General features: G+C 62.5%; 42 protein-coding genes and 2 pseudogenes (1 of these 44 cut by a window edge). 27 read left to right on the plus strand and 17 right to left on the minus strand.

The features are described 5' to 3' along the window. Positions 1–108, minus strand: the start of a protein-coding gene (locus NCT05_RS22490; RefSeq protein WP_250503193.1) for a glycine C-acetyltransferase. The gene continues 1,095 nt to the left of window position 1, outside the view; only the first 108 of its 1,203 coding nucleotides appear in the window; it begins with the start codon at positions 106–108; its stop codon lies off the left edge, out of view. 155 nt (positions 109–263) lie between these two features. Between NCT05_RS22490 and NCT05_RS22495 the strand changes: the two genes are divergently transcribed. Next, positions 264–866 (plus strand): helix-turn-helix domain-containing protein, encoded by a 603-nt coding sequence (locus NCT05_RS22495; RefSeq protein ID WP_250503194.1) that lies wholly within the window; start codon positions 264–266, stop codon positions 864–866. A 129-nt stretch (positions 867–995) separates the two neighbouring features. Here the strand turns inward: NCT05_RS22495 and NCT05_RS22500 are convergent, their stop codons facing one another. Next, positions 996–1,184, minus strand: coding sequence for a CsbD family protein (locus tag NCT05_RS22500; protein WP_250503195.1), 189 nt, complete (start codon positions 1,182–1,184; stop codon positions 996–998). Positions 1,185–1,448: 264 nt separating this feature from the next. Between NCT05_RS22500 and NCT05_RS22505 the strand changes: the two genes are divergently transcribed. Continuing rightward, positions 1,449–1,805, plus strand: coding sequence for a DUF2471 family protein (locus NCT05_RS22505; protein WP_250503196.1), 357 nt, complete (start codon positions 1,449–1,451; stop codon positions 1,803–1,805). 65 nt (positions 1,806–1,870) lie between these two features. Here the strand turns inward: NCT05_RS22505 and NCT05_RS22510 are convergent, their stop codons facing one another. Further along, the gene (locus NCT05_RS22510) at positions 1,871–3,295 is read right to left on the minus strand and encodes a DUF2252 domain-containing protein (RefSeq protein ID WP_250503197.1); all 1,425 of its coding nucleotides are present in this window, start codon (positions 3,293–3,295) and stop codon (positions 1,871–1,873) included. Positions 3,296–3,481: 186 nt separating this feature from the next. Here NCT05_RS22510 and NCT05_RS22515 point away from each other — a divergent pair, with 186 nt between their 5' ends. After that, positions 3,482–4,510 carry a tyrosine-type recombinase/integrase gene (locus NCT05_RS22515; protein ID WP_250503198.1) on the plus strand — a complete coding sequence of 343 codons (1,029 nt, stop codon included), beginning with the start codon at positions 3,482–3,484 and terminating at the stop codon, positions 4,508–4,510. A gap of 24 nt (positions 4,511–4,534) precedes the next feature. On the opposite strand, the gene NCT05_RS22520 is transcribed toward NCT05_RS22515, so the two are convergent. After that, positions 4,535–5,734, minus strand: a complete 1,200-nt coding sequence (locus NCT05_RS22520) for a DNA-binding protein (protein WP_250503199.1) — start codon at positions 5,732–5,734, stop codon at positions 4,535–4,537. A 1,740-nt stretch (positions 5,735–7,474) separates the two neighbouring features. Between NCT05_RS22520 and NCT05_RS22525 the strand changes: the two genes are divergently transcribed. Next, entirely contained in the window at positions 7,475–8,821 is a 1,347-nt protein-coding gene (locus NCT05_RS22525; RefSeq protein ID WP_008354205.1) for a replication initiation protein, read from the plus strand. Between the two features lie 77 nt (positions 8,822–8,898). Here NCT05_RS22525 and NCT05_RS22530 read toward each other — a convergent pair. The 3 genes and pseudogenes from NCT05_RS22530 to parA all read right to left on the minus strand — a co-directional run. Then, a pseudogene (locus NCT05_RS22530) lies at positions 8,899–9,780 on the minus strand (ParB/RepB/Spo0J family partition protein); the annotation flags it as partial. Positions 9,781–9,857: 77 nt separating this feature from the next. Beyond that, positions 9,858–9,963: pseudogene (locus NCT05_RS37255) on the minus strand (ParB/RepB/Spo0J family partition protein); the annotation flags it as partial. Between the two features lie 24 nt (positions 9,964–9,987). Beyond that, positions 9,988–10,650, minus strand: coding sequence for a ParA family partition ATPase (gene parA / locus NCT05_RS22535; RefSeq protein WP_250503200.1), 663 nt, complete (start codon positions 10,648–10,650; stop codon positions 9,988–9,990). A gap of 334 nt (positions 10,651–10,984) precedes the next feature. On the opposite strand from parA, the gene NCT05_RS22540 reads away from it, so the two are divergent. Beyond that, a complete protein-coding gene (locus tag NCT05_RS22540) occupies positions 10,985–13,384 on the plus strand; it encodes a GNAT family N-acetyltransferase (RefSeq protein WP_250503201.1) in 2,400 nt (799 codons plus the stop codon). On the opposite strand, the gene NCT05_RS22545 is transcribed toward NCT05_RS22540, so the two are convergent. After that, positions 13,381–13,926, minus strand: a complete 546-nt coding sequence (locus NCT05_RS22545; protein WP_008354201.1) for a hypothetical protein — start codon at positions 13,924–13,926, stop codon at positions 13,381–13,383. The genes NCT05_RS22540 and NCT05_RS22545 overlap by 4 nt on opposite strands. Before the next feature lie 93 nt (positions 13,927–14,019). After that, positions 14,020–14,817, minus strand: coding sequence for an IclR family transcriptional regulator (locus NCT05_RS22550; RefSeq protein WP_372492614.1), 798 nt, complete (start codon positions 14,815–14,817; stop codon positions 14,020–14,022). 211 nt (positions 14,818–15,028) lie between these two features. Here NCT05_RS22550 and NCT05_RS22555 point away from each other — a divergent pair, with 211 nt between their 5' ends. From NCT05_RS22555 to NCT05_RS22580, 6 genes are read left to right on the plus strand one after another with little or no spacing between them, the layout of a single operon-like run. Further along, positions 15,029–15,346, plus strand: a complete 318-nt coding sequence (locus NCT05_RS22555; RefSeq protein WP_250436304.1) for a UxaA family hydrolase — start codon at positions 15,029–15,031, stop codon at positions 15,344–15,346. Between the two features lie 8 nt (positions 15,347–15,354). Then, positions 15,355–16,623 carry a UxaA family hydrolase gene (locus NCT05_RS22560; protein ID WP_250503202.1) on the plus strand — a complete coding sequence of 423 codons (1,269 nt, stop codon included), beginning with the start codon at positions 15,355–15,357 and terminating at the stop codon, positions 16,621–16,623. A 34-nt stretch (positions 16,624–16,657) separates the two neighbouring features. Continuing rightward, positions 16,658–17,707: an aldo/keto reductase gene (locus tag NCT05_RS22565; protein WP_250503203.1), complete on the plus strand. Its 1,050-nt coding sequence runs from the start codon at positions 16,658–16,660 to the stop codon at positions 17,705–17,707. An 8-nt stretch (positions 17,708–17,715) separates the two neighbouring features. Beyond that, positions 17,716–18,561, plus strand: coding sequence for an amidohydrolase family protein (locus tag NCT05_RS22570; RefSeq protein ID WP_175982390.1), 846 nt, complete (start codon positions 17,716–17,718; stop codon positions 18,559–18,561). A 43-nt stretch (positions 18,562–18,604) separates the two neighbouring features. Then, complete coding sequence (locus NCT05_RS22575) at positions 18,605–19,348, plus strand: SDR family oxidoreductase (protein ID WP_008354193.1); 744 nt, start codon at positions 18,605–18,607, stop codon at positions 19,346–19,348. A gap of 41 nt (positions 19,349–19,389) precedes the next feature. Next, positions 19,390–20,238 carry an ureidoglycolate lyase gene (locus NCT05_RS22580; protein ID WP_175982371.1) on the plus strand — a complete coding sequence of 283 codons (849 nt, stop codon included), beginning with the start codon at positions 19,390–19,392 and terminating at the stop codon, positions 20,236–20,238. A gap of 72 nt (positions 20,239–20,310) precedes the next feature. On the opposite strand, the gene NCT05_RS22585 is transcribed toward NCT05_RS22580, so the two are convergent. Next, entirely contained in the window at positions 20,311–20,751 is a 441-nt protein-coding gene (locus tag NCT05_RS22585; protein WP_008354191.1) for a PaaI family thioesterase, read from the minus strand. 271 nt (positions 20,752–21,022) lie between these two features. Here NCT05_RS22585 and NCT05_RS22590 point away from each other — a divergent pair, with 271 nt between their 5' ends. After that, positions 21,023–22,564: a methyl-accepting chemotaxis protein gene (locus NCT05_RS22590; RefSeq protein ID WP_008354190.1), complete on the plus strand. Its 1,542-nt coding sequence runs from the start codon at positions 21,023–21,025 to the stop codon at positions 22,562–22,564. Positions 22,565–22,570: 6 nt separating this feature from the next. Here NCT05_RS22590 and NCT05_RS22595 read toward each other — a convergent pair whose 3' ends face one another. Further along, a complete protein-coding gene (locus NCT05_RS22595) occupies positions 22,571–23,683 on the minus strand; it encodes an AGE family epimerase/isomerase (protein WP_250503204.1) in 1,113 nt (370 codons plus the stop codon). Positions 23,684–23,807: 124 nt separating this feature from the next. Between NCT05_RS22595 and NCT05_RS22600 the strand changes: the two genes are divergently transcribed. From NCT05_RS22600 to NCT05_RS22630, 7 genes are all read left to right on the plus strand, one after another. After that, entirely contained in the window at positions 23,808–24,491 is a 684-nt protein-coding gene (locus NCT05_RS22600) for an MgtC/SapB family protein (RefSeq protein WP_008354188.1), read from the plus strand. 190 nt (positions 24,492–24,681) lie between these two features. Further along, positions 24,682–25,659, plus strand: a complete 978-nt coding sequence (locus tag NCT05_RS22605) for a hypothetical protein (RefSeq protein ID WP_250503205.1) — start codon at positions 24,682–24,684, stop codon at positions 25,657–25,659. A 252-nt stretch (positions 25,660–25,911) separates the two neighbouring features. Continuing rightward, complete coding sequence (locus tag NCT05_RS22610) at positions 25,912–26,064, plus strand: hypothetical protein (RefSeq protein WP_008354186.1); 153 nt, start codon at positions 25,912–25,914, stop codon at positions 26,062–26,064. Positions 26,065–26,519: 455 nt separating this feature from the next. Continuing rightward, the gene (locus NCT05_RS22615; protein WP_008354185.1) at positions 26,520–27,698 is read left to right on the plus strand and encodes a quaternary amine ABC transporter ATP-binding protein; all 1,179 of its coding nucleotides are present in this window, start codon (positions 26,520–26,522) and stop codon (positions 27,696–27,698) included. Further along, positions 27,691–28,593: a choline ABC transporter permease subunit gene (gene choW, locus NCT05_RS22620; RefSeq protein ID WP_008354184.1), complete on the plus strand. Its 903-nt coding sequence runs from the start codon at positions 27,691–27,693 to the stop codon at positions 28,591–28,593. The genes NCT05_RS22615 and choW overlap by 8 nt, the downstream gene beginning before the upstream one ends. Before the next feature lie 15 nt (positions 28,594–28,608). Next, the gene (locus NCT05_RS22625; protein ID WP_008354182.1) at positions 28,609–29,601 is read left to right on the plus strand and encodes a GlxA family transcriptional regulator; all 993 of its coding nucleotides are present in this window, start codon (positions 28,609–28,611) and stop codon (positions 29,599–29,601) included. A 94-nt stretch (positions 29,602–29,695) separates the two neighbouring features. Beyond that, the gene (locus tag NCT05_RS22630; protein ID WP_250503206.1) at positions 29,696–30,631 is read left to right on the plus strand and encodes a choline ABC transporter substrate-binding protein; all 936 of its coding nucleotides are present in this window, start codon (positions 29,696–29,698) and stop codon (positions 30,629–30,631) included. 30 nt (positions 30,632–30,661) lie between these two features. Here the strand turns inward: NCT05_RS22630 and NCT05_RS22635 are convergent, their stop codons facing one another. The 3 genes from NCT05_RS22635 to NCT05_RS22645 form a co-directional block, all read right to left on the minus strand. Next, a complete protein-coding gene (locus NCT05_RS22635) occupies positions 30,662–31,426 on the minus strand; it encodes a class II aldolase/adducin family protein (protein WP_008354180.1) in 765 nt (254 codons plus the stop codon). A gap of 49 nt (positions 31,427–31,475) precedes the next feature. Further along, the gene (locus NCT05_RS22640; RefSeq protein ID WP_175982375.1) at positions 31,476–32,564 is read right to left on the minus strand and encodes a GlxA family transcriptional regulator; all 1,089 of its coding nucleotides are present in this window, start codon (positions 32,562–32,564) and stop codon (positions 31,476–31,478) included. Between the two features lie 137 nt (positions 32,565–32,701). Continuing rightward, a complete protein-coding gene (locus NCT05_RS22645; protein ID WP_033535841.1) occupies positions 32,702–33,016 on the minus strand; it encodes a hypothetical protein in 315 nt (104 codons plus the stop codon). A gap of 368 nt (positions 33,017–33,384) precedes the next feature. Between NCT05_RS22645 and NCT05_RS22650 the strand changes: the two genes are divergently transcribed. Genes NCT05_RS22650 through NCT05_RS22680 form a run of 7 tightly spaced genes read left to right on the plus strand, consistent with a single transcriptional unit; the run spans position 33,385 to position 40,720 of the window. Beyond that, a complete protein-coding gene (locus NCT05_RS22650; RefSeq protein WP_250440851.1) occupies positions 33,385–34,779 on the plus strand; it encodes an L-serine ammonia-lyase in 1,395 nt (464 codons plus the stop codon). A gap of 31 nt (positions 34,780–34,810) precedes the next feature. Then, positions 34,811–36,055: a sarcosine oxidase subunit beta family protein gene (locus tag NCT05_RS22655; protein WP_008354176.1), complete on the plus strand. Its 1,245-nt coding sequence runs from the start codon at positions 34,811–34,813 to the stop codon at positions 36,053–36,055. A gap of 20 nt (positions 36,056–36,075) precedes the next feature. Then, on the plus strand, positions 36,076–36,375 hold the full coding sequence (locus NCT05_RS22660; protein WP_175982376.1) for a sarcosine oxidase subunit delta: 300 nt from the start codon (positions 36,076–36,078) through the stop codon (positions 36,373–36,375). Further along, entirely contained in the window at positions 36,372–39,374 is a 3,003-nt protein-coding gene (locus tag NCT05_RS22665) for a sarcosine oxidase subunit alpha family protein (protein WP_250503207.1), read from the plus strand. The genes NCT05_RS22660 and NCT05_RS22665 overlap by 4 nt, the downstream gene beginning before the upstream one ends. Beyond that, positions 39,364–40,017, plus strand: coding sequence for a sarcosine oxidase subunit gamma (locus NCT05_RS22670; protein ID WP_008354173.1), 654 nt, complete (start codon positions 39,364–39,366; stop codon positions 40,015–40,017). Before NCT05_RS22665 ends, NCT05_RS22670 begins: the two co-directional genes overlap by 11 nt. Continuing rightward, positions 40,014–40,457: a dihydroneopterin aldolase gene (locus NCT05_RS22675; RefSeq protein ID WP_250436316.1), complete on the plus strand. Its 444-nt coding sequence runs from the start codon at positions 40,014–40,016 to the stop codon at positions 40,455–40,457. The genes NCT05_RS22670 and NCT05_RS22675 overlap by 4 nt, the downstream gene beginning before the upstream one ends. Continuing rightward, positions 40,454–40,720: a hypothetical protein gene (locus tag NCT05_RS22680; protein ID WP_008354170.1), complete on the plus strand. Its 267-nt coding sequence runs from the start codon at positions 40,454–40,456 to the stop codon at positions 40,718–40,720. Before NCT05_RS22675 ends, NCT05_RS22680 begins: the two co-directional genes overlap by 4 nt. Positions 40,721–40,897: 177 nt before the next feature. Here the strand turns inward: NCT05_RS22680 and betA are convergent, their stop codons facing one another. The 3 genes from betA to betI are packed head-to-tail and all read right to left on the minus strand — an operon-like array spanning position 40,898 to position 44,697. Further along, the gene (betA, locus tag NCT05_RS22685) at positions 40,898–42,598 is read right to left on the minus strand and encodes a choline dehydrogenase (protein WP_250440855.1); all 1,701 of its coding nucleotides are present in this window, start codon (positions 42,596–42,598) and stop codon (positions 40,898–40,900) included. A 12-nt stretch (positions 42,599–42,610) separates the two neighbouring features. Then, positions 42,611–44,080 carry a betaine-aldehyde dehydrogenase gene (betB, locus tag NCT05_RS22690; RefSeq protein ID WP_175982380.1) on the minus strand — a complete coding sequence of 490 codons (1,470 nt, stop codon included), beginning with the start codon at positions 44,078–44,080 and terminating at the stop codon, positions 42,611–42,613. Positions 44,081–44,109: 29 nt separating this feature from the next. After that, complete coding sequence (gene betI / locus NCT05_RS22695) at positions 44,110–44,697, minus strand: transcriptional regulator BetI (protein ID WP_008354158.1); 588 nt, start codon at positions 44,695–44,697, stop codon at positions 44,110–44,112. Positions 44,698–44,924: 227 nt separating this feature from the next. On the opposite strand from betI, the gene fdhA reads away from it, so the two are divergent. Further along, on the plus strand, positions 44,925–46,121 hold the full coding sequence (gene fdhA, locus NCT05_RS22700; protein WP_008354157.1) for a formaldehyde dehydrogenase, glutathione-independent: 1,197 nt from the start codon (positions 44,925–44,927) through the stop codon (positions 46,119–46,121). The last annotated feature ends 656 nt before the right edge of the window (positions 46,122–46,777 follow it).

Below are 46,777 nucleotides of genomic sequence, written 5' to 3' on the forward strand. Positions count from 1 at the left end.
AATGTCCGACGACTGCGGACTCGCGATGACGCGCTCCGTCTTGTAGAACCCCGCAGCGCGAATTTCGTCGAGCGTCGAACGCAAATGGGAGAGATATCGGTCTTTCATCGCAATCCTTGTTCTGGGCCTGCCAATGCAATCCGCGCCTCGTGACTCGCGCGCGCCGTCCTTAGCCCTGTTATAGTGCATCCATCGCATCGGACATGTTCGATATTTCGAACGCATTTCCGATATGCCGAACACTTTACGGGATTGGTCGATTCATGGCAAGCACGGGTTCAGAGGGAAAAGCAGCCGATCTCGCGGGCGCAGGCGCAACACCGCCGCGCGTCGGAGAGATCATTCAACGCTTGCGCAGCGAACGGAAGCTGACCCTCGACGATCTGTCGCGCGCGGCCGGCGTGTCGAAGTCGATGCTGTCGGAGATCGAGCGCGACAAGGCAAATCCGACGATCGCCGTCGCGTGGCGACTGACCAATGCGCTCGGCATCAGCCTCGACCAATTGTTCGCGCAGCAAAGGCCCGCCGAAGCGATCCGCGTTTCGGGGCTGCATGAAATACCGACCCTGAGTGGGGACAACGGCGGCTATCAGTTGCGCGTGTGGGGACCGATTGAACTCGCCGGCAAGTTCGAGTGGTACGAACTTACGCTGCAATCGGGCGCCGCGCTCACGTCGAACGCGCACGAACCGTTAACGCGCGAGCATCTCACGGTGCTGAACGGTTCCATTGAGGTCGATGCGTCGGGTGCGACGCGTCGTCTGAAGGTGGGGGAAACCGCGCGGTATGCCGCGGACGAGGCGCACGCGATCCGGAATGTCGGGCGCGCGGAGGCCAAGGCGTTGCTCGTCGTCATCCACGGCTGATGCGCTGAGCGTCCGGAACTTTTTGCGCATAAAGTCGGCGCGCCGCCGTGCGCCGCCAATAAAAACGGGACGCGCATCGAGCACGTCCCGCTCAAAGCGGCGCCGGAGTCGCGGCGCCGGTTGCCCGTCTTACGGGTTCTTTTTCACGCTGTCCTTCAGATCCTCGCGTGCATCGCCCACGCCTTTCTGGACCTTGCCGGCTGCTTGCTGCATGTCGCCCTTGGCTTCCTGCGCCTTGTCCCCAGTCATTTTGCCGACGCCCTCGTTGATCTTTCCCTTGACCTGCTTGCCAACGCCTTCGGCTTGATCCTTGTTCATGTCAGTTCTCCCGTGGTTTGCAGCGCTGTTGGCCGCGCGGTGCCGTCGAACGAACGCAGAAACTGCCTGCGCGTTCCGCTCAGGAGTTTCCCAAGCACGGTTGAACGATGCGCTTTGTCGGCAGGCGCGCATAGCCGCGCATGTCTGAAACGCACGTAGGCGGAATCGCACATACACCCGGTTCGACTAGCGCGACGCTATTTTCATTGCAACAAGTACTGTATATTTGTACAGTACAATAAGACCGGCCGGAAGGGGTGGATCATGGAGTCGAATGGTGAAAACCTGAGCAGAAGGCAGTTCGCCCGCGCGGTGCATGACCTCGAGCGCATCACGCGTCAGATCGCGGGGCGTTACATCGATAAAGGAGTGCCGCTGACCTGGCGGCTGTTGCATGCCATCGAGGCGGAGGCCGTCGCGGACCTCGGATTCGCGGGACGACACGAAGCCGCCTTGCGCGAGCTGTTCGCGCGTCCCGATGACTTTCATTTCCCCGAAACCGATGACGTCGTCGACGTTGCATCCTCGGATGCCTTGCCCGCCGTTTTCGCCTTCGCCGTAGACGCCTACGAGCGCGCATCGCGACAGGATCGGCAACGAGCAGTCAGCGCTGCGCATTGACGCATCCCCGCGGCACGCGACTGAACCCGCGTGCCCCGGTTCATGTCATCGCGCAGCGGATCGTTTCACGGCGCGAACTCCGCCGCGATGTCCGCATCCGAACGCGATTCGAGCTTGCCGTCCCGGCACGCAACGCGAAACACCTCGTAGTCCTTTTCCACCTGATCCGCGTAGGCGCGACCGTAGCGCACTAGAACGTCGGCCATTCGATTGCTGTTGCCCAGGTAGCCCGAGATTTCCGGCGCGCATCCGCCGGACTTCGCGTGCGCGCGGGCAAGCGCCCAGCCGCAAAGCACGGCGTACTCGCGAAAGACGTCGTCGCTGAAAGTATCGAGTTCTGCGGAAATTTTCATGTCGCGTAACTGGCGGATGTAGAGCGTGCGCCCGAGCGGTCCGGTCGCCCAGCCGAGAAACGGGTCCGTGGCGGCCTGCATCAGACGTTGTCCGTGAACGACGCGGTGCCCGTCGTGTTTGATATCGTCGGCGTGCTTCGCATGTTTCGTGAATCTCGCGACGACCGACGTCGATGCCTCCTTCATCTGCAGGAAAAGCGGCTTGTCGTGATGATCCGTGAGCAGCAAAACGAGGCAGCGCGTGCCGACGCTGCCCACGCCGACCACCTTGAACGCGACATCCTGCAGGCTGAATTGCGACAGCAATCTCGCGCGCTCCGGCGTAAGCGTCGCGACATAACCGCGCACGAGCGTCGCGAGCGCATCTTCACGACTGTCTTTGAGCGTCATCCAGCCGTCGTTCTTATCGATCAGCGTGCTCTTGCCGTGGATGTGAAACACGGCAGGCGGCGCATCGCGAATGCGCCACGTGTCGCCGGTTCGGTCGGCGAGTTTCGGCAGCATCGTTTCGTGCGTGCGGCGCGAAGCCCGTTCGATGCCGCGCTTGATGCGCCGCCGCGCGTCTTCGCTCTGCACGGCCTGGTACATGCGATCGAAGGTGATGCGCTCGTACCAGAGATCGAGCACGCTCATTTCAGCGTACTCGCGCAGATGCGTCTGATAACTGCGCGCGGCGACAAACGCGAACTCGTCCGCAGCCAGATCGCCGTGGCCGAGATGCCGGCCGGCGATCGTGAAGCTCGCGACCAACCGTTTCAAATCCCATTCCCACGGACCGGGCGCGGTTTCGTCGAAGTCGTTGAGATCGAAAATGAGCGCGCGCTCCGGCGTTGCGAAGCCGCCAAAGTTGGAAAGATGACAGTCGCCGCAGATCTGAATGGCGATGCCGCTGTCCGGTGTGCCGGCCAGGTCGTGCGCCTGAAGGATGGCGCTGCCGCGATAAAACGTGAACGGCGAAACGAGCATGCGGCCGTAACGCAAGGGAATCAGCGCATCGACGCGGCCTTTGCTGCTTGTCCGCAAAAGCTCGATGGGATCGCGATCGATATCGCCGATCGCCTCTTGCGCGGCCCGCGGTGTGCGTTCGCGCCTGGCGCGTCCATTCGCGCGACGTTCCTGCCAGGATTGCTGGGGCATCGCTCGCTCCTTTTTGCTCTTGTGTTCGTGGATGGAAGGAAGCCGTATAGACGACAGTAGTCGACGAAACGCACGCCCGCCAAGACAGTTATCGACACTTTGGCGGACACACGCGCTTGACGTCGCGCGCCCGAAGCCCGACCCTGTGCGCAGTGCAATACAGCGCGCAACGCGCCTTCGAACAATATGCCGAACACTTCCGATCTCTTCGACCAACAGCGCGCCGACTGGCAGGCGGACCCGCACGCCGCGTTCGATGCATGGCTCGCCCAGCAATCGTTCAGGGCGTCATCGGCCGATGTGTATCGCGCGCAATGGGGAAATTTTCTCGAGTGGCTGGCCACCAAACGCGCGACGCTGCATACGGTGCAACGTCCGGTCATCGAACAGTTCGTCGCGCAACTGGACATCCGACGCCCGCAGCGCATGCGGTATCTGCGGCTGATCGAGCGCGTGCTGGATCACGTTCGGGAAGTGGAATCGGCGGCGACGAATCCGGCGCGCTTCATCGCTCAGGACGGCGACGCGGCATGGCGCAAGGCACGCGACAACGAGCCGACGGGCTTTCTCACCCACGATGAGCGCGCGCTGCTCGTCGCGCATCTGTTTTCTCCGATCGGCGCCTTGCCGGCCGGGCAGCGCTGGCGCGAGCGGCGCGACCGGGCGTTGGTCGCCGTCTTTCTCGGCGCAGGCGTGAAAACGGGCGAAGCGGCGCAATTGACCGTCGATTGCTACGCGGCCGGCGCGCCTTACGTGACCGTCGACGCGTCGAATCCGCTGCTGATCCGGCAGGCGCGGCTCGCTCCGTTCGCGGTCGAACTGCTCGACAACTGGATCAGCGAGCGCAAGACGGCTGGCCTTGCAGGCGAATTGCTATTCCCGGCAGCACCGACGGGACGCTCCATGCATAAGGCGACGATGCTGCGCGCGATCGACGCCGTCGTGGCCGCGTCCGGGATAGCGGCATCGCGCGTCGCGCGCGCAAGTCCGCAGACCTTGCGCAACACGTACGCGGCGGAGTTGTTCGAGGATGGCACGGACCCCGATCGCGTCGGCCAGTGGCTCGGATTCCAGCAGACGATCTCGGTTCACCGGCTGCATCGTGCCTGGCAAGAATGGATGGGTGAGCAAATACGGGAGCGTGACATTGCTCACGCGCGCGCCGACGGGAAACGGCACATGTCCGTCGACGATCCCGAAAACCCTCACCTTTGACGCCGGCGCTCACTCGACGCGCGATTACGAGGTGCTGACACGCGCCGACCGGATAAATTCGTCGACGGCCGCAAGCTTCGATGCCGTGGCCCCGGAGGTGCGCTCGCAGTTCGGGCAGGAAAGCTCGTATTCGTCTTCGTGGCGCTGCAGTTCCGGTTCGCCAGCCTCGCACGCCGGACAGGAAGTTGGCGCGGCGACGTGCGCGTCAATCTGCGTGCCGAGGCGGGCGATCTCGGCGGAAGTGAGGCGCCCCTGCGCCGCCAGCGACGCGATCAACGCGCCGACTTCCGCGCTCGCACCGGATTGAACCCGCCGTGCATCGCGCTCGAGAACTAGCGCATCGATTTCGTCGGACTGCGCCCGCACTTGCGACTCGAGCCGGTCGGCGCGGCTCCGGGCTGCGCTAAGCTGTTGAATGAAATCGAATTCTTTCTGACTCGCTTCGCGTGCGCTGGTCTGATAGGTGGCGGCCATGCCGCGCAGGGAGTCGAGTTCGACGAGCATCGGATGCACGCGCCGTTCGGCCTCCTTGACCGCGTCCTTGATCTGCTGAGCGTAGTGCTCGGTGCTGTGGCGCAGCTCGTTTTGAAGCTCGTCGATGCGGTCGCGCAGCCGCGCCGCAGCGTCCTGCTCCTGCTGCAGACGCGCCGAGAGCGTCTCGTTCTCCTTCTCCCATCGGGCGATGACTTCGCGCAAGCCCGCCTGAGCGTCTGTGCCTTGACTGCGCAGCGTCTTCAATTCGGCTTCCAGCGCCGCGATCTGAGCAGCGCCTGCTTCGGCGCGCGCCTCGGCACGCTGCTGAGCCCGCTCGATCGCCTCGCGACGAATATCGGCATCGCGAGCCTGGGCTTGCGCGGCCTGGATGGCCATGTCCAGACGGGCCTTTTCCTCGTTAAGGGCGGCACGCGCGACCGTTTGAGCCTCGTCATATAAAGCCGCCAGCAGTTCGCCGGCACGTTCCTGCAATGATTCCGGCATCGCCCCAGCGTCGATGCGAACGCGCAACGTCGAACGCAGACCGGCCCAGAACGCCTCGATGTCCTTGGGGATGTCGCTTGCGCTGCCGGTTTGAGTCAGTTCGCGGACAGTCGTAACCGAGGGCCGAACGCCCAGGTCGAAGAAGAGTCGCTTGCAGGCGTGTTGAGAGAGGTCTTGCCGCCGTGCGCCGGTGGCGCGCATCGCTTCGATTTCTTGGCGCAGCGTGTCGCGAGTAGATTGATCCATGGCGAAAATCTAGCAGTTCAACATGATGATCATAACGTTTTACGTGTTGATCGTTATGTTTTTCGTTCGATCATTGACACCAACGTCGATAACAGAGCATTTAGGCCGTTTTCGACAACTTGGCATGGTACACATGTCCCCCGTCGTGAAACATCCTGAAGATACCCCTGCAAGTCGATGATTTGTCGCGGATTTTAGTCCCATACGCGCCATGGGTGTCTGTTTCACGCAGCTTTTCGTTTTTCTAATTACTGCGTGCAAAACACTGCACCGCTAGAGAGTATTAGAAGTTAACACCTTTGAACCTTGTTAACATCGTTAACGCCAGCCAGAACCCTTATCGGATAAGGCTTTGCCGGACGTCAGGTGAGATTGTACGGGAACTATGGTGAAACTCTGCGGGAGCGAACGGTGACGGGCTTCGGGATGATCGGTGAGGGCTCTCGGGAAGAATCGTGAGCGGGTTCGGGGAGGCTCCAAAATGATGGGTGAGTTTATTCGGGGGCACGCGCACGCTAACGCGTTGATTTCCGAGGGCGCCCCCCTGGTCTGTCGGCTTCGTTTGGTGAGAATTTTCGGGAGCATGCGAATCGCACTATTTTGGAGTCGATTCGGGTAAAGCTTACCGATCGGTGAGGGTTTTCAGGGTAATTCCCGAGAGAAAGGTGAGCGTTTTCGGGGGCGAAGGCTACTTTTCGCTGAAATTTTCATCTGCCGACGCCTGAGGTGAGCTTTTCCGGGAGCGAAATGGAAGATGCACGTCTCGGTGCAGCCGTAGTCTCTTCTTGGATGGGCTCGCAGGGCCGGTGAGAGCGTCTAAGGTGAGCCTTTCCAGGAGTGTCTGCGCCTGCTTTTTTCAGTCCATCTTCCCTGTCATGCGCCTCGCATGGTGAGGAAATCCGGGATCACGCGCGCTGTACGAGAACTGTCGCTGCACTAGATGAGAAACCGCGCGCATGAAAAAACATATTAGAAACAAGTGGATAGACCAGGATGGTCTGTCGTTGCGTTTAGCGGAAACACGGTATGGTGAGGGAATGCGGGAGCTACGAACGTCGGTGCGGGACAGTGCCAAGAAACCGTCGGTGAGGATTTACGGGAGCCACCTTCTTCACGTTTTGTGACGAAAGCGAGATAAGTGCCTGGGAGAGCACCATTTTTGAGCGACGACGGAAAAAAGGTGAGGCTTTGCAGGACGCAGCAGGGTGAGCATTTGCGGGACAGGCGATATGAGGTGCAGCAGGTCAAAAGTGATAGTTTTCGGGGGCCATAGGCGGCGCGAAGCCCGTAGAACGGGCCTGGACGGGGGCGATCGGGTTGAAGAAAACTCGATGAGGTGAGACTTTTCGGGACCTGTCGATGCCGATCTTTTGAAGTGAGTGCGCGCCGTTATAACTTTGCACCGCACCGATGCGCGGCCGAAGCGGAGAAGGACGGACTTTCGGCTGTCTCTGCCGCGCCACACGTCGTTCAACGAGCCGAAAAATTTTTAAGGTGAGCCTATTCGGGAGACTGCTTGAGCTCCCGGAAGGCGCCGAAAAACCGTCGCAATCCGTTTACCCGCGTGGACACTACAGCTAAAAGATACCCTCGATCGGTGAGCGGTGAGTGTTTTCGGGAGCGCACCGCAGTGAGCCGTGCTGTCTGTCTGGCAATCACCCCTGTGTGGTGAGGGTGTCCCTATAGACGGGCTTCACCCCAATCGGTATCCTTGCTCGCAATATCGATCTTGACCATTTCATGGCCACCAAGCGCGCAAAGAAAACCGATGTCGTCAGCCCCAGTTCGGCGGAACTGCGCAAGGCAGTCGAGGCCATTGCGATTCAGCCGAAAAGCGGCAAGATCACGCTGCTCACCAGAAAGTTGTTCAATGTGCTGCTAGCCGTTGCTCAACAAGCCGACGACTCCGGTGACACGTATCGCGCGCTGCTGTCGGATATCGTCGCAAATTCTGCGTTCGACTCGAACGACACTGCGCTCGTGAAGGAGCATTTGCGTCGCATGGTGTCGGTGCAGGTCGAATGGAGCACCGGCACATCGAGTCAGAAGCCGGGTCGCAAGTGGGGCATCTCGACGCTGATCGCCGATGCCGAAATCCTCGAAGATCCGACGACGCGCCGCGTCTGGGTCGAATTTTCATTCGCGCCGAAAATCAAAAAGAAGCTGCTGGATCCTGTGCAGTATGCGCGCCTGAGCCTGCAATTCCAGAGTCAGTTGCGCAGCAGCGCCGGCCTCGCACTCTATGAAATTTGCGTTCGCTATCTCACGAATCCCAGCCATCTGACGATGCGCGAGACGTGGGAATGGTGGCGGCCTATTCTTTCAGGAACGCCCGATACCGAAGCCGGCGACGAAGCCAAGCGCGAATACAAATACTTCAAACGCGATTATCTGCGGCCCGCGATCGCCGAGGTGAATGCGGTGACCAATATCTTCGTCGAACTGGTGGAACACCGCGAAGGGCGCCGCGTGGCTGAGATTCAGTTCCGCGTGACCGAACAAAAGCAGCCGATGCTCGCGCTGGACGAACATCCGAACGTCTTCGACAGCACGTTGGTGGATCGGATGGTGAAGATTGGCATTCCGCTCAAGGACGCGCAGACGCTGTATGCCGACAGCGAGGAAAACCGCATCCGCGCGGCGTTGCAGATGACCGAACAGCGCATGCGCAGCACGACTTTGCCGCCGGTTCGCAGCGGCGCGGCGCTTTTCAAGGACGCGCTCAAAAAGGGCTACGCGCCACCGGTAGAAGCGCTGCCTCCGGCAACGAGCGGTACGGCCTCCCGCACGCCGGCTGCCGCCGACGATCTCAAAGCCCGCTTGTTGAGCGAATTCTCGGCGTACCGCCGCAAGGAAGCGCGCGTGCTGTACGACGAGCAAGGTGAGGAAGAACGGGAGGTCGCGCGTCAATCCTTCGAGGAAGACGTTTTGCCGGGGCTCGGTGCCCACATGCGCGACGACTGGCGCAAGCGCGGACTGGATTCGAAGCTGGCGGAAACATCCTTCTTCGACTGGCTGGCGCGAAAGACGTGGGGCGAGCCGACCGATGGCGACTTGCTGGCATTTACGCTCAGTCAATCGCGCTAAAGTCTCCGCGGGCAACCGAAAACGTCCCAATTCGAAAATGGCCGCCGGTCCATGATCTCGGCGGCCATCGTGTGCATTTACTTCTTGGTCTCGACAGGCTGAAGCATCAGTTCGATCTGATGCAGCAGCTCATCGCGCTTCTCGCGCGACAAGCCGCGCAAACGCAACTCGAGACGATCTTCGCCGTATGACTTCAGATCGCCGACTGCGACGCCGTCCAGCTTGATTTCGAGGCGCTGCGCATAGCGTTGCCGGCCAGGCGTCTTCGGCGCTTCCTGAGCGTTCGCGCGGCCCTTGACGATATCGGCGACCTGCCGCGTGCTCAGGTCATCCGACGTGATCTTGTTGATCAGCCGCAGCGTGGCGTCGGTGCCGCGCGCGGCGTGATAGCGCACGATCTGATAGGCCATGTTCGAGCCGAATCGGTCCGGCCGCGCAACCATCTCGTGCATGACGTTCTCAGGAAGCTTCGCGATCGACAAAGCGACGGCGATCGTCGATTCGTCCAGCCCGAGGTGATCCGCCAGTTCGCGCTGGCTCTGGAAATGCTGTTCGTCGAGAAAGCGTCGCCAGACCACGGCGTTGTCGAAAACAGTCTGCGAGTCGCGCTGAACGTTCAGGTCATAACCGAGCTTGTAGCTCTGAATGCCGATCGGCAGATCGACGACCACCGCCTTCACGGTTTCCTTGTTTGCCTCTTTCAGTGCTCGCACGCGCCGGCCGCCATCGCTGACGAAGAATGTTCCCGGATGCTCGTAATCGGGAATGACGTGAATCGCCTGTTGCTGGCCCTGCTTCGCCAGATTGACGGCCAATTCCGCGATTGACGTCTTCAGATAGAAATGGCGCGGGTTGAACGGGCTGGGCTTGATCGACTTGAGCGGCAACTCGATTATCTGTCCGGCCGTGTAGCGGTTTGCACGGCGCCACGCACGATATTCATCGGACTCAGGTCCGGCGTTGATGTCGCCCGGCTCGTCGGCCACGAAGGCGCTCGATCGGCCGTTCGCGGCGGCCTGCCCCACATGTTGAATGTCGACGATGCCATCGATCGCATTCAGACGATCCAGCGCAGTGCGCTTCTCGCTGCTCGTCGTGTCGGGCCGAGCCTTGAAGCCCTTGGCAAATTGGGACGGTTTCATTCAGGGTCCTTTATGCGCATAAAGTCAGGAGAGCATGTCGAGGATCTCGTCCGCGACCGAGCGGATTTCCGCCGCTGCGAGGCGCGAGCCGCGATCGCTCATTTGAAGCACGGTCTGTCCAAGCGCCATCGCCTGCTTGTAACACTCGCGCGTTGGGATCTGCGTTTTCAATAAGGGAAAGCCGAGCTCTTCGAGCGCAACCTTGAGTTCGCGCGTGAGCATGCGCTTTTCTTCGGTCTTGTTGAGCAGAAAGACGGCGCGCAGATCTTCGTTCATCACCTGCGCTTGCTGAACGAGCTTGACAAGGCCGACGCTCGACCAATAGTCCGCCGGCGATGACGAAGTCGGAATCACCGCGACGCTCGCCGCCAGCAACACGACGCCAGATACCTTCTCGGTGATCGACGGCGGGCAATCCACGACGATGATGTCGTAGTCGCTGACGAACTTTTTGATTTCCCGATGAATCTGCCCGCCGGCCTCGGAGAGATTGACGACTGGAAACGGGATGCCGCTTGCGTCATCCGATGCGGCGCTTGACCAATGGATCAGCGTGTTCTGACCATCGGCGTCGACTACGAGCACACGCTTCTTCTTTTCGTGAAAGGCCGCACCGAGATGCATCGCAATCGTGCTTTTGCCGACGCCGCCCTTTTGTTGCGTGATCGCTATGATTTCCGCCGCCACGTTCCACTCCGTATATTGAAGTCCGTTGAATTCTACATTGTCGTTGTTGTTTTTCCAGTGATATTCCGCAACAACTGACTCGCGTTAGCCGTTCGGCCGAGGTTTATGCGCATAAGGTCCCTTGTCCGGCCGGCGGCGCCGGCGTCGGAAGTGCCCGACTTTATGCGCATAAAGCCGCCGCCATCCTAGGCGAGGCGGGTCTTACAAGCACCGCCGCCTCGCCTTTATGCGCATAAAGTCGCACTCCCTCGGTCGCCTGTACGCCAGTCCTCACCTGCAAAACGAAATCGCCTATCCTAGGCGCTGACACAACTGCGCCTACGCCGGAGCCTCCATGACTGTTCGTAACCTGGACACCCTGTTCGCGCCGAAGTCGATCGCTGTCGTGGGCGCTTCCTCGCGTGCGGGCAGCATCGGCGAGATGGTCTGGGCGCGTGTGCAATGCGCTGGCTTCACAGGCTCTCTTTGGCCAGTCAATCCAAAATACGACTCGCTGACCGGCGAAACCGTGTACCGCGACGTCGACGCGTTACCGGAAGCGCCGAACGTTGCCGTGATTTGCACGCGACCGCACACTTGGCCGGACCTCATCGAGCGCCTCGGCCGACGCGGAACGAAAGCCGTCGTGATCGTCGGCGAAGCGAAGCAACGCGGAGAGTCTTCCGCAGCGGACGCCGACGAATGGACCGTTCGTACGCTCGCCGCCGCCCGGCCTTTTCTTGTGCGCGTGATCGGACCTGCCAGTCTCGGCGTCGTCACGCCGGCAATCGGCGCATGTCTCGGCGCGCCCGCATGCAGTGTCAAATCGGGCGGCGTCGCGTGGGTGTCGGGATCGAACGCGCTGACGAACGGCGTACTGGGATGGGCGCGTGCTCGCGGACTCGGCTTCTCGCGAATCGTCGCGCTCGGGGATGAAGCCGACGTCGATTCCGGCGACATCCTCGATTTCCTTGCAAGCGATGCATCGACGCGTGCGATTCTGCTCGCCATCGAAACGGTTCGGTCGGCGCGCAAATTCATGTCCGCCGCGCGCGCCGCCGCGCGAAACAAACCGGTGCTCGTGCTGCGCACGGGTCGCGACGACCCTTTCGACCGCCTCTACGGCGCGGCCTTCCGCCGTGCCGGACTCGTCCGCGTCGATTCGCTCGATGATCTGCTCGATGAGATCGAGACCTTGGGCATCGGCCGCGTCGCGACAAGCGATGTCGCAACTGTCATCACAAGCGACCGCGGCGTCGCAGCACTTGCCCAGGACGCCTTTGGCGCAGCCGGCGACGACCTCGCGCAATGGCCGATCGCCGCGCGCGACGCCGTCGCCGCCGCGCTGCCTCGCGCTCGCGCGGGCAATCCTCTTCTTCTCGGCGACGACGCCACGCCCGCGGATTTCGGCGCGGCGCTCGAAGCGCTCGCATCGCATCGCGAGACCGGCACAGTGTTCGTCGTGCATGCGCCGACGCATAGCGCGCCTGTCGCCGAAGTCGCCCGCACGTTGATTGCCGAGCGACGTCACGCATATCGCGGATTGCTCGCGTGCTTTTTCGGCTGTGTCGATGCCGCCACGCGCGACGAGTTGCACGCGAACGGCATTCCCGTGCACACGACGCCGCATCGGCTGGCGCGCGGTTTTGCCCGGCTCGTCGATTTCCGGCAGGGCCGCGAACTCTTGATGCAAACGCCCGACGGCCTCCCCGCGAATATTCCCGAAGACATCGACGCCGCGCACAACGAGATTCGCACGGCGCTCGCAAACGGCATCGCCGAATTGAATGGCGAACGTGCGGCGCGCGTATTCGCTCGTTTCGGCATCTCGGTGAAACCGGGGCCGCCCGACTCGCTTACGAGCGATGCCGTCGAAATTCAGACGCGCCTGCTCAACCATCGCGTGTTCGGTCCGGTATTCGAATTCAAGGCCGAAGGCGCGCTCGGCCTTGCCGATGCACTTCACGAGTTTGCGTTGCCGCCGCTCAATCCCGTACTTTCGCGCGATCTCGTCATGCGCTCGCCGCGTTCGCGCGAACTGCCCGCCGAGTCGCTGCTCAATGCGCTGACGGCGTTATCGCAACTCGTTTGCTATATCGAAGAAATCGTTGCGCTGCGTCTCACGTTGCGCGTGACGCGCGATTCAGTCGCCGTTCACGAACCGCAACTCACGCTCGGCGCGCATCGCAAGCCGCTGGCGATCGTGCCGTATCCACGCTGCCTCGAAGAGACGCTCGACTGGCGCGGCATGCGCGTCACCGTGAGGCCGATTCGTCCCGAAGACGAAGAAGCGCACGCGGCGTTCGTCGCGGCCAATACCGCCGAGGATTTGCGCCTGCGCTTCTTTGGCGCTGTCCGTAACTTCGATCATTCGCAACTCGCGCGCATGACGCAGATCGACTACGACCGCGAAATGGCGCTGATCGTCACGCGAGCGAACGGTGACGGCACGGGCGAGACGCTCGGTGTCGCGCGCGCGATCGCCGATCCTGACAACGAGACCGCGGAATTCGCCGTCGCCGCGCGCTCGGATATGAAGGGCAGGGGATTGGGCTCGCTGCTGCTGTCGCGCATCATCGACTACGCGAGACAGCGCGGCACCCGCTGGATGGTCGGCGAGGCGTTGCGCGAGAACGCCGGCATGATCGCGCTCGCACGCAACACCGGCTTCGAAGTGACGAAGACCGACGACCCGGGCGTCGTCGGTTTCAGGATGCGGGTGTGCGATGCGCCGTCACAGCCGCGCGGCGATTAAGCCGCGAATTTGGCGAGCGCGTCGTCGATCTGGGCGCGCGACAGCGAAAGCTCGTCGAGCAATGCTTCGGCGTACAAACTGCCCGTTTCCTTTTCGAGGCGCGCGATTGTCAACGCGCATCGCGACGTGTCCTTCAACGTCGCGATGAACGGCTTCACCGATTGCCCCGACGTGAACGCATCGAAGAGCGGCACGCGAATGTCGTCGGGCAGCGCGCGCGACGTCCACTGATACGGCTTGCCGTTGTACGTCAGTTGCGGCGGCAGCGTGCGCTCCTTCTTCGCGGCGGGAATCAGGCCGAATGTACGTGCCGCATCGCCGATCTGCTCGGCCGAAAAAAGCTCGTCGGGCGTGATGTCGAACTGCGCGATATACGTTTCGATCGCCTGCATCGCGGCCGCGCGATCGTCGCGTTTCTTTTGCGCGCGGGCGACAATCTCGCGCAGTTCGTCGGCTTCTTCGGATGTGATCGTGAAGTTCGCCTGTTTTTGCTGCAGTTCGGTGAAGCGGAGGAATTCAGAGTCGGAAAGGAGTTTCGCCATCGGGAATGCGTCGGATTGGATACGGCGGCACGCCATCGCGGCGCGCCGTCTTTTTGAGGGGGCCGCCATTCTAACGCGCGAAGCGTGCGCCATTCAGTCGTGCGTCATCGAAAGCGACGCGGCTGCATTTTTCAGCAAGGACGTGACGTCTTCGATCGACGGCGCCACGTAATCGTCGATGCGCCGCAGGTACGGGCAGGTGAGGGCGGCGATCGCCTGGCCGGACGGCCCGAGCAGCGGATACGTCACGTCCGTCACGCCGAAAGTCTGCTGGCTATCCTTTTGCGAATAGCCCAGTTCGCGAACTTGCCGGTAATCGGCGTCGAGCACGGCGCGATCGACCGCGAGTTCGCCTTTGACCTTCGTATGCTCGGCGAGCATGTGTTCGCGCTGTTCGTCGGTCTGAAACGCGAGCATGACGCGGCCGGAGCCCGTGTCGATCAACCCGACGCGCGAGCCGAGCCGCACTGAAATGCCCCACGTGCCGGGACCGTCCACTTGCGCGATGACGAGCAAATTTCCGCGATCGTAGACGACGAGATGCACGGATTGCTCGGCTGCATCTGCGAATCGCTGCATCGCCGGAAGCGCCTCGGCGATGAGCCGATTCATCGGCGGATGCCGATGCGCGAGCGCATAGAGCTTCAGGCTCAACGAATAACGATCGCCTTCGGGCGAGCGCACGACATACTGCCGCGCGACCAGCCGCTCCAGCATCCGATACATCTCACTCGCGTTGCGCCCGAGCATCTTCGTGATTTCCGCGCGCGTGAGGCCCGACTTCTGTTCCGAAAGCAATTCGAGAATATCGAGCCCTTTATCGAGCGCGGGCGCGCGATAACGATCGGCGTCGTTGTCTTCCACGTCCATGTGCTGTCTGAGTTGGTTCATGACTTCGCGCGAGTTTAAGCCTTCCGTCAGGGAGCGCGATCCCATTCGCATGCGCCGGCTAGGGAAATCACTGATCGATCCGGGTTGCGTCATTGTTGACTTCGACTGGTGCGTCTATGAATATTACGTTCACTGATGAATCGTTGCATCCACGTTTTCCCGCGGCGACTTGCTTTGGACGGTCGGCGCAATCCTCCTTCTGAGATCGACGATGCAAGAAACCACCGACCCGCGCCTGATTCTTCTCAGTCCGGAAGACAACTGCCTGATCGCCGCCGCGCGCCTGCCCGCTGGCGAGACGCTGATGATCGAAGGCGAGTCTGTCACGCTCGCGACGACCATCGAGCTTGCGCACAAGATCGCGCGGCGCGCGTTGTCGAAGGACGAAAAGGTACTGCGTTATGGCGCGATCATCGGCCACGTAAGCGTCGATGTCGCGCGCGGCGAGCATCTGCATACGCACAACCTGGAAAGCGACTACCTACCCACTTACACGCACGACGCCGCACACGCCTACGTGCAGCACTGAACACTTCCATGGACACTTCCGCACTGCAGGGCTATCTCCGGGCGGATGGCCGCAAAGGCATCCGCAATGTCGTCGCGGTGGCGTATCTCGTCGAATGCGCGCATCACGTTGCGCGCGAGATCGTCGCGCACTTCCGTCCATCGTTCGATGATTTCGATTCCTTCGATCCGCAAGTCGAACCGCCCGTGCATCTGATCGGCTTTCCGGGCTGCTATCCCAATAGCTACGCCGAAAAGATGCTGGAGCGCATCTGCACGCATCCGAACGTCGGTGCGGTGCTGTTCGTGTCGCTCGGCTGCGAGAGCATGAACAAGCACTATCTCGCCGATGTCGTGCGCGCGAGCGGCCGTCCCGCCGCCGTGCTCACGATTCAGGAAAAAGGCGGCACGCGCAGCACGATCCAGAACGGTCTCGACTGGGTGCGGGAGGCGCGCGCGACGCTCGCGGCTCAACAGAAAGTGCCGATGGCGCTCGACGAACTGATCGTCGGGACGATCTGCGGCGGCTCGGACGGCACCAGCGGCATCACGGCGAATCCGGCCGTGGGGCGCGCGTTCGATGCTTTCATCGATCAAGGCGCGTCGTGCATCTTCGAGGAAACGGGCGAGTTGGTCGGCTGCGAATTCCACATGAAACGGCGCGCGGCGCGGGCCGAACTGGGCGATGCCATCGTCGAATGCGTGCAAAAGGCCGCGCGCTATTACACGACGATGGGCCACGGCTCGTTCTCGGTCGGCAACGCGGACGGCGGGCTGACGACGCAGGAAGAGAAATCGCTCGGCGCATATTCGAAGAGCGGGGCGTCGCCGATCGTCGGCATCATCAAGCCGGGCGATATTCCGCCGACCGGCGGTCTCTATCTGCTCGATGTCGTGCCCGATGGCGAGCCGCGCTTCGGCTTTCCGAATATCAGCGACAACGCGGAGATCGGCGAGCTGATTGCGTGCGGCTGTCACGTCATTCTCTTCACGACGGGGCGCGGCTCGGTCGTCGGCTCGGCGATATCGCCCGTCATCAAGGTCTGCGCGAATCCGTCGACGTATCGCAATCTGTCCGGCGACATGGACGTCGACGCGGGCCGCATCCTCGAGGGCCGCGCGACGCTCGACGAGGTGTGCCGCGAGATCGTCGGCGTGACCGTTGCGGTGGCGGCGGGCGCGGCGTCGAAGTCGGAGGCGCTCGGGCATCAGGAGTTCATCCTGACTTACAAAACCTTCGAGCCGGTCGGCCCCGCGTGTTTGCCGAGCGCCGCGCGACGCGTTACTGTGGCGGCTTGAGTTTCGCCATCTCTAAATCATTCGGGGTTTGCAGATGACTGCAGAAGCGCAAGAGGCAGTTTCACGTCGACGCAGGATTGGCCGCACGTCGCTGGAAGTCACCGCGTTGTCGCTCGGCACCGCGCCGCTCGGCGGTCTGTATCACGAGCTGACGGAAGACGAGGCGCGCGCGACCGTCGATGCCGCGTGGCAGACGGGCATCCGCTTCTTCGACACGGCGCCGCACTACGGCCACACGAAAGCGGAGCATCGGCTCGGCGATGCATTGCGGCGTTATCCGCGCGGCGATTTCGTGCTGTCGACGAAAGTCGGCCGCCGCTTCGTGCCGCGCACGACGCCCGACGACGGCAGGGAAGGCTGGGCCGCGCCGCTGCCGTTTCAGGCGATTTACGACTACACCTACGACGGCATCCTTCGTTCATTCGAAGACAGTCAGATGCGGCTCGGCATGACCGATATCGATATCGTGCTGATCCACGATATCGGCCGCGTGACGCACGGCGACAAGAACGCGCACTACTGGAAGCAACTGACCGATGCAGGCGGCTTCCGCGCGCTCGAAGAATTGAAGCAATCGCGCGGCGTGAAAGCGGTCGGCCTCGGCGTGAACGAAGGCGCGGCAGTGATGGAAGCGATGGCCGAATTCGACATCGACTGTGCGCTGCTCGCCGGCCGCTACACACTGCTCGAGCAAAACACGCTCGATGATTTATTGCCCGAATGCGAGAAGCGCGGCGTGAGTATTTTGCTGGGTGGCGCGTTCAACTCGGGCATTCTCGCACGTGGTCTCGATGCCAACGCGCATGGCGATCTCAAGTTCAATTACGGCGATGCGCCGAAGGACGTCGTCGAGCGCGTCGGCAAGCTGGAACGCGTATGTCGCGCGCATGGCGTTGCGCTGTCGACGGCGGCCATCCAGTTTCCTTATGCGCATAAAGTTGTGGCCACGGTTCTGATGGGCGCGCGCACGCCGGACGAAGTGCGCGAGAATGCTGCATCGTTCGCGACGCCGGTTCCGTCCGCGCTGTGGGACGCGTTGCGCGCGGAAGGTCTGCTTCATGCGAATGCACCGGTGCCGCGATGACATCGAATGTGAACATCGACGCGCATCAACACTATTGGGATCCCGCGCGCGGCGACTATGGCTGGCTCACGCCCGACATGAAGCCGCTGTATCGCGTGTTCGGTCCCGACGATCTCGCGCCGCTGCGCAAGGCGGCCGGCGTTCAGAAAACGGTTGTCGTGCAGGCCGCGCCGACGGTCGACGAAACGCGCTATCTGCTCGATCTCGCGCGCAGCGACGATTCGATCGCGGGCGTCGTCGGCTGGGTGCCGCTCGATTCGGCCGATGCCGCGGCGATCATCGACGAACTCGCGCGCGAGCCGAAGTTCAAGGCCGTGCGCCCGATGCTTCAGGACTTGCCCGACGATACGTGGATCGAGCACGCGCCGCGCAAGGACGCGATCGAGCGTCTGATCGATCTCGATCTCGCCTTCGACGCGCTGATCTTCGCGCGGCATGTGCCGTCGCTCGTGAAGTTCGTCGAGCGATATCCAGAACTAAGAATCGTCGTCGATCATGGCGCGAAGCCGCCGATCCGCGACGGCATCGACGTGGGCTGGCAACCGTGGGCCGATGGCATCGCGCAACTCGCGAAACTGCCGCAAAAGCTGCATTGCAAATTGTCCGGACTCGCGACCGAAGCGAACCCGAACTGGACCGACGAAACGCTGAAACCCTACGTCGCGCATCTGCTCGAACATTTCGGATATGCACGGCTGATGTGGGGTAGCGACTGGCCCGTGCTCGACATGAATGGCAGCTACGCGGCGTGGCACGACACGGCGCGCAATCTCACGTCACATCTCGAAAAGGCGCAGCAGGACGCGATTTTCGGCGCGAACGCCCGCGCCTTCTATCGCCTAAGAAACGGCTGATATACCCGGCATGTCTCAAAAACACTTCCGACTGGAGCAGTAGATGGTACAAAGACTGGCAGGCAAGACCGCGCTGATCACGGCGGCGGGGCAAGGCATCGGGCTCGCGACCGCCGAACTGTTCGCGGCACAGGGCGCGCGCGTGATCGCCACCGACATCCGCACGGAATCGCTCGAAGGCAAGCCCTTCGAAGCGCGCAAGCTCGATGTGCGCGACCCGCAGGCGATCAACGCGCTGGCCGGCGAGATCGGCGCGATCGACGTGCTCTTCAACTGCGCGGGCTATGTGCACGCCGGCTCGATTCTGGAGGCGAGCGAGGAAGACTGGGACTTCGCCTTCGATCTGAACGCGAAGGCGATGTATCGGACGATTCGCGCGTTCCTGCCGAAGATGCTGGAAAAAGGCGGCGGCTCGATCATCAACATGTCGTCGGCGGCGTCGAGCGTGAAGGGCGTGCCGAACCGCTTCGTGTACGGCGCGTCGAAGGCGGCGGTGATCGGCCTCACGAAATCCGTCGCCGCCGATTTCGTCACGCGCGGCATTCGCTGCAACGCGATCTGTCCGGGCACGGTGGAATCGCCGTCGCTCAAGGACCGCATCGCGGAGCAGGCGAAGGCGCAGGGCGCGAGCGTCGATCAGGTGCAGGCCGCGTTCGTCGCGCGCCAGCCGATGGGACGCGTCGGCCGCGCCGAAGAAATCGCGGCGCTCGCGCTTTATCTCGGCTCGGACGAATCGTCGTTCACGACGGGACAGATTCACATCATCGACGGCGGCTGGTCGAACTGACCGACCGCTCACGTTATTTGGAACCAGGAGGATCACATCAGATGAAGCTGCTTCGTTACGGCCCCAAGGGTCAGGAAAAACCGGGTCTCTTGGACGCCGAAGGCCAGATTCGCGACTTGTCGAAGGTCGTCGATGACATCGCCGGCGCGACGCTGACCGAAGCGGGCCTGGCCAAATTGCGCGCGACCGATCCGGCGACGCTGCCGGTCGTCGACGGCAATCCGCGCATCGGACCGTGCGTGGGGCGCGTCGGCAAGTTCGTGTGCATCGGCCTGAACTACGCGGATCACGCCGCCGAATCGAATCTGCCGGTGCCGACCGAGCCGGTCATCTTCAACAAATGGACGAGCGCGATCTGCGGCCCGAACGACGACGTCGAAATCCCGCGCAACTCGGTGAAGACCGATTGGGAAGTCGAGCTCGGCGTGGTCATCGGCAAGGAAGCGAAGTATGTCGATGAAGCCAACGCGCTCGATTACGTCGCGGGCTATTGCGTGATCAACGACGTTTCCGAGCGCGAATGGCAGCTCGAACACGGCACGCAATGGGACAAGGGCAAGGGCTTCGACACGTTCGGCCCGATCGGTCCGTGGCTCGTCACGAAGGACGAAGTCGCGGATCCGCAGAAGCTCGATCTGTGGCTCGAAGTCGACGGCAAACGCTATCAGAACGGCAACACGAAGACCATGGTCTTCACGGTCGCGCAACTGGTCGCGTATCTGTCGAAGGTGATGAGCCTGCAGCCGGGCGATGTCATCTCGACGGGCACGCCGCCGGGCGTCGGCATGGGCGTGAAGCCGAACCCGGTCTTCCTGAAGGCCGGCCAGACGATGAAGCTCGGCATTCAGGGTCTCGGCGAGCAGACGCAGAAGACCGTCGCGGCGCAGTAATCGGCCCGCAGCAACGACAAAAAACCTCGCCGCGGCGAGGTTTTTCGTTTCGGACGACGGGATTCGAAAAGTTCAGGCGTGATAGACGGGTTCCGCCGCAACGCCTTCGGAGATGCGCGTGATCGTGCCCTGCGCGACCGCGACGAGCCGCTCGGCGCCGCCATCGGTGACGAACACGTCGCACTGGCAGGTTGCCTGCGTCATGCCGGCATGGACGACGCGAGCACGCGCCATCAGCGTTCCGGAGACGGCCGGGCGCAGATAGTTGATCTTGTATTCGCCGGTGACGACCTTCGGCCCGAGCCGCAGCGCGCCCGCGAAGGTCAGGGCGTTGTCCACGAGATAACTCACCACCCCGCCGTGTACGAAGCCGTGTTGTTGCCTTAGCTCGTCCCTGATCGTCAGACACAGCGTGAGACTCGCTGAATCGACCTGCATCAGTTTTGTTCCGAGCAAGGCGCTGAACGGTTGCGCATTCAGCGCACCGCGCGCGATATCGACAATTTCGGCCATTCGGACACTCCTTGGGTGGGTTCGGTGCCGTCCTGCAAAGACAATAGGAAGCGATCGCGCGCACTGCAAGGAAGTCACGCAAAAATTGTGCAATGGTGCGTTTCGGGCGGCACGCGCGCTCTCCGATGACGATTCGCCGAAGCGGCGCGTTCCCTGCATTCGCATAGACAAGCCGTTGCGGCAAACGATTCAAGCTTTGTCGCCCGACTGCCGTAAACCCGCAGTGTCCCCGCATCGGCGGGCCTTAATTCGGAAAGTGTGGGTGCTAGTGATGTTCGGAAAGATCAAGGTTTCATCGGGTTTGCTCGCAGTTCTGGTGGTGTTCTGTCTCTTTCAACTGGTGACCGAAGGGCTCGGTTTCTGGTCCCTGTCGCGCACGCATGACGATGTCGGCAGTCTGTCCAACATCGCGCTCAAGCAGGTCAACGCGGTCAACAAGACCACCCAGCATCTGATGGATGCGCGCATCAACCTGTCGCGCGCGGGCACGCGCATGGTGCGCGGCGGAAGCGAGCCGACGGAAATCGTCCAGCACGCGCGCGAGCAGATCGCGGCGGCGGACAAGTCGTTCACGGCGTTCCTGAACGCGCCGAAGACCGGCGATGAAAACACGGCGCGCATGAGCGCGCTGCAGGCCAAATACGCGGAGTATTCGAAGGCGCTGAGCGAGCTCGTGCAGTATCTCGACGCGGGCAATCTCCAGGCGTTCCTCGACCAGCCGACGCAAGGCTTCCAGGATCGCTATCTCGCGGAACAGCAGAAGTTCGTCGATTTCGGCGATGAAGCGGGCCGCGGCTATCTGTCGTCGATCGACACGCGCTACGCGTGGTTCCGCGCGGTCGGCATCGCGATTCTGGTGACGCTGGTCGCGGGCATCGCGCTCGTGCACGTCGCGCTGCGCCGTGCCGTGATCGAGCCGCTGGAACAAGCGGGCCGCCATTTCGAGCGCATCGCGAACGGCCGTCTCGACGAGCGTATCGAAGATCGCGGCACGAACGAAATCGGCCGTCTGTTCGCGGGCCTCGCGACGATGCAGGCAAGCGTCGCGAACACGGTGAAAACGGTGCGCGCAACGTCGGATTCGATCAACCTCGGCGCCGATGAAATCGCGAGTGGCAACGCGGATTTGTCCGCGCGCACGGAGAATCAGGCGGCGTCGCTCGAAGAAACCGCATCGAGCATGGAAGAGCTGACCGCGACGGTGCGCCAGAACGCCGAGCACGCGCGCGAGGCCAACACGCTCGCGGGCGAAGCGCTCAACGCGACGTCGCGCGGCGCGAGCGTGGTCGACGATGTCGTCGAGAAGATGCGTGGCATTGCGTCGAGCTCGGACAAGATCGCGGAAATCATCTCGGTCATCGACGGCATCGCGTTCCAGACCAACATCCTCGCGTTGAACGCGGCTGTCGAAGCGGCGCGCGCGGGCGAGCAGGGCCGTGGATTCGCGGTCGTCGCGGGCGAAGTGCGCGGTCTCGCGCAGCGTTCGGCGCAATCGGCGAAGGAAATCAAGGAACTGATCGGCGAGTCGGTCGCGCAAGTGAGCGACGGCTCGGTGCTCGTCGAGCGCGCGGGCACGGCGATGCGCGAAGTGTCGGCGTCGATTTCACGCGTCACGCAGATGATGGCGGAGATCAGTGCGTCGTCGCTCGAGCAGAGCGTGGGCATCGAGCAAGTGAATCAGGCGGTCACGCAGATGGACGAGATGACGCAGCAGAACGCGGCGCTCGTCGAGCAGGCTGCGGCTGCCGCGTCGTCGCTGCATGAGCAGACGCGGCAACTGAAGGCTGCGGTTTCGGTGTTTCAGCTCGTCTGAGTTCGCTTAAAGAGGCAAGGCCGCGTACGACGTCGCGAGGTGATACGGCGTCGTCGACGGCATCTCGGCGCGGCTGATCTCGCCCGTCGCCGAGCGGCATTCCACCCAGCCGGTTTCGTGCAGGAAGCGCGCGCGAAACCGCTCGATTTGCGGACCGACGGCGTCGCCGCGCGTCGCCAGCGCGCGCAGATATTCCGTCTGCGCCCAGATGCGCTGCGTCCCGTCGATCACGCGCCCGGTTTCGTCGATGGCGGCATGAACGCCGCCCGTCTGCTCGTCCACGCCGTGCCGCTGCGCGAAGTCGAACGCGCGCGCGAGCCGTTCGTTCAGCCCCGCCGCTTCGAATGCGGCGTGACCGCTGCCCAGCGCCAGAAAATACCACTCGAACTGATGGCCCGGCTCCAGCCGGTTGCCCGCCGTGCCCATCGGCAATTCGGCGATCGAGCCGCTCGGCTCGTGCACGAACGCATCCGCGACGGATTTCGCGAGCTGCGCGAGACGCTTGTCGTAGGCGGGCTCGCCGGTCGCTTCGCGCGCCGCGAGCCACGCTTCGGCGAGATGCATCAGCGGATTTTGCAGCGGCGTCTCGATGGTCGCGCCGAAATCCTCGGCAAGCACCGCGTTCAGCAGATCGCCGCCGCTCGAAAAGCGCGCCTCGACGAGCCGCGACGTTTCATCGAGCAGCGTGAAAGCATCGGCGGAACCGCTTTTCTTCGCGTAATGCGCGCACGCGAAAACGACGAACGCATGGGTGTAGAGATCCTTTTGACGCTCCAGCGGCGCGCCGCTCGCGTCCACGCTGTAGAACCATCCGCCGTTGCGTTTGTCCTGAAAATAGTGACGTAGCGATTCGAACAGCGTCGCGGCGTGCGCGAGATCGCCGGCTTCCGAGAACACGAAGAGCTGGCGCGCGCAGGCCATCGCCCGATAGCGCTTCGGCGCCAGCGGCGCGTGATCCCCCGGCGCGACGGCTTCATAGGCGAGGCCGAGCGCCGCGTTGAAGCCCGGACCGCGCCAGATGGGCAGCACGATGTTCGCGTAATGCGCGCGCAATGGCGCGGCGGATTCCGGGTTCGCCGATTGCATCGCCGGCGATGCGTTTGGTTGCTGATCCTGCATAGGACGACTCTTATTGTTTCGGGGGATGCGCGGCCGTGAGGCGCCTACGCAACGGGAAAGGATAGCAAAACCGGCCCGCAGCGCGACGCATTCGCGGGCGACTCACCGAGAGGAGGACGAGAACATGATAGGAAATATCGAACTCGTGTCGCGGCTCATGATGGCCGCGGCGCTCGGCAGCGTGATCGGCTTCGAGCGCGAGCGGCTTTCGTGGGCGGCGGGACTGCGCACGCACATGCTCGTGTGCGTCGGCTCGGCGCTCATCATGATCGTGTCGGCTTACGGTTTCGAGGATGCGCTGAAGTACGACCACGTCGTGCTCGATCCGTCGCGGGTCGCGGCGCAGGTCGTGTCGGGCATCGGCTTTCTCGGCGCGGGCTCGATTCTGCTGCGCGGCGAGATCGTGCGCGGCCTGACGACCGCGGCGAGCCTCTGGTCGGTCGCGGCCATTGGCCTCGCGGTCGGCGGCGGGCTCTATACGGCGTCGATCGCGGCGACGGCGATCATCCTCATCATTCTGGCGGGGATCAAGCCGCTCGAACGCCGCTTCATCAGCGTGAAGCAGCGCCGTCAACTGACGATGCTCGTCGATCGCGGCGCGCTCAGTTTTCATGCGCTGCACGAGGCGCTCGGGCCCGGCAGCGTGCGCGTGAAGCAGTTCGTCGTGCAGCAAAGCGATGATTCGCCCGATCTCGACGAGGTGCGAGTCGAACTGTCGCGTGCATCTGCGGTGGAATATCGCGCGATTTGCGATCGTTTGCGTCAACTCGACGTCGTGCGCGAGTTTCGTGAGGACGATGCCGCCTGAAATCGCCTTCGGGATGCGGGTTTGCACGCGCAGCCATGCGACAATGCGGCCTCTCGAAATAATCGCCGATGCGCCGGTGCGCCTTGCACGCCGGTTCGGGCAGCCGCCTTTCGAACCTATGTCAGATTCCGCAGTAAAGAGAGACGCCGACGCCTCGTCCCGCCGCCGGCGCGCAACGCAAAAGCATGAGATGCGGGCGCCGCAGACCAGCGCCGACACGGAAAAGAAACTCGCTCGCGCCGCACGTTCCGCGCAGCGTCTCGCACAACTGAGCGAAGGCGCGCGTGCGGGCGAAACGCTCGATCTGTTCGCCGAAGACGCCGAGCGCGCGCAACTTCAGGCGATGAACACCGATATCCGCCAAGGCACGTTCGAAGGTTTCGAACTGCCGGAGGTGTTTCTCGCGGCCGTGCAATCGAATGGCGGGAACGCGCCGGAATCCGTCGTCGGGAAACGGGCGGCGCGTGGCGGCGTGACATCGGTTGCGCCGGAGCAGGGCCTCTTCGGGGACGATTTGCCTCAAATCGATGCGCCGCCGCCGGACGCGAGCCAACCAGCCGCGAGAACCGGCGCGATGGCCGCGGTGACGACGCGATCGGCGAGCATCAGCACGTCGGTTGCGCCGGAGAATGCGGCGCCATCGCTCGGCGCGCTCGCTTCAGCGCTCATCGCCCGCGATCGCGGGGCTCGCGGCGACCGCAACGAAGCGGCGCCGTTCGCGCAGCCCGGCATCCGCGATGCCGCCGCGCCCGAACTCGACCGCGCCCGCGCCACGGCGTTCGCGGACACCATCGACGCGCTCTATGCGGTGATCGCGGAGCAGCGGACTTCGACGGCCGCCCACGCGCGCCGCATGAAGACGATGCTGACGATCATCGTCTGCGTGGTGCTCGTCACGGTGGCGACGGGCATCGCGCAAACCGCTGTACTGCTGCGCATGAACCACGATAGCAAGCTGCAGCAGGACCGCACCGAGCAACTGATGCTCAACCAGCAGGCGACGCTCGCGTCGCTCTTCGATACCGATTCCGCCAATATCAGCGTGCGCCGTCCTCCCGACCTGACGGACGCATCACCGGTTCGGCCGATCAGCGCCGCGACGCCCGATCCCGCGCCGAAAAAGCACACGCGTCACGCGCACCATCGCGCCACTTCCTCGGCGCACTGATTCGCGCTGTCAGATTCGCGCGACACGCCGTTCTGCGGCGGCGTGTCGCGCAGCCGCTCGTCGTCGGATCGGAACGCCGTCGTACAGGCCTGGCAGATCCGTCCCCGTTTCGAGAAGACGGCAAACCGGTAAAAATGTAGAAAAACTACCAAATTTCTTGCCACGAAATGTTGCATTGCACTAGAAATCGGTTAGGGACAACCCTATAATCCTCTCTAAGGGAAAACCCTCTGTAACTAACCGGAGTCAGTCATGAGCTACCTCTTCGCCCTGCTGCAAAAATTTGCTTCGATGTTCGAATCGGCCCACCTGCCGATGGACAAAGACTACTCGTATCAAGCGCGTTTCCGTGAATCCGAGCGTCAGCGCAAGGCGCGCGGCACGGCTTTCGGCTTCCGCCTGTAATGCGCAGCTGACGGCGGCGCGGGAAACACAACACCAGCAACTTACGACGGCACGAGCCGTACGACCCGCCCGCCAGTTTTCCGTTTTATGTAGTTTTTCTAGCAATTCCACATCGCTTCGGCTTCGTGCCGGACGCATCCTTCTTCGCGCTTCCTGCGCGACGCCAGTCTTTTCTTTCTTTCGTATTGCTGACGCGCGGTTCGCAAGCCGCCTGCATCGCAAAAAGGCTTCGCGACTTGTTCATGCGCGACATGCCGAAAATCGCAAGATCGTTCGCTGCGCTTCCCGCAAACCCTTATCCAGCAAGGATTCGATCGACCGCTGGCACTTTCGCGCTTATTCCGGTGTCGTATTTCCACATGTGGTTGTCGCAAATAGTCGGCTGATGTGACTTTTTTCTGGCAACTATGTATGCACAGCGCGGACGCACGTCCGCACACGCCAGGAGATATTCGATGAATTCCCCCAAGGTGGTAGTCGAAGGACTGTGCAAGGTTTTCGGCAACAGTCCCAAACAGGCGCTGGACATGCTGGCCGGTGGTGCGACGAAGGAAGAGGTTTTCAAGCGCACCGGACAGATCGTCGGCGTCCATAACGTCTCCTTTGACGTCAAGGAAGGTGAGATTTTCGTGCTCATGGGCCTTTCCGGCTCGGGCAAATCCACGCTGATCCGGCTCATCAACCGGCTGGTCGAGCCGACGGCGGGCAAGGTGCTGATCGATGGCCGCGACGTGGCCGCCGTGCCGCGCTCCGAACTCACGTCCCTGCGGCGCAAGGACATGAGCATGGTGTTTCAGTCCTTCGCGCTGATGCCGCAGCGCACGGTTCTTTCCAACGCCGCATTCGGCCTCGAGGTCGCGGGCGTCGGCAAGAAGGAGCGCGAAGCGCGCGCCATGACCGTGCTGGAGCAGGTCGGCCTGGCTCCGTTCGCCCAAAAGTTACCTGCGCAACTATCGGGCGGCATGCAGCAGCGCGTGGGTCTCGCCCGCGCGCTTGCCGTGAATCCTTCGCTGATGATCATGGACGAAGCGTTCTCCGCGCTCGATCCGCTGAAGCGCAAGGAAATGCAGAACGTGCTGCTCGATCTGCAACGCGAGCAGCGCCGCACGATCCTGTTCGTGTCGCACGATCTCGAAGAGGCGATGCGCATCGGCACGCGCATCGCGATCATGGAAGGCGGCCGCGTGGTGCAGATCGGCACGCCGCAGGAAATCATCACGAATCCCGCGGACGACTACGTGGAAGCGTTCTTCGAAGGCATCGACACGAGCCGCTATCTCACGGCCGGCGATCTGATGCAGACCGACGACGTGCCGCTCATCAAACATTCGCCGCAAATCGACGCATCGAGTGTCGCGGCGACGCTCAACGGCAGCGCCGACTACGCGTTCGTGCTCGACGCCGAGCGCCGCATCCGCGGTTTCGTCGGACGTGATGCGAACGGCAACGCCGCGCCGCGCATCAATCCGATCGAATGCATCGAGCGTCACGTCGCGCTCGACGAGGTCGTGAATCGCGTGGTCGCAAGTCCCGCCCCGCTGCCGGTCGTCGAAGCGGACGGTTCGTACTGCGGTTCGATCAACAAGACCAATGTCCTGAAGGTCCTTACGCACCATCGAGGTTCCCATGTCTGAAATCATCCCGCTTGGCAGTTGGGTGGACCACGGCGTCCACTATCTCCTCGATCACGACGCTAAGACCTTCGACTCCATCGGCAAGGTCATCGAAACATTCGCTGCGGCCGTCGAGCACGGCCTGCAGGCCATTCCGATGTGGGCGCTCATGGCGATCTTCGTCGGCATCGGCTTGTGGCGAGTGGGCTGGCGATTCGCCGTGTTCGTCCTCGCGTCGCTGTTGCTGATCTACGCGACGAACTTCTGGGATCAGATGGTCATCACGCTCGGCCTCACGCTGTCCTCGACGTTCATCAGCTTGCTGCTCGGCATTCCGCTCGGCATCTGGACGTCGAAGAGCAAGTACGTCGAAATGGGCGTGCGCCCGGTGCTCGATCTGATGCAGACGATGCCCGCCTTCGTCTACCTGATTCCGGCCGCGATGCTGTTCGGTCTCGGCCGCGTGCCGGGAATTCTCGCAACCGTCATCTTCGCGATGCCGCCGGCCGTGCGCCTCACCGCGCTCGGCATCAAGCAGGTGAATCGCGAGATCGTCGAAGCCGGCCAGGCATTCGGCTGCACGCCGTTCCAGCTGCTCTACAAGGTGCAGATTCCGAACGCGCTGCCGTCGATCATGACCGGCGTGAACCAGACGATCATGATGGCGCTGTCGATGGTCATCATCGCGTCGATGGTCGGCGCGGGCGGTCTCGGCAACGACGTGCTCGCATCGATTCAGCGTCTGGATATCGGGCTTGGTTTCGAGAGCGGCTTGTCGGTGGTGTTGCTGGCGATCATCCTCGACCGCATCACCGAGAGCTTCGGACGAGCGCCCGGCATGGCACGCGCCCCGCTCTTCGCCGGTCTGAAGAGCGTGATGAAAGTGCGCCGCGAGCCGGCGGCGCAACAAGGCTAACAAGGCACACGACCCATGAAGCGCGACGCGATCGTTCCGGCGGGTACCGAATCACCGTTGTCCAGTCTTTCGCGCTTCGGCTTTCTCACGCTGCCGAACTTCTCGATGATCGCGTTCACGAGCGCGGTCGAGGTGCTGCGCATGGCCAATTACGTCGGCCGCGCGCAGCACTACAGCTGGTCGATCATCACGCCGGACGGCGAGCCCGCGCGTGCGAGCAACGGCATCACCATCAAGCCGACGATGACGCTCGACGAAGCCGGCATGCCCGACGTGCTGATCGTCTGCGCGGGCTGGCATGTCGCCGATTATGTCGACGACAAGGTGATCGGTCTTCTGCAGCGCGCGCATGAAGCGGGCATTCCGCTCGGCGGAATCTGCACCGGGCCGTATGCGCTGCTCGCGGCGAAACTGCTCGATGGTTATCGCTGCACGCTGCACTGGGAAGACATGTCGCCGGTCAACAAGCGCTTTCCGCATGTGCGCTTCGCCGACGAGCTCTTCGTGATCGACCGCGACCGCCTGACGTGCACGGGCGGCACCGCGCCGCTCGACCTGATGCTCAATCTCGTCGGCATGCGGCTCGGGCAGGCGCATGCGGCGCAGGTGTCGGAGCAGTTCATCGTCGAGCGTATTCGCGGATCGACGGATTATCAGCACATTCCCGTCGATGCGCGCGTCGGCTTCTCGCGTGCGGAACTCGTCGAAGTGGTGCGGCTGATGGAGGCGAACATCGAAGAGCCGTTGTCGCTCGAAGAACTCGCGCGGCTCGTGCATCTGTCGCAGCGGCATTTGCAGCGCATGTTCAAGATGTTCCTCAACGTATCGCCGACGCATTACTACCTGACGTTGCGATTGCGTCGCGCACGCGAACTGTTGCGCAACACCGATGCGTCGATCGCGCGCGTGACGAGCATCTGCGGCTTCCATTCGCCGTGTCACTTCAGCAAGGCGTATCGCGCGCAGTTCGGACATGCGCCGAGCGTCGAGCGGCGATTATCGGCCTGACTTTTTCTTTTTCTTTTTTGGCCGCGCGGGCTTGGTATGAAAGCCTCGCGTGCGGGCCGCGTCATGCCTTGAAAATAACTTCGGAGAGAGATCGATGAAACGATTGTGGATCGCGGCAGCTTTGCTATCTGGTTTGGCGGGAGCGTATGCAGCCGAGCCTGCCGCGTGCAGGAACGTGCGCTTTGCGGATGTCGGCTGGACGGATATCGCCGCGACCACCGGACTTGCATCGACCGTTCTTCAGGGCTTGGGCTACAACCCGACGAAGACGATCGCGTCCGTGCCGATCACGTTCGCGGGCGTGAAGAGCAAGCAGATCGACGTGTTCCTCGGTTACTGGTCGCCGACGATGGACCCGATGATCGATTCGTTCAGGAAAGCGAATCAAGTGAAGGTCTTGCCGACGCCGAACTTGACGGGCGCGAAGTACACGCTCGCGGTGCCGGATTATGCGTATCAGGCGGGCATCAAGAACTTCAACGACATCGCGAAGAACTACGACAAGCTCGACGGCAAGATCTACGGCATCGAACCGGGCAACGACGGCAATGCGCTCATCAAGAAGATGATCGACAACAACCTGTACGGGCTCGGCAAGTTCAAGCTCGTGGAATCGAGCGAGGCGGGCATGCTCGTGGAAGTGAATCGCGCGATTCGCGACAAGAAGCCGATCGTGTTCCTCGGCTGGGAGCCGCATCCGATGAACGTGCAGATGAAGATCGACTATCTCGCGGGCGGCGACGATGTCTTCGGCCCGAACTATGGCGAAGCAAAAGTGCTGACCGTCACGCCGACGGATTACGACACGCGCTGTCCGAATGTCGCGAAGCTCGTGTCCAACCTGCAGTTCACGACGGATATCGAGAACCACGTGATGCTGCCGATCATGAACAAGACGAATGCGAACAAGGCGGCGCGCGAATGGCTGAAGGCGAATCCGGCGGTGCTCGATAAATGGCTTGCGGGCGTAAAGACGTTCGACGGGAAGGATGGGTTGCCGGCAGTGAAGGCGTATGTCGCCGGCAACTGAAAACTGACGCAGTGATTCAACGAAGGCGCGTCAGGTCCGATAATCCGGCTTCGCGCCTTCGATCATTCTCAACGCCGCTTGCCACTGCAACGCCATGATTCCATCGGCTTCATCGCGCCGATATTGCTCTGCAGTCAACTCGCAAACCCTCTGCGACGGCAGATTCAATTCCGCATTGCCCGCCAGCGCGCGAATCTGAATCTCGCAAGCGCGTTCAAGAAAGTACATTTCCTGGAACGCTTCCGGAATGGACTTTCCGCACGACAATAACCCGTGATTCTTCAGGATCATCGCGTTATGCGAGCCGAGATCGTTGACGAGGCGATCGCGCTCCGCGAGGTCCAGCGCAATGCCTTCATAGTCGTGATACGCGATATGTCCGTAATACTTCAACGCATGCTGACTGATCGGCAATAAGCCCTGCTTTTGCGCCGATACCGCCGCGCCCGCCGCCGTATGCGTATGCACGACGCAAAACACATCGGGCCGTGCCATGTGAATCGCGGAGTGAATCGTGAAGCCCGCCGGATTCACGAGATATCGCGCGGGATCATCGCGTGCGCCCGCTTCGACCGGCCGCCCTTCATGATCGATCTTCACGAGATCCGATGCGCGCATCTCGTCGAAAAGCACGCCATAACGGTTGATCAGAAAGTGATGATCGGTGCCCGGCACGCGCGCGCTGATGTGCGTGAAGATCATGTCGGTCCAGCGAAAATGCCCGATCACGCGATACAGCGCCGCCAGATCGCAGCGCACTTTCCATTCTTCCTGCGAGTATCCGTGAGTCTCCATGCCGTTCCTCCTTGGTTTGATGAGCCGCGGAAAACGTATTCAGATCCTGCTAGATTGCCTGCGCGCGGCCCGGGAAAGTTTCGTCGTAGTCCATTGCGTGATTTGCATCCGGCGCATCCGGCGCGCCGCCCTGCTCGCGATACATCATCGGCGGCAGGCCGAATTGCTTGCGGAATTCGCGGCCCAGATGCGATGCGTCGGAAAAGCCGCAACTCGATGCGATATCGGCGACGGTCTTGTCCGAACTCGTCAGCAGCCACGCCGCCGTGCGCAGCCGCACCTGCTTCGCATACGCCTGCGGCGCCTTGCCCGTCTCCGCCTTGAATAACCGTTCGAGTTGCCGCGTCGAAAGATCGAGCTTGTGCGCGAGTTCATCGAGCGTAAGCGAACGGCCGACGTGCTGCTCCATCAGCAGGATCGCACGTTTTACTTTCGGATGCGTCGCGGGCGCGAGACCCGGCGGATGCGGCTGCGGCGCGTTGCCCTTCTGCATGTCATCGACGAGCAGGATGCGCAGCGCCTTTTGCACCGTCGCCGTTTCGAAGTGACGCAGCAGAATGGCGGCGGCGACATCGATCGATGCGCGCCCGCCCGAACACGTAATGCGCCTTCTGTCGATGACAAAGAGCCGGTCCGCGACGAGCGATTGCTCATCCGCGTGCGGGAATCGCTCGACGAAGTCCCAATAATGAAACCAGCTCACGCAGATGCGATGGCCTTCGAGCACGCCCGCGCGCATCAGCGAGAACACGCCGGTGCACATGCCGACGAGCGTTGCATTTGAGGCAGCCGCGCGGCGGATGAACTGCAGCGTCGCATCGCTCGTCGCGGGGCCGGAATGCAGCAGGCCGCCGACCACGACGACGTAATCGAAAGGCTCGGCCTGATCGTAGGTTTCCCACGGCGTGATCTGTATGCCGCAACTCGCGCGAACGGGCGCGAGCGTCTCGCCGATCACGCTCCACGAGCAGCGCACCGGTCGGCTGAAATCGCCTTCATCGGCGGAAAGGCGCAGCAGATCGACGAAACCGGAGAACGCGGTCAGCGTGAAATTCGGCAGCAGGATGATGCCGAAGCGGATGCGCGATTTCGATTGACCGTCGACAGACGACGGCGGAAGAGATTCTGCGGCGTTCATGCGGGAGACATGCGGCTGGACGTTATCCAGCGAGCATATCACTCGGCCGCGAGCATCGGGCGTGCGTCAGAAATGGAACGCGGCCGGCGTCGTGTGACGCCGGCCGCGCAAATAACCATGAATCGAAGCGGTGCGCTTCAGCCGCCGAGCACCGCGAAGCCCCAGGCGAAAGCGCCGCCGATGAGCGCGCCCGCCGCGCGGCCGAGCACGCTCGCGATCGTGTAATCGGCCCAACGCTGTTCGACTTCGGCCTTCAACACGCCGAAGTAGCGCAGGGCGGGATCGATCGAGCAGAGCAGCATCAGCGCGATCCAGACGGGCACCTGACGCGTGAGCACGCGATCGACGGCGAGCAGATCGACTGCCTGAAGCGTGCCGACGACAGCCACGCTGATAAGGAAAGCGAGAATCCAGGATTTGAAGAACTGGTCGGGTAAGGCGTGAGTTTCCATCAATGCGAACCGGATAAGCAAGAAAAGGCGGAAAGGACGAGTGATCCGAAACCTATAGGCGTGGCTCACCTCAAGACCTAGGGAATATACCGATGCCTGTCGGCGCGACGCTTCGGACCAGTCTCAAAAATGCTGGATGTGCAACGAAGATGCGCAAAAACGCGCCGGGCGCGAAATGCTCTGTTACGCGCCGTCGCGCTTGCGTCGCCGGGCCTGAAATCATCGGAAAACCGACGTCGTCCACGCGCGAAAAACGGCGCTGACGCCGCGATCCCATTTCGATGGCGTTTTTGTTCTATCGGGTCTTTTCTGGGTTTGGTGCAATGAGCGCCATACCGGAACATCTCGCCAACCCAAGGGACACGCCAATGAACGTCAGCGTCTTCGATCTGTTCAAGATCGGCATCGGACCGTCGAGTTCGCATACCGTCGGGCCGATGATCGCGGCGTGCCGCTTCGCGTCGCATATCGAAGACGCCAATCTGCTCGCCTTCGTCACGCGCGTGCGCGCCGAGCTGTTCGGCTCGCTCGGCGCGACCGGCAAAGGCCACGGCACCGACAAGGCCGTGTTGCTCGGCCTCGAAGGGAATCTGCCCGATCTCATCGATCCGGACGTCATCGCGCCGCGTCTCGCGGAAATCCGCGCGACGAAGCGCCTGAAGCTGCTCGGCAAGCACGATGTGATGTTCGAGGAGCGCGAGCATATCGGCTTCTATCGCAAGCTGATGCCGGGCGCGCCGGGATCGAGCATCGTGCATCCGAACGGCATGCGCTTTCAGGCGTTCGACGAGAACGGCCAGCTTCTCGTCGAGAAGGAGTATTACTCGGTCGGCGGCGGCTTCGTCGTGAATCGCGAAGGCGATCGCGTGAACGGCTTGCGCGCGGCCAATACGGTGCCGTACCCGTTTCGCACCGGCGACGATCTCATGCGCGTCTGTCGGGAGACAGGTCTGTCTATCGCCGACGTGACCATGCAAAACGAATGCGCGAATCGCAGCGAATCCGAAGTCCGCGAAGGCATGCTCGCGGTGTGGCGCGTGATGGCCGCGTGCGTGGAGCGCGGCTGCAAGGAGCGCGGCGAGCTGCCCGGTCCGATGCAAGTCAAGCGCCGCGCCGCCGATCTGTCCGCGTCGCTGCGGTCGCGCTCGGAAGAGTCGCTGCGCGACCCGCTGTCGATGCTCGACTGGGTCAATCTCTATGCGATGGCCGTCAACGAAGAGAACGCGGCGGGCGGCCGCGTCGTCACCGCGCCGACCAATGGCGCGGCCGGCGTGATTCCCGCCGTGCTGCATTACTACGTGAAGTTCATGCACGGCTCGAACGATGACGGCATCGTGCGCTTCCTTCTGACAGCCGCGGCCATCGGCATCATCTACAAGGAAACGGCGTCGATCTCGGGCGCGGAAGTGGGTTGCCAGGGCGAAGTCGGCGTCGCCTGTTCGATGGCCGCCGCCGCGCTCGCCGCCGTCATGGGCGGCACGCCCGCGCAAGTCGAAAACGCCGCGGAAATCGGCATGGAACACAACCTCGGCATGACGTGCGACCCCGTTGGCGGCCTCGTGCAGATTCCGTGCATCGAGCGCAATGCGATGGGCGCGATCAAGGCGATCAACGCCGCGCGCATGGCGATGAAGGGCGACGGCAAGCATTACGTGTCGCTCGATTCGGTCATCAAGACGATGCGCGAAACCGGCGCGGACATGAAGACGAAATACAAGGAGACGTCGCGCGGTGGCCTCGCCGTGAACGTCATCGAATGCTGAATTCAGGACCCCACGAAGGAAGAGAAACACCATGAGCCGCTATTCCATCTTCAGCCTCTTACGCAACGGCATGTCGTATCACGAGAACTGGGAGCGCCAGTGGCGAAGTCCCGAGCCGAAGCGCGAGTACGACGTGGTGATCGTCGGCGGTGGCGGTCATGGTCTCGCGACCGCGTATTACCTCGCGAAGGAGCACGGCATCACGAACGTCGCGATTCTCGAGAAGGGCTGGATCGGCGGCGGCAATACCGCGCGCAACACGACCATCGTGCGCTCGAACTATCTGTGGGATGAATCGGCGGCGTTGTACGAAAAAGCGATGAAGCTGTGGGAGGGCCTCTCGCAAGACCTCAACTACAACGTGATGTTCTCGCAGCGCGGGGTGATGAATCTCGCGCATACGCTGCAGGACGTGCGCGATACCGAGCGCCGCGTGAACGCGAACCGTCTCAACGGCGTCGATGCCGAGTTCCTCACGCCGCAGCAGATCAAGGAAATCGAGCCGACGATCAATCTCAACAGCCGCTATCCGGTGCTGGGCGCGTCGATTCAGCGTCGCGGCGGCGTCGCGCGTCACGATGCGGTCGCGTGGGGCTTCGCGCGCGGCGCGGATCGCGCGGGCGTCGACATCATCCAGAACTGCCAGGTCGTGGGCATTCGCCGCGACGGCAGTCAGGTGACGGGCGTCGATACGACGAAGGGCTTCATCAAGGCGAAGAAGGTCGCGGTCGTCACGGCGGGCAACACGACGACGCTCGCCGACATGGCCGGCGTGCGCCTGCCGCTCGAAAGCCATCCGTTGCAGGCGCTCGTGTCGGAGCCGATCAAGCCGGTCGTGAACACGGTCGTGATGTCGAACGCGGTGCATGCGTACATCAGCCAGTCCGACAAGGGCGATCTCGTGATCGGCGCGGGCGTCGATCAATACACGGGCTTCGGTCAGCGCGGCAGCTTTCACATCATCGAAGGCACGCTGGAAGCGATCGTCGAGATGTTCCCCGTGTTCTCGCGCGTGCGGATGAATCGTCAGTGGGGCGGCATCGTCGACGTATCGCCGGATGCGTGCCCGATCATCTCCAAGACCGACGTGAAGGGTCTGTACTTCAACTGCGGATGGGGCACGGGCGGCTTCAAGGCGACGCCGGGTTCGGGCTGGGCCTACGCGCACACGATCGCGAAGGACGAGCCGCATCCGCTGAACGCGCCGTTCTCGCTGGATCGTTTCTATACCGGTCATCTGATCGACGAACACGGCGCGGCTGCCGTGGCCCACTAATCGCATTAGGAGCGAAAAACATGTTGCTGATCGAATGCCCCTGGTGCGGGCCGCGCGCCGAAACCGAATTTTCCTGCGGCGGCGAAGCGGATATCGCGCGCCCGCTCGACACCGAAAAGCTCTCCGACCGCGAGTGGGGCGACTACCTCTTCATGCGCAAGAATCCGCGCGGCGTGCATCGCGAGCAATGGAATCATGCGCAAGGCTGCCGCCGCTGGTTCAAGGTGCAGCGCGATACGGTTTCATATGAAATTCAAGGCTACGAGACGTTCGACCGTCCGCTGGCTGTGATGCATGACAACGGAGGCACGTCGAAATGAGCCAGAAAGACCGACTCGGCATGGGCGGGCGCATCAATCGTGCGATTCCCGTCACCTTCACGTTCAACGGCAAGACGTATCAGGGCTTCGAAGGCGATACGCTCGCGTCCGCGTTGCTCGCGAACGGCGAGCGCTTCGTCGCGCGCAGCTGGAAGTATCACCGTCCGCGCGGGATCATCACGGCGGGCGTCGAAGAGCCGAACGCAATCGTGCAACTCGAAACCGGCGCGTACACCGTCCCGAATGCGCGCGCTACCGAAGTCGAGCTGTATCAAGGGCTCGTCGCGCAGAGCGTGAACGCGAAGCCGAACATCGAAAACGATCGCATGGCGGTCAATCAGAAGATCGCGCGCTTCATTCCCGCAGGCTTCTACTACAAGACGTTCATGTGGCCGCGCAAGTTGTGGCCGAAATACGAGGAAGTGATTCGCGATGCAGCGGGTCTCGGCGAAGCGCCGAAGCAACTCGACGCCGATCGCTACGACAAGTGCTTCGCGCATTGCGACGTGCTCGTGATCGGCGGCGGACCTTCGGGTCTCGCGGCGGCGCATGCGGCGGGTTTGTCGGGCGCGCGCGTGATTCTCGTCGACGATCAGCGCGAACTCGGCGGATCGCTTCTGTCGTGCCGCGCGGAGATCGACGGCAAGCCCGCGCTGCAATGGGTGCAGAAAATCGAAGGCGAACTGCGCAAGATGCCCGATGTGAAGGTTCTTTCGCGCAGCACGGCGTTCGGTTATCAGGATCACAACCTCGTCACGGTCACGCAGCGTCTGACGGAACATCTGCCGGTATCGCGCCGCAGCGGCACGCGCGAACTGATGCGGAAAGTGCGCGCGAAACGCGTCGTGCTCGCGACCGGCGCGCACGAGCGCCCGATCGTTTTCGGCAACAACGATCTGCCGGGCATCATGCTGGCGTCGGCGGTGTCGACGTATCTGCATCGCTATGCGGTGATGCCGGGCCGCAACGCCGTTGTGTTCACCAACAACGACGACGCGTATCAATGCGCGCTCGATCTGAAGGCGGCAGGCGCGGATGTGACCGTCGTCGATCCGCGTCCGGCCGAATCGAAGGGCACGTTGCCCGCGGCCGCGCGACGCTACGGCGTGCGCGTGCTGAACAACGCGGTCATCACGGCTGCGCGCGGCAAGCTGCGGGTTGCATCGGTCGAAGTGGCTTCGTACGACAAAGGCCAGGTCGGTCAGAAGCAGACAGACCTGCCATGCGATCTCGTCGCCATGTCGGGGGGCTGGAGCCCCGTGCTGCATCTCTTCGCGCAATCGGGCGGCAAGGCGCACTGGCACGAAGAGAAAGCGTGCTTCGTGCCGGGCAAGGCGATGCAACTGGAGAGCAGCGTCGGCGCATGCGCGGGCGAGTTCTCGCTGTCGCGCGGCATTCGCCTCGGCGCGGATGCGGGCGCGGAAGCGGCGCGCGCGGCGGGTCATATCGTCGTGAAGCCGGCTGCCGTGCAAGTCGCTGAAATCGTCGAAGCGCCGATGTTGCCGCTGTGGATCGTCGGCAACAAGGAATTGTCGACGCGCGGTCCGAAGCAATTCGTCGACTTCCAGAACGACGTGTCGGCGGCCGACATCTATCTTGCGGCGCGCGAAGGCTTCGAATCGGTCGAGCACGTCAAGCGTTATACGGCGATGGGCTTCGGCACCGATCAGGGCAAGCTCGGCAACATCAACGGCATGGCGATTCTCGCGCAAGCCTTGGGCAAGACGATTCCCGAGACCGGCACGACGACGTTCCGCCCGAATTACACCCCTGTCACTTTCGGCACGTTCGCGGGCCGCGAGCTGGGCGAGTTTCTCGATCCGGTGCGCAAGACCGCGATCCACGAATGGCACGTCGAGAACGGCGCGATGTTCGAGGATGTGGGCAACTGGAAGCGTCCCTGGTACTACCCGAAGGCGGGCGAGGACATGCACGCGGCGGTCGCGCGCGAGTCGCTCGCGGTGCGTCAGAGCGTCGGCATTCTCGATGCATCGACGCTCGGCAAGATCGACATTCAAGGCCCCGATTCGGCGAAGCTCCTGAACTGGATGTACACGAATCCGTGGAGCAAGCTCGAAGTCGGCAAGTGCCGTTACGGGCTGATGCTCGACGAGAACGGCATGATCTTCGACGATGGCGTCACGGTGCGTCTCGGCGAACAGCATTACATGATGACGACGACCACCGGCGGCGCGGCGCGCGTGCTGACGTGGCTCGAACGCTGGCTGCAGACCGAATGGCCCGACATGCGCGTGCGTCTCGCATCGGTGACGGATCACTGGGCGACGTTCGCGGTCGTCGGACCGAACAGCCGCAAGGTGCTGCAGAAAGTGTGTCACGACATCGACTTCGCGAACGCGGCGTTCCCGTTCATGAGCTATCGCGATGGCACGGTGGCGGGCGCATCGGCGCGCGTGATGCGGATCAGTTTCTCGGGCGAGCTCGCGTATGAAGTGAACGTGCCCGCGAATGTCGGACGCGCGGTGTGGGAAGCGCTGATGCTCGCGGGCGCTGAATTCGACATTACGCCGTACGGCACGGAAACGATGCACGTGCTGCGCGCGGAGAAGGGCTACATCATCGTCGGACAGGATACGGACGGCTCGATGACGCCTTACGACCTCGGCATGGGCGGGCTTGTCGCGAAGTCGAAGGACTTCATCGGCAAGCGCTCGCTCACGCGTTCGGACACTGCAAAACAAGGGCGAAAGCAGTTCGTCGGCCTGCTCACCGACGATCCTTCGTTCGTGCTGCCGGAAGGCGCGCAGATCGTCGCGGGACCGTTTCAGGGCGATACCGCGCCGATGCTCGGACACGTCACGTCGAGCTATTACAGCCCTATTTTGAAGCGCTCGATTGCGTTGGCCGTCGTGAAGGGCGGTCTGGAGAAGATCGGCGAATCGGTCATGATTCCGCTCGCGAACGGCAAGCGGGTCAACGCAAAAATCACCAGTTCGGTGTTCTACGACAGCGAAGGAGCACGTCAGCATGTTGAATGAGATCAAAGGTTCCTCGACGGTCGTCGATCGCGCAATCAGCGGACAGGGTGTGTGGCAGGAGTCTCCGCTCGTCGGCGCGGATGCATTGATGAAGACGCATCAGTCGGGCTCGCCGAAAGCGTTTCGTCTGGCCGAGCGGCCGTTCCTCGAACTCGTGAACGTGCGTGGCGATACGCGCGATCCGGCGTTCGCGAAGGCGGTGCAGAGCGTGATCGGCTGCACGCCGCCCGAGAAGGCGAACACTATTGCGCGCGGCAACGGTTATACGATGCTGTGGCTCGGTCCCGATGAATGGCTCGTGCATTCGGATACGGCGCACGATGCATCGCGTCCCGCGCCGCTCGAAGCGAAACTGCGCGACGCGTTCGTCGGACAGTTCTCGGCGGCGGTGGATATCGGCAGCGGTTATACGGTGCTCGAAATCGACGGACCGAAGACGCGTGAGGTGCTTTCGCGCGGTTGTCCGCTCGATCTGCATCCGAAGGTTTTCGGCGAAGGACAATGCGCGCAGAGCCATTACTTCAAGGCATCGCTTACGCTCGTGCCGCTGGGCGGCGATCGCTTCGAGATAATCGTGCGCCGCAGCTTCGCCGATTACTTCGTGAAGATGATGCTCGACGCCGCCGCGCCGTTGCTCTCATGAAGCCGTTCGAACCGCTTGCCGCGGGTGGCCTGGGCTGGCGCGTGATCGTCGATGAGTTGATCGTGGAGACGCGCGTCGGCTTGTATGAGCATGAGCATGAAGGGCCGCAGCCCGTGTGCATCGATGCGAGCCTGCGTTATCGCGGCATGCCGCATGAATCGGACGATGGTCTCATTGATTACGAGGCGTGGTGCAATCGGGTGAGCGCGTTTCTTGAAGGGAAGGCGCATACGCGCTTGCTGGAGACGCTCGCGGTGGAGATCGCCGCGTTGTCGTTCGAAGAGTGGCCGGCGCTGGATGCGCTTACTTTGGTGCTGCACAAGCCGAAGATTCGTGAGGGCACGAAGCGGCTTGGGCTTGAACTCGACTGGCGTCGGGCGGATTTCGATGCTTGGCGGTTGCGCGTCGATGCGTGGGATGCGGCTGTAGTCCGGCGATGAACGCGTCGCGTGATTCGGCTGCGCAGCTCTCCGAACGTGCATGCAAGAAGCATGATGCGGATGCGGCGCTTAAGCTGCTGGATCGAAGTATCGCGCTGAAGCATCGGCGGATTGCGTTGATTCGGTATCTGCATGCGCAGTATCTCGATGCGCCGTTAGAGGCCAGGCATCATGAGTATGTGAGGGTCGTGGCGGCGCGGTTGAGCGCGGAGGCGGTGGTTAGGGTGGTGGAGGCGGCTAGGGGGAGGTTTGGGGGGAGTTGAAGCTCCGCGGGGGCGGAGGAATGCGACGATCGAGCCGTGCGCGGAGATAGACCTTGGCGTGCCACATGGCGGCATGGGTGCCGCAGTGGTTCCTCCGCATGCGCGGAGATAGACCCGATTTGTGTCCACACACCTACAACCCCCGTTAGCCCCCTCAGCCCAAGGGGAGCTCCCCCCTCAAACCCCCACCAACCCCCCCTTCGCCCCCACCACCTCCCGCGCCCGTTTCCCCCGCGCCACAAAATAAGCCGTCTCCGCCCGCCCCAACGCAGCAACGCCTCTAATCCGATCCGCAATCTTCTCCGCCAACATGATCGTCGGCGCATTGAGATTCCCGGTCGTGATCTGCGGCATGATCGACGCATCCACGACGCGCAATCCTTCCATCCCATGCACGCGTCCTTCGCCGTCGACGACAGCCATATCGTCATAACCCATCTTGCACGAGCACGAAGGGTGAAAAGCCGTCTCCGCCTTCGCCCTCACGAACGCATCGAGTTCCGCATCGCTTTGCAGATCATCCGACGGATGCAACTCCCGCCCGCGATATCGCGCGAGCGCGGGCTGCCGCATGATCTCGCGCGTAATCCGAATGGCATCGCGAAACTCACGCCAGTCGAGCGGATCGGCCATGTAGTTGAAAAGAATGCTCGGATGCGCGTTCGGATCGCGCGACTTGAGCTTCACGCGCCCCCGACTCGGCGAGCGCATCGATCCGACATGCGCCTGGAACCCATGCATCTTTATCGGATTCGAGCCGTTGTAATTGATCGCGACCGGAAGAAAGTGGTACTGGATGTTCGGCCAAAGATCCTCGTCGCGCGTGCGGATGAAGCCGCCCGCTTCGAACTGATTGCTCGCGCCGATGCCCGTCCCGTTCAGCATCCATTCGAGCCCGATCGCCGGCTGATTCCACCACTGCAGCGCCGGATATAAGGACACCGGCTCCTTGCATTCGTACTGCATGTACATCTCGAGATGATCCTGCAAGTTCTCACCGACGCCCGGCAGATCATGCACGACAGGAATCTCCAACTCCTTCAGCCAGTCAGACCGTCCGACGCCCGAGCGCTGCAACAACTGAGGCGATGCAATCGCACCGCTGCACACGAGCACTTCGCGCCGCACATGCGCCGTCACGCGCTGCCCGCCATGCAGATAAGCAACGCCAATAGCACGCTTACCCGAGAACAACACGCGATCCGTGATCGCATGCGTCACGATGGTCAACCCGGCACGATGCTTCGCGCGATCCAGATACCCGCGCGCCGTGCTCGCACGACGTCCCTTCGCGGTCACGGTGCGATCCATCGGACCGAAGCCTTCCTGCTGATAACCGTTGAGATCCTCGGTACGCGGATAACCCGCCTGCACGCCTGCCTCGACCATCGCGGCGAAAAGCGGATTGTTGCCGGGCTTGCTCGTCGTCACATGCACGGGACCATCGCCGCCGTGATACGCATTCGGTCCGATATCGCGCGTCTCCGCTTTGCGGAAATACGGCAGACAGTCGAGATAACTCCAGTTCTCGAGACCGGGCATCGACGCCCAGTTGTCGTAATCGAGCGCATTGCCGCGGATATAACACATGCCGTTGATCAGCGACGATCCGCCCAGCCCCTTGCCGCGCCCGCACTCCATCCGACGGTTGTTCATATGCGGCTCGGGCTCGGTTTCATAGGCCCAGTTGTATCGCCGCCCTTGCAGCGGATAAGCCAGCGCCGCAGGCATCTGCGTGCGAAAGTCGAAGCGATAATCCGGCCCGCCCGCTTCGAGCAGCAGCACCGTCACGTCTTCGTCTTCCGTGAGACGCGACGCGAGCACGTTGCCCGCCGATCCCGCACCGACGATGATGTAATCGTATTCGTTCGCGCTCATCGCACATGCTCCTTAAAACACAGGCTGATAGGGACCGAGCTCGACCTGCACGGACTTTATGCGCGTAAAGGCGCTCAGCGTGACGATGCCGTTTTCGCGCCCGACGCCCGATTGCTTGTATCCGCCTACGGGCATTTCCGCCGGCGACTCTCCCCACGTATTGATCCAGCAGATGCCCGCTTCGAGCCGATGAATCACGCGATGCGCGCGCGACAGGTTCTCCGTCACGACGCCCGCCGCGAGGCCGTAGTCGGTATCGTTGGCGCGCGCGATGACTTCGTCTTCATCATCGAACGCGAGGATGCTCATCACAGGCCCGAAAATTTCTTCGCGCACGATGCGCATGTCGTCGCGGCAATCGGCGAACACGGTCGGCTCGACGTACTGGCCGCGCGCGAATGCGCCGTCGGTCATGCGCCCACCGCCCGCGACGAGCCGCGCGCCTTCGCGCTTGCCGCTCTCGATATACGTCAGCACCTTCTGCAACTGCGCGGCGCTCGCGAGCGGCCCGAAATTCGTCCGCGGATCATCGGGCGCGCCGATGCGAATGCGCTTCACGCGCTCCATCACGAGCGCTTCGAACTTGCCGATGACACCGCGTTCGACGAACACGCGCGTGCCGTTCGTGCATACCTGTCCGGAACTGAAGAAGTTCGCGCTCATTGCGATATCGGCGGCGCGTTCGAGGTTGGCGTCGTCGAATACGATGAGCGGCGACTTGCCGCCGAGTTCCATCGTCACTTCCTTGAGCGTCGATCCGCCCGCGCGCGCCATCACTTTTTTGCCGGTTTCGACGCCGCCCGTGAACGATATCTTCTCGATGCCCGCATGTTCCGCGAGCATCGCGCCTACGCGTCCGTCGCCATGCACGACATTGAAGACGCCCGCGGGCACGCCCGCTTCCGTATAGATTTCCGCGAGCTTCGACGCAGTCAGCGGCGTGATTTCGCTCGGCTTGAAGATCATCGCGTTGCCCGCCGCGAGCGCGGGCGCGGATTTCCAGCACGCGATCTGAATCGGATAATTCCACGCGCCGATGCCCGCGCACACGCCGATCGGTTCGCGCCGCGTATAAACGAACGACGATTCGCGCAGCGGAATCTGCTCGCCTTCGATGGCCGTCGCGAGCCCCGCGTAATACTCGATGACATCCGCGCCCGTGACGATATCGACGGCGCGCGTCTCCGCGATCGGCTTGCCGGTATCGCGTGTTTCGATCGCGGCGAGTTCGTCGTTGCGCGCGCGCAGCAGATCGACCGCGCGGCGCAGGATGCGCGAGCGCTGCATCGCGGTCATCGCGGCCCATTCGCGCTGGCCTTCGCGCGCCGATTTCACCGCGCGATCGATATCCGCCTGCGACGCCCGCTGCACGCGCGCGAGCGTTTCGCCGGTCGCGGGATCGAGCGTGTCGAAGGTTTCGCCGCTTGTCGCATCGACGTATTCGCCGCCGATATAAAGCCGTTGCTCTCCGAATGCGGACATGTCGCGCTCCTTTCCTTGAATGTGATTAATCAGCCGTGCGCTTCCAGCACGAGGTCGATGTATTCGTAAGCGAGCCGCAGCGCGCCCTTCGTGTCGAACGGCTCGCCGGCCAGCGCGCCGCGCAGCCACAGGCCGTCGATCAGCGCGGCGAGGCCGCTTGCGGCGCGGCGCGCGGCGGGCTTCGTCAAGGCACGCGCGAAATCCGCGCACAGGTTCGAATGCAGACGCCGCGTGTTCACGCGCTGCAGCCGGCGCAATTCCGGCTTGTGCATGCTTTCCGACCAGAACGCGAGCCAGGTTTTCATGACGGGCCCGTTCACCTGTTCGACATCGAAATTCGCCGCGACGACCGCGCGCAGTTTCGATCGCGGATCGGGCTTCGCGGCTTTGCGGCGGCGCGACGTGCCTTGCCATAGCGAGCGCAGCACATGGCGCATCGTGGCTTCGAGCAGACCATCCTTGTCGCCGAAGTAATGGCTGACGATGCCCGTCGACGTGCTCGCGCGCTGCGCGACCGAAGCGAGCGTCGCGCCGGAAAGTCCCGATTGGTCGATGGTATGCAACGTGGCGTCGATGAGTTGCGCGCGGCGGATATCGCGCATTCCGAGCTTGGGCATGGTCTTTTCGTGACTGACGATGTGCGCCGATACTATTTTTTTTATTTTGAACGGTCAATCAATAAAAACCGGGTCGAAAGGATTTCTGCGCGCGATGTCGGTTTCAGTCAAACGTGCGTCGCATTGAGTGCGAGTCGCGGCGTCGCGAGAGCGCTACCCTCGTTGCACGGGCGCGGTCATCGGTCGGATGGTTCGCGCATGCCGTCCACGAAACAAGGAGACGATCAATGAGCAGCAATCGCGGCGTCGTGTATCTGGGGCAGGGCAAGGTCGAAGTGCAATCCATCGACTATCCGAAGATGGTCGATCCACGCGGGCGGGACATCGGCCACGGCGTCATTCTGAGGGTCGTCAGCACGAACATTTGCGGCTCGGATCAGCACATGGTGCGCGGCCGCACGACAGCGGAAGTCGGCCTCGTGCTCGGCCATGAGATTACGGGCGAAGTGATCGAAGTGGGGCGCGATGTCGAGACGCTTGCCATCGGCGATCTGGTTTCGGTGCCATTCAACGTCGCGTGCGGCCGTTGTCCGACGTGCAAGGCGCAGCATACGGGCGTGTGCCTGAACGTGAATCCGTCGCGTGCGGGCGGCGCGTATGGCTATGTCGACATGGGCGGCTGGATCGGCGGTCAGGCGGAATACGTGATGGTGCCGTACGCGGACTTCAATCTGCTGAAGTTTCCCGACAAAGCGCAGGCGATGTCCAAGATCCGCGATCTGACTTGCCTCTCCGACATTCTTCCGACGGGTTACCACGGCGCGGTGATGGCGGGCGTGGGGCCGGGCTCGACGGTGTATATCGCGGGCGCGGGGCCGGTCGGGATGGCGGCGGCTGCGTCGGCGCGCTTGCTGGGCGCGGCTTGCACGATCGTCGGCGACATGAACGAGGAGCGTCTTGCTCATGCGCGCGCGATGGGCTTCGAGACGATCAACCTGTCGAAGGATGCGACGCTCGGCGAGCAGATCGAGCAGATTCTCGGCAAGCCGGAAGTGGATTGCGCGGTCGATTGCGTGGGTTTCGAAGCGCACGGTCACGGCAGCGATGCCGGTCACGAAGCGCCCGCGACGGTGCTCAATTCGCTGATGGAGATTACGAAGGCGGCGGGCGCGATCGGGATTCCGGGTCTTTACGTGACTGACGATCCCGGTGCGGTCGATGCTGCGGCGAGGAAGGGGAGTTTGAGCATTCGCTTCGGGCTGGGCTGGGCGAAGTCGCATTCGTTCCATACGGGGCAGACGCCGGTCATGAAGTACAACCGCAATCTGATGCAGGCGATTTTGTGGGATCGGTTGCCGATTGCCGATATCGTCAATGTGACGGTGGTTTCGCTCGATGAAGCGCCGGATGGGTATCGGAAGTTTGATGGCGGAGCGCCGAGGAAGTTTGTTATCGATCCGCATGGGTTGTTGAAGGCGGCTTGAGCCTTTGTTTTTGCCCCCGGCGGGTTGGGGGCCTTCGGTTTTCTTGTTGTTGCCGGATCCCGTGATCGCGTCGGTCTATTGGCACGGCCCCCGTGCGGGGCGGCGCCTACTTTCTTTGCCGCTGCAAAGCTGGGTTTGGCGTTTCGTTTCTTTTCGCCGGATCCCGTTTTCGTGGCGGTCTATTAGCGTTGCCCCTGTGCGGGGCGGCACTCACTTTCTTTGCTGCTGCAAAGAAAGTAAGCAAAGAAAGCAGCTTTTCAGGCCCGCGGTCACACGCAATTTGGGTAGTCCTCTCGTCACAGGCGGCACTCGCCTAAAGAGTGCCCTCAAACACCTAATCGGGCTTGGATCGCGCACGGTCCGCCGCCCGAAAACGCTGAGGACACTGGTTCAGCACGAAAGAGCTTCGGCACAGCGCTACGCGCTGCCGCCCGGTATGCAAGGGAAACCAACGTGCGGCAAGTGCAGCGAGATGGAGACGGCAGCAAAGAAGCACGCGCGGACCCGATTGACCGGTCGGCCGCGAAGCGGGCCGGAGCTATTTGGTGCTGAACCAGTTCGGTGTGTGGTGCGATGGTTCAGACCGTGCGCGAGCCAAGCCCGATTAGGTGTTTGAGGGCACTCTTTAGGCAGCCCACGATGGACGAGAGGACTAC

The organism is Caballeronia sp. AZ7_KS35 (genome assembly GCF_023631045.1).
GTDB classification, from domain to species: Bacteria; Pseudomonadota; Gammaproteobacteria; order Burkholderiales; family Burkholderiaceae; genus Caballeronia; species Caballeronia zhejiangensis.

Coding starts and splice junctions, on each gene's coding strand:
- NCT05_RS22495 (WP_250503194.1), top strand. CDS start 264: ATGGCAAGCACGGGTTCAGAGGGAAAAGCAGCCGATCTCGCGGGCGCA.
- NCT05_RS22500 (WP_250503195.1), bottom strand. CDS start 1,184: ATGAACAAGGATCAAGCCGAAGGCGTTGGCAAGCAGGTCAAGGGAAAG.
- NCT05_RS22505 (WP_250503196.1), top strand. CDS start 1,449: ATGGAGTCGAATGGTGAAAACCTGAGCAGAAGGCAGTTCGCCCGCGCG.
- NCT05_RS22510 (WP_250503197.1), bottom strand. CDS start 3,295: ATGCCCCAGCAATCCTGGCAGGAACGTCGCGCGAATGGACGCGCCAGG.
- NCT05_RS22515 (WP_250503198.1), top strand. CDS start 3,482: ATGCCGAACACTTCCGATCTCTTCGACCAACAGCGCGCCGACTGGCAG.
- NCT05_RS22520 (WP_250503199.1), bottom strand. CDS start 5,734: ATGGATCAATCTACTCGCGACACGCTGCGCCAAGAAATCGAAGCGATG.
- NCT05_RS22525 (WP_008354205.1), top strand. CDS start 7,475: ATGGCCACCAAGCGCGCAAAGAAAACCGATGTCGTCAGCCCCAGTTCG.
- NCT05_RS22540 (WP_250503201.1), top strand. CDS start 10,985: ATGACTGTTCGTAACCTGGACACCCTGTTCGCGCCGAAGTCGATCGCT.
- NCT05_RS22545 (WP_008354201.1), bottom strand. CDS start 13,926: ATGGCGAAACTCCTTTCCGACTCTGAATTCCTCCGCTTCACCGAACTG.
- NCT05_RS22550 (WP_372492614.1), bottom strand. CDS start 14,817: ATGAACCAACTCAGACAGCACATGGACGTGGAAGACAACGACGCCGAT.
- NCT05_RS22555 (WP_250436304.1), top strand. CDS start 15,029: ATGCAAGAAACCACCGACCCGCGCCTGATTCTTCTCAGTCCGGAAGAC.
- NCT05_RS22560 (WP_250503202.1), top strand. CDS start 15,355: ATGGACACTTCCGCACTGCAGGGCTATCTCCGGGCGGATGGCCGCAAA.
- NCT05_RS22565 (WP_250503203.1), top strand. CDS start 16,658: ATGACTGCAGAAGCGCAAGAGGCAGTTTCACGTCGACGCAGGATTGGC.
- NCT05_RS22575 (WP_008354193.1), top strand. CDS start 18,605: ATGGTACAAAGACTGGCAGGCAAGACCGCGCTGATCACGGCGGCGGGG.
- NCT05_RS22580 (WP_175982371.1), top strand. CDS start 19,390: ATGAAGCTGCTTCGTTACGGCCCCAAGGGTCAGGAAAAACCGGGTCTC.
- NCT05_RS22585 (WP_008354191.1), bottom strand. CDS start 20,751: ATGGCCGAAATTGTCGATATCGCGCGCGGTGCGCTGAATGCGCAACCG.
- NCT05_RS22590 (WP_008354190.1), top strand. CDS start 21,023: ATGTTCGGAAAGATCAAGGTTTCATCGGGTTTGCTCGCAGTTCTGGTG.
- NCT05_RS22595 (WP_250503204.1), bottom strand. CDS start 23,683: ATGCAGGATCAGCAACCAAACGCATCGCCGGCGATGCAATCGGCGAAC.
- NCT05_RS22600 (WP_008354188.1), top strand. CDS start 23,808: ATGATAGGAAATATCGAACTCGTGTCGCGGCTCATGATGGCCGCGGCG.
- NCT05_RS22605 (WP_250503205.1), top strand. CDS start 24,682: ATGCGGGCGCCGCAGACCAGCGCCGACACGGAAAAGAAACTCGCTCGC.
- NCT05_RS22610 (WP_008354186.1), top strand. CDS start 25,912: ATGAGCTACCTCTTCGCCCTGCTGCAAAAATTTGCTTCGATGTTCGAA.
- NCT05_RS22615 (WP_008354185.1), top strand. CDS start 26,520: ATGAATTCCCCCAAGGTGGTAGTCGAAGGACTGTGCAAGGTTTTCGGC.
- choW (WP_008354184.1), top strand. CDS start 27,691: ATGTCTGAAATCATCCCGCTTGGCAGTTGGGTGGACCACGGCGTCCAC.
- NCT05_RS22625 (WP_008354182.1), top strand. CDS start 28,609: ATGAAGCGCGACGCGATCGTTCCGGCGGGTACCGAATCACCGTTGTCC.
- NCT05_RS22630 (WP_250503206.1), top strand. CDS start 29,696: ATGAAACGATTGTGGATCGCGGCAGCTTTGCTATCTGGTTTGGCGGGA.
- NCT05_RS22635 (WP_008354180.1), bottom strand. CDS start 31,426: ATGGAGACTCACGGATACTCGCAGGAAGAATGGAAAGTGCGCTGCGAT.
- NCT05_RS22640 (WP_175982375.1), bottom strand. CDS start 32,564: ATGAACGCCGCAGAATCTCTTCCGCCGTCGTCTGTCGACGGTCAATCG.
- NCT05_RS22645 (WP_033535841.1), bottom strand. CDS start 33,016: ATGGAAACTCACGCCTTACCCGACCAGTTCTTCAAATCCTGGATTCTC.
- NCT05_RS22650 (WP_250440851.1), top strand. CDS start 33,385: ATGAACGTCAGCGTCTTCGATCTGTTCAAGATCGGCATCGGACCGTCG.
- NCT05_RS22655 (WP_008354176.1), top strand. CDS start 34,811: ATGAGCCGCTATTCCATCTTCAGCCTCTTACGCAACGGCATGTCGTAT.
- NCT05_RS22660 (WP_175982376.1), top strand. CDS start 36,076: ATGTTGCTGATCGAATGCCCCTGGTGCGGGCCGCGCGCCGAAACCGAA.
- NCT05_RS22665 (WP_250503207.1), top strand. CDS start 36,372: ATGAGCCAGAAAGACCGACTCGGCATGGGCGGGCGCATCAATCGTGCG.
- NCT05_RS22670 (WP_008354173.1), top strand. CDS start 39,364: ATGTTGAATGAGATCAAAGGTTCCTCGACGGTCGTCGATCGCGCAATC.
- NCT05_RS22675 (WP_250436316.1), top strand. CDS start 40,014: ATGAAGCCGTTCGAACCGCTTGCCGCGGGTGGCCTGGGCTGGCGCGTG.
- NCT05_RS22680 (WP_008354170.1), top strand. CDS start 40,454: ATGAACGCGTCGCGTGATTCGGCTGCGCAGCTCTCCGAACGTGCATGC.
- betA (WP_250440855.1), bottom strand. CDS start 42,598: ATGAGCGCGAACGAATACGATTACATCATCGTCGGTGCGGGATCGGCG.
- betB (WP_175982380.1), bottom strand. CDS start 44,080: ATGTCCGCATTCGGAGAGCAACGGCTTTATATCGGCGGCGAATACGTC.
- betI (WP_008354158.1), bottom strand. CDS start 44,697: ATGCCCAAGCTCGGAATGCGCGATATCCGCCGCGCGCAACTCATCGAC.
- fdhA (WP_008354157.1), top strand. CDS start 44,925: ATGAGCAGCAATCGCGGCGTCGTGTATCTGGGGCAGGGCAAGGTCGAA.